This is a genomic window from Variovorax sp. GW821-FHT06D12 (assembly GCF_059419205.1).
On the sequence record NZ_JBWKRI010000008.1, the window covers coordinates 1 to 55,478 of the forward strand.

Annotated in this window: 51 protein-coding genes (1 of these 51 running past the window's edge); 30 read left to right on the forward strand and 21 right to left on the reverse strand. The window is 68.6% G+C overall.

What is annotated here, in order from left to right; all coding sequences use genetic code 11:
- Positions 1-110: 110 nt before the first annotated feature.
- On the reverse strand, positions 111-1,301 hold the full coding sequence (locus AC07SQ_RS23155; protein ID WP_492678251.1) for an MFS transporter: 1,191 nt from the start codon (positions 1,299-1,301) through the stop codon (positions 111-113).
- Positions 1,302-1,409: 108 nt separating this feature from the next.
- Here AC07SQ_RS23155 and AC07SQ_RS23160 point away from each other — a divergent pair, with 108 nt between their 5' ends.
- On the forward strand, positions 1,410-2,189 hold the full coding sequence (locus AC07SQ_RS23160; RefSeq protein ID WP_495273023.1) for an AraC family transcriptional regulator: 780 nt from the start codon (positions 1,410-1,412) through the stop codon (positions 2,187-2,189).
- Between the two features lie 36 nt (positions 2,190-2,225).
- Here the strand turns inward: AC07SQ_RS23160 and AC07SQ_RS23165 are convergent, their stop codons facing one another.
- From AC07SQ_RS23165 to denD, 4 genes are all read right to left on the reverse strand, one after another.
- On the reverse strand, positions 2,226-3,518 hold the full coding sequence (locus tag AC07SQ_RS23165) for a TRAP transporter large permease (RefSeq protein WP_062474420.1): 1,293 nt from the start codon (positions 3,516-3,518) through the stop codon (positions 2,226-2,228).
- A gap of 10 nt (positions 3,519-3,528) precedes the next feature.
- Complete coding sequence (locus AC07SQ_RS23170) at positions 3,529-4,041, reverse strand: TRAP transporter small permease (protein WP_062474469.1); 513 nt, start codon at positions 4,039-4,041, stop codon at positions 3,529-3,531.
- 80 nt (positions 4,042-4,121) lie between these two features.
- Entirely contained in the window at positions 4,122-5,096 is a 975-nt protein-coding gene (locus AC07SQ_RS23175) for a TRAP transporter substrate-binding protein (protein WP_139706933.1), read from the reverse strand.
- A gap of 55 nt (positions 5,097-5,151) precedes the next feature.
- Positions 5,152-6,168: a D-erythronate dehydrogenase gene (gene denD, locus AC07SQ_RS23180; RefSeq protein WP_307694020.1), complete on the reverse strand. Its 1,017-nt coding sequence runs from the start codon at positions 6,166-6,168 to the stop codon at positions 5,152-5,154.
- 65 nt (positions 6,169-6,233) lie between these two features.
- Between denD and AC07SQ_RS23185 the strand changes: the two genes are divergently transcribed.
- The gene (locus AC07SQ_RS23185; protein ID WP_495273024.1) at positions 6,234-7,295 is read left to right on the forward strand and encodes a hypothetical protein; all 1,062 of its coding nucleotides are present in this window, start codon (positions 6,234-6,236) and stop codon (positions 7,293-7,295) included.
- A gap of 60 nt (positions 7,296-7,355) precedes the next feature.
- Here AC07SQ_RS23185 and AC07SQ_RS23190 read toward each other — a convergent pair whose 3' ends face one another.
- Entirely contained in the window at positions 7,356-9,059 is a 1,704-nt protein-coding gene (locus AC07SQ_RS23190) for an electron transfer flavoprotein-ubiquinone oxidoreductase (protein ID WP_062474428.1), read from the reverse strand.
- Between the two features lie 140 nt (positions 9,060-9,199).
- Between AC07SQ_RS23190 and AC07SQ_RS23195 the strand changes: the two genes are divergently transcribed.
- The 3 genes from AC07SQ_RS23195 to AC07SQ_RS23205 all read left to right on the forward strand — a co-directional run bounded on the left by AC07SQ_RS23195 (position 9,200) and on the right by AC07SQ_RS23205 (position 11,315).
- Complete coding sequence (locus AC07SQ_RS23195) at positions 9,200-9,982, forward strand: SDR family oxidoreductase (RefSeq protein WP_369647498.1); 783 nt, start codon at positions 9,200-9,202, stop codon at positions 9,980-9,982.
- A 77-nt stretch (positions 9,983-10,059) separates the two neighbouring features.
- On the forward strand, positions 10,060-10,896 hold the full coding sequence (locus tag AC07SQ_RS23200; RefSeq protein WP_495273025.1) for a DMT family transporter: 837 nt from the start codon (positions 10,060-10,062) through the stop codon (positions 10,894-10,896).
- A complete protein-coding gene (locus AC07SQ_RS23205; protein WP_070059373.1) occupies positions 10,893-11,315 on the forward strand; it encodes an acyl-CoA thioesterase in 423 nt (140 codons plus the stop codon). The genes AC07SQ_RS23200 and AC07SQ_RS23205 overlap by 4 nt, the downstream gene beginning before the upstream one ends.
- Positions 11,316-11,335: 20 nt before the next feature.
- Here the strand turns inward: AC07SQ_RS23205 and AC07SQ_RS23210 are convergent, their stop codons facing one another.
- On the reverse strand, positions 11,336-12,694 hold the full coding sequence (locus AC07SQ_RS23210) for a sensor histidine kinase (RefSeq protein WP_495273026.1): 1,359 nt from the start codon (positions 12,692-12,694) through the stop codon (positions 11,336-11,338).
- A complete protein-coding gene (locus AC07SQ_RS23215; protein WP_062474437.1) occupies positions 12,691-13,365 on the reverse strand; it encodes a response regulator in 675 nt (224 codons plus the stop codon). The genes AC07SQ_RS23210 and AC07SQ_RS23215 overlap by 4 nt, the downstream gene beginning before the upstream one ends.
- 138 nt (positions 13,366-13,503) lie before the next feature.
- Here AC07SQ_RS23215 and AC07SQ_RS23220 point away from each other — a divergent pair, with 138 nt between their 5' ends.
- Genes AC07SQ_RS23220 through AC07SQ_RS23230 form a run of 3 tightly spaced genes read left to right on the forward strand, consistent with a single transcriptional unit; the run spans position 13,504 to position 16,597 of the window.
- The gene (locus AC07SQ_RS23220; RefSeq protein ID WP_495273027.1) at positions 13,504-14,214 is read left to right on the forward strand and encodes a phosphatase PAP2 family protein; all 711 of its coding nucleotides are present in this window, start codon (positions 13,504-13,506) and stop codon (positions 14,212-14,214) included.
- Positions 14,201-14,776, forward strand: a complete 576-nt coding sequence (locus tag AC07SQ_RS23225) for a phosphatase PAP2 family protein (RefSeq protein ID WP_495273028.1) — start codon at positions 14,201-14,203, stop codon at positions 14,774-14,776. The genes AC07SQ_RS23220 and AC07SQ_RS23225 overlap by 14 nt, the downstream gene beginning before the upstream one ends.
- 57 nt (positions 14,777-14,833) lie before the next feature.
- Entirely contained in the window at positions 14,834-16,597 is a 1,764-nt protein-coding gene (locus AC07SQ_RS23230) for a phosphoethanolamine transferase (RefSeq protein WP_495273029.1), read from the forward strand.
- A 22-nt stretch (positions 16,598-16,619) separates the two neighbouring features.
- On the opposite strand, the gene AC07SQ_RS23235 is transcribed toward AC07SQ_RS23230, so the two are convergent.
- Genes AC07SQ_RS23235 through eat form a run of 4 tightly spaced genes read right to left on the reverse strand, consistent with a single transcriptional unit; the run spans position 16,620 to position 20,820 of the window.
- Entirely contained in the window at positions 16,620-17,201 is a 582-nt protein-coding gene (locus AC07SQ_RS23235) for a peroxidase-related enzyme (protein ID WP_062474448.1), read from the reverse strand.
- Positions 17,198-18,013 (reverse strand): ethanolamine ammonia-lyase subunit EutC, encoded by an 816-nt coding sequence (eutC, locus tag AC07SQ_RS23240; RefSeq protein WP_495273030.1) that lies wholly within the window; start codon positions 18,011-18,013, stop codon positions 17,198-17,200. The genes AC07SQ_RS23235 and eutC overlap by 4 nt, the downstream gene beginning before the upstream one ends.
- Positions 18,010-19,404 (reverse strand): ethanolamine ammonia-lyase subunit EutB, encoded by a 1,395-nt coding sequence (locus tag AC07SQ_RS23245; RefSeq protein WP_495273031.1) that lies wholly within the window; start codon positions 19,402-19,404, stop codon positions 18,010-18,012. Before AC07SQ_RS23245 ends, eutC begins: the two co-directional genes overlap by 4 nt.
- Positions 19,405-19,413: 9 nt before the next feature.
- Positions 19,414-20,820, reverse strand: coding sequence for an ethanolamine permease (gene eat, locus AC07SQ_RS23250; RefSeq protein ID WP_390344769.1), 1,407 nt, complete (start codon positions 20,818-20,820; stop codon positions 19,414-19,416).
- Between the two features lie 135 nt (positions 20,821-20,955).
- Between eat and AC07SQ_RS23255 the strand changes: the two genes are divergently transcribed.
- From AC07SQ_RS23255 to AC07SQ_RS23265, 3 genes are all read left to right on the forward strand, one after another.
- On the forward strand, positions 20,956-21,369 hold the full coding sequence (locus AC07SQ_RS23255) for an FKBP-type peptidyl-prolyl cis-trans isomerase (protein ID WP_159272246.1): 414 nt from the start codon (positions 20,956-20,958) through the stop codon (positions 21,367-21,369).
- A 285-nt stretch (positions 21,370-21,654) separates the two neighbouring features.
- Positions 21,655-22,149, forward strand: a complete 495-nt coding sequence (locus tag AC07SQ_RS23260; RefSeq protein WP_095744888.1) for a pentapeptide repeat-containing protein — start codon at positions 21,655-21,657, stop codon at positions 22,147-22,149.
- A gap of 9 nt (positions 22,150-22,158) precedes the next feature.
- Positions 22,159-22,626, forward strand: a complete 468-nt coding sequence (locus tag AC07SQ_RS23265; RefSeq protein WP_157627356.1) for a hypothetical protein — start codon at positions 22,159-22,161, stop codon at positions 22,624-22,626.
- 168 nt (positions 22,627-22,794) lie between these two features.
- On the opposite strand, the gene AC07SQ_RS23270 is transcribed toward AC07SQ_RS23265, so the two are convergent.
- Complete coding sequence (locus AC07SQ_RS23270) at positions 22,795-24,393, reverse strand: OpgD/OpgG family glucan biosynthesis protein (RefSeq protein WP_070059360.1); 1,599 nt, start codon at positions 24,391-24,393, stop codon at positions 22,795-22,797.
- Between the two features lie 238 nt (positions 24,394-24,631).
- Here AC07SQ_RS23270 and AC07SQ_RS23275 point away from each other — a divergent pair, with 238 nt between their 5' ends.
- On the forward strand, positions 24,632-25,384 hold the full coding sequence (locus AC07SQ_RS23275; RefSeq protein ID WP_495273032.1) for an alpha/beta fold hydrolase: 753 nt from the start codon (positions 24,632-24,634) through the stop codon (positions 25,382-25,384).
- On the opposite strand, the gene AC07SQ_RS23280 is transcribed toward AC07SQ_RS23275, so the two are convergent.
- The 3 genes from AC07SQ_RS23280 to AC07SQ_RS23290 all read right to left on the reverse strand — a co-directional run bounded on the left by AC07SQ_RS23280 (position 25,377) and on the right by AC07SQ_RS23290 (position 30,373).
- Complete coding sequence (locus AC07SQ_RS23280; RefSeq protein WP_495273033.1) at positions 25,377-26,420, reverse strand: RNA methyltransferase; 1,044 nt, start codon at positions 26,418-26,420, stop codon at positions 25,377-25,379. The genes AC07SQ_RS23275 and AC07SQ_RS23280 overlap by 8 nt on opposite strands.
- A 148-nt stretch (positions 26,421-26,568) precedes the next feature.
- On the reverse strand, positions 26,569-29,766 hold the full coding sequence (locus AC07SQ_RS23285) for a hypothetical protein (RefSeq protein WP_495273034.1): 3,198 nt from the start codon (positions 29,764-29,766) through the stop codon (positions 26,569-26,571).
- Positions 29,767-29,986: 220 nt separating this feature from the next.
- Complete coding sequence (locus tag AC07SQ_RS23290) at positions 29,987-30,373, reverse strand: DUF4259 domain-containing protein (protein ID WP_495273035.1); 387 nt, start codon at positions 30,371-30,373, stop codon at positions 29,987-29,989.
- Positions 30,374-30,703: 330 nt separating this feature from the next.
- Between AC07SQ_RS23290 and AC07SQ_RS23295 the strand changes: the two genes are divergently transcribed.
- Positions 30,704-31,705, forward strand: a complete 1,002-nt coding sequence (locus tag AC07SQ_RS23295) for a hypothetical protein (RefSeq protein ID WP_495273036.1) — start codon at positions 30,704-30,706, stop codon at positions 31,703-31,705.
- A gap of 44 nt (positions 31,706-31,749) precedes the next feature.
- Entirely contained in the window at positions 31,750-32,550 is an 801-nt protein-coding gene (locus AC07SQ_RS23300; RefSeq protein WP_495273037.1) for a DUF1266 domain-containing protein, read from the forward strand.
- Between the two features lie 7 nt (positions 32,551-32,557).
- Here AC07SQ_RS23300 and AC07SQ_RS23305 read toward each other — a convergent pair whose 3' ends face one another.
- Positions 32,558-33,388 carry a class I SAM-dependent methyltransferase gene (locus AC07SQ_RS23305; protein WP_495273038.1) on the reverse strand — a complete coding sequence of 277 codons (831 nt, stop codon included), beginning with the start codon at positions 33,386-33,388 and terminating at the stop codon, positions 32,558-32,560.
- A gap of 56 nt (positions 33,389-33,444) precedes the next feature.
- Positions 33,445-35,337, reverse strand: coding sequence for a sigma-54-dependent Fis family transcriptional regulator (locus AC07SQ_RS23310; RefSeq protein ID WP_495273039.1), 1,893 nt, complete (start codon positions 35,335-35,337; stop codon positions 33,445-33,447).
- A 234-nt stretch (positions 35,338-35,571) separates the two neighbouring features.
- On the opposite strand from AC07SQ_RS23310, the gene adh reads away from it, so the two are divergent.
- Together adh and AC07SQ_RS23320 are read left to right on the forward strand one after the other, a co-directional pair.
- Positions 35,572-37,092, forward strand: a complete 1,521-nt coding sequence (adh, locus tag AC07SQ_RS23315) for an aldehyde dehydrogenase (RefSeq protein WP_495273040.1) — start codon at positions 35,572-35,574, stop codon at positions 37,090-37,092.
- A complete protein-coding gene (locus tag AC07SQ_RS23320) occupies positions 37,092-37,469 on the forward strand; it encodes a DUF779 domain-containing protein (protein ID WP_495273041.1) in 378 nt (125 codons plus the stop codon). The genes adh and AC07SQ_RS23320 overlap by 1 nt, the downstream gene beginning before the upstream one ends.
- A 15-nt stretch (positions 37,470-37,484) precedes the next feature.
- Here the strand turns inward: AC07SQ_RS23320 and AC07SQ_RS23325 are convergent, their stop codons facing one another.
- A complete protein-coding gene (locus AC07SQ_RS23325) occupies positions 37,485-38,402 on the reverse strand; it encodes a LysR family transcriptional regulator (protein WP_495273042.1) in 918 nt (305 codons plus the stop codon).
- Between the two features lie 141 nt (positions 38,403-38,543).
- Here AC07SQ_RS23325 and AC07SQ_RS23330 point away from each other — a divergent pair, with 141 nt between their 5' ends.
- The 13 genes from AC07SQ_RS23330 (at position 38,544) to AC07SQ_RS23390 (ending at position 54,018) form a co-directional block, all read left to right on the forward strand.
- Entirely contained in the window at positions 38,544-38,960 is a 417-nt protein-coding gene (locus tag AC07SQ_RS23330; protein WP_062476391.1) for a YjfI family protein, read from the forward strand.
- 12 nt (positions 38,961-38,972) lie between these two features.
- On the forward strand, positions 38,973-39,713 hold the full coding sequence (locus AC07SQ_RS23335; RefSeq protein ID WP_495273043.1) for a PspA/IM30 family protein: 741 nt from the start codon (positions 38,973-38,975) through the stop codon (positions 39,711-39,713).
- Between the two features lie 2 nt (positions 39,714-39,715).
- Complete coding sequence (locus tag AC07SQ_RS23340) at positions 39,716-40,075, forward strand: hypothetical protein (RefSeq protein ID WP_062476395.1); 360 nt, start codon at positions 39,716-39,718, stop codon at positions 40,073-40,075.
- 42 nt (positions 40,076-40,117) lie between these two features.
- Positions 40,118-40,762 (forward strand): OB-fold-containig protein, encoded by a 645-nt coding sequence (locus tag AC07SQ_RS23345; protein WP_095744901.1) that lies wholly within the window; start codon positions 40,118-40,120, stop codon positions 40,760-40,762.
- Positions 40,763-40,883: 121 nt separating this feature from the next.
- A complete protein-coding gene (locus AC07SQ_RS23350; protein WP_062476401.1) occupies positions 40,884-43,052 on the forward strand; it encodes a flotillin family protein in 2,169 nt (722 codons plus the stop codon).
- Between the two features lie 14 nt (positions 43,053-43,066).
- Entirely contained in the window at positions 43,067-43,612 is a 546-nt protein-coding gene (locus tag AC07SQ_RS23355; protein WP_095947463.1) for a TFIIB-type zinc ribbon-containing protein, read from the forward strand.
- Positions 43,613-43,624: 12 nt separating this feature from the next.
- A complete protein-coding gene (locus AC07SQ_RS23360; RefSeq protein ID WP_495273044.1) occupies positions 43,625-48,892 on the forward strand; it encodes a DNA repair ATPase in 5,268 nt (1,755 codons plus the stop codon).
- Positions 48,892-49,590, forward strand: coding sequence for a phospholipase D-like domain-containing protein (locus tag AC07SQ_RS23365; protein ID WP_495273045.1), 699 nt, complete (start codon positions 48,892-48,894; stop codon positions 49,588-49,590). Before AC07SQ_RS23360 ends, AC07SQ_RS23365 begins: the two co-directional genes overlap by 1 nt.
- Positions 49,590-50,363 carry a magnesium transporter CorA family protein gene (locus tag AC07SQ_RS23370; protein ID WP_095947466.1) on the forward strand — a complete coding sequence of 258 codons (774 nt, stop codon included), beginning with the start codon at positions 49,590-49,592 and terminating at the stop codon, positions 50,361-50,363. Before AC07SQ_RS23365 ends, AC07SQ_RS23370 begins: the two co-directional genes overlap by 1 nt.
- 111 nt (positions 50,364-50,474) lie before the next feature.
- The gene (locus tag AC07SQ_RS23375) at positions 50,475-51,647 is read left to right on the forward strand and encodes a CaiB/BaiF CoA transferase family protein (protein WP_369632378.1); all 1,173 of its coding nucleotides are present in this window, start codon (positions 50,475-50,477) and stop codon (positions 51,645-51,647) included.
- Positions 51,644-52,627, forward strand: a complete 984-nt coding sequence (locus AC07SQ_RS23380) for a hydroxymethylglutaryl-CoA lyase (RefSeq protein WP_495273046.1) — start codon at positions 51,644-51,646, stop codon at positions 52,625-52,627. The genes AC07SQ_RS23375 and AC07SQ_RS23380 overlap by 4 nt, the downstream gene beginning before the upstream one ends.
- Entirely contained in the window at positions 52,624-53,004 is a 381-nt protein-coding gene (locus tag AC07SQ_RS23385) for a VOC family protein (protein ID WP_495273047.1), read from the forward strand. The genes AC07SQ_RS23380 and AC07SQ_RS23385 overlap by 4 nt, the downstream gene beginning before the upstream one ends.
- Before the next feature lie 48 nt (positions 53,005-53,052).
- The gene (locus AC07SQ_RS23390) at positions 53,053-54,018 is read left to right on the forward strand and encodes a Bug family tripartite tricarboxylate transporter substrate binding protein (protein ID WP_495273048.1); all 966 of its coding nucleotides are present in this window, start codon (positions 53,053-53,055) and stop codon (positions 54,016-54,018) included.
- A 16-nt stretch (positions 54,019-54,034) separates the two neighbouring features.
- Here AC07SQ_RS23390 and AC07SQ_RS23395 read toward each other — a convergent pair whose 3' ends face one another.
- Positions 54,035-54,181 (reverse strand): hypothetical protein, encoded by a 147-nt coding sequence (locus AC07SQ_RS23395; protein WP_167395007.1) that lies wholly within the window; start codon positions 54,179-54,181, stop codon positions 54,035-54,037.
- A 231-nt stretch (positions 54,182-54,412) separates the two neighbouring features.
- Here AC07SQ_RS23395 and AC07SQ_RS23400 point away from each other — a divergent pair, with 231 nt between their 5' ends.
- Positions 54,413-54,847, forward strand: a complete 435-nt coding sequence (locus tag AC07SQ_RS23400) for a GNAT family N-acetyltransferase (protein ID WP_495273049.1) — start codon at positions 54,413-54,415, stop codon at positions 54,845-54,847.
- 138 nt (positions 54,848-54,985) lie between these two features.
- Here the strand turns inward: AC07SQ_RS23400 and AC07SQ_RS23405 are convergent, their stop codons facing one another.
- Positions 54,986-55,478, reverse strand: partial view of a LuxR C-terminal-related transcriptional regulator gene (locus AC07SQ_RS23405; protein ID WP_062476432.1) — the 3' portion only. The gene runs 74 nt beyond the window's last position; the window shows 493 of its 567 coding nt (coding positions 75-567); its start codon lies off the right edge, out of view; it ends in the stop codon at positions 54,986-54,988.

Consider the following 55,478-nt stretch of genomic DNA (forward strand, 5'->3'; position numbering starts at 1 on the left):
CACAGGCCACCGGGTACTTCCCTCCGCGAATGTCCCCCGCCTTCGGCTCCTCCTTGATTTCGCTGCGGGAAGCACCCGGTGCCCTGCGCACGAGAGGTGCGGGGTTGAACTCAGGCCGCCGCAGCCTCGCCCGCCATCACCTGCACCGTCCGATTGCGAAGCCGCAAGGCCAGCACGGTTGCGACGCACAGCACGCACAACACCACCGTGAGCGTCACGCCGAGTCCGCGCGCATCCGACAGCAGGCCGAACAGCGGCGACACCAGCCCGCCGACCGAGAGCGCGAGACCGAGCGTGATGCCGCTGGCGGTGGCCGGGTTGCGCGGCAGGTAGTCCTGCGCGAGCGTCACCTGCGCGGCGAAGGGCAGGAACATGCTCATGCCGAGCCACGCGGTGCAGGCCAGCGCCGCGCCGGGCGTGGAGGCGAGCACGAGGCCCGCCATGGCCGGCAGCGCGAGCAGGTAGCCGCAGCGGATCGTGCCCATGCGCCCGATGCGGTCGCCGAGCCAGCCGCCGGCCAGCGTGCCCACGGCCCCTGCGGCGGTGAAGGCGGTGAGCGCCGCGGCGCCCTGGAAGGTGCTGCCGTGCAGGTCGCGCGTGATGCGCAGCGAGAGCATCGACAGCACCGTGACGTACGGGATCGACCAGCCCACGATGGTCGCCACCAGCAGGCTGAAGGCGCGCCAGTCGTTGTGCGGCTTGAGCACCTGGGCGCGGGCCTGCGCGGCCCGCGCCGCGGTGGCCGCGTGGTGGGCGGCCGCGCTGCGCCGTGCATTCGCCGCGACCCACACCACGCCCATCGCCACTGCGGGAATGCCCAGCAGGTAGCTGCGCGACAGGCTGCCGCCGCCGACCACCGTGGCCGCCAGCACGGGCGCGAACGAGGCGCCGATGGTGCCGCCCACCGAGAACACGCTCATCGCCTTCTGCGAGGCGCCGCCGGCCGCGCGCGCGGCCACGGTGGCGGGCGGGTGGTAGGCCGCGATGCCCAGCCCGCACAGCGCGACCGCGATCCAGGTCAGCAGGTAGCTCTGGCTCAGGCCCGCCAGCACCACGCCCAGCGCCGCCACCAGGAAGCCCACGGGCACCAGCCAGGCGCGCGGGTGGCGGTCGGCGTACAGGCCGAACAGCGGCTGCACCACGCTCGACAGTCCGGTGGCCGCCAGCATCAGGCCGCTCACGGCTGTGTAGCTGTAGCCGCGCTCCAGCACCATGAAGGGCAGCAGCGCGGGCACGAGGCCCTGGTAGAGGTCGTTGACGGCATGGGTGCCGGTGAGCAGCCCGAGTCGGCGCGTGTTCATGCGATGGCTTCTTTCTTCGATGTCCGGTTTGAGAAAAAGGGAGGAAAAGCCATCGTAGGAAGACACGGAAAGATGTTCTCGCTACGAATGTGCAAACATCGTCGTGAAATGGACAAACTGAATCTGCGCCCCGACGAGGGCGAATCGACCCCGCGCGCCGTGGCCGTGCTGGCCACCGATCCGGCGGGCGACGCCTTCATTCCGCCGCATGCGCACCGGCGCGGGCAACTCATCCACGCGATTTCGGGCGTGATGATGGTCGGCGCCGCGGCCGGCAGCTGGGTGGTGCCGCCGGGGCGCGGCGTCTGGGTGCCACCGGGCATGACGCACCAGATCCGCATGGCGGGCGAGGTGAAGATGCGCACGGTCTTCGTCGAGCCTGGCACGCGCGCCGACCTGGGCGCCGAGTGCCGCGTGATCCATGTGGGCGCGTTGCTGCGTGAGCTGATCGTGGCGGCCGTGTCGCTGCCGCTGGACTACGCGCCGGGCGGGCGCGATGAGCGCGTGATGGAGCTGATCCTCGACGAGATCGAGGCCGCGCCCGCGCTGTCGCTGCATGTGCCGATGCCGCGCCACGCGCGCCTGGCCGCGCTGTGCGAGGCGCTGATCCGCGACCCCGCGCAGCCCGCCACGCTCGACAGCTGGGCCGCGCGGCTGCACATGAATGCGCGCACGCTGGCGCGGTTGTTCGAACGCGAGACCGGCATGACCTTCGGCGCGTGGTGCCGCCAGGCACGGCTGCTGCTGAGCCTGCCGCGGCTGGCCGCGGGCGCGTCGATCCTGGAGGTGGCGCTGGCGCACGGCTACGAGAGCCCGAGCGCCTTCACCGCGATGTTCCGCCGCACGCTCGGCGTGCCGCCGAGCCAGTACCTGCACCCGCCGGCCTGAGGCGAGTGGGGGTGCGGGCGGTAGCGGCCTGCGCCGCTACTTGAACCCGAGCGCGCGCGGCAGCCAGGTGCTGAGCATCGGCACGAAGGTCAGCAGCATCAGCACCGCGCCGTGCGCCCACAGGAAGGGCACCAGTTCCTTCACCAGCGCCGACATCGGCACCTTCGACACGTTGCAGGTCACGAACAGCAGCCCGCCCACCGGCGGCGTGATCATGCCCAGCGTGAGGTTGAAGATCACGATCATCGCGAAGTGCACCGGGTCGACGCCCAGCTTGATCGCCACCGGCGCCAAGATCGGTGCCAGCACCATCACGCCCGGCAGCGGCTCGATGAAGATGCCGAACAGGAGCAGGAACACGTTGACGATGATCAGGAACATCCACGGCGAGAGGTTCATGCTGATGAGCCATTCGGCCATCTGCTGCGGAATGCCCTCGATGGTCAGCACCCACGCGAACGAGGCCGACAACCCGATGATGATCAGCACCGACGCCGACAGCAGGGCCGAGCGCGACAGGATGTCGGGCAGCATCTTCCACTCGAGCGTGCGGTAGATGAACTTGCCGCACACCAGCGCGTAGAACACCGCCACCACCGAGGCTTCGGTGGGCGTGAACCAGCCGGCGCGCATGCCGCCCAGGATGACCACCGGCAGCAGGATGGCGGGAATCGCCTTCCACGTCGTGATGAGGATCTCGCGCAGCGGCGGCGTCTGGCCGTCGCCCTTGTAGTTGCGCTTCTTCGAGACGTAGAAGTTCACCACGCACATCGCCACCGCGATCAGGATGCCCGGCACGATGCCGGCCACGAACAGCTGGCCGACCGACACGGTCTCATCCTGCAGCGCGTAGATGATCATGATGATCGAGGGCGGAATGATCGGCCCCACGATGGCCGTGGAGGCCGTCAGCGCCGCCGCGTACGAGCGGTCGTAGCCGGCCTTGTCCATCATCTTGATGAGCATCGAGCCGGGGCCGGCCGCGTCGGCCAGCGCCGAGCCCGAGATGCCCGAGAAGAAGGTCAGCGACACCACGTTGGTGTAGCCCAGCCCGCCGCGGCGGTGGCCGACGAACTGGCCCGCGAAGCGCAGCAGCACCTCGGTGAGCGAGCCGCCGCTCATGAGCTCGGCGGCCAGGATGAAGAAGGGCACGGCCATCAGCGGAAAGCTGTCGATGCCGGTGAAGGTTTCCTTCAGCAGCACCATCAGCGGATAGCTTTCCGCGAGGATCAGGGTGGCGGCCGTGGCCAGGCCCAGCGCGAAGGCCACGGGCACGCCGATGGCCAGGAACACGCAGGCGGAGACGATCAGGACAATGCTGGCATCCATGGTCTTCTCCTTACAGCGAGGCCGACGCGTTGGCGTCGAAATGCGCGTCCGACGCGAACTCGCGGTTCAGCACGTAGCCGCGCACCACCAGCAGCCAGTGCACGATCAGCAGCACGCCGCCGATCAGCATCGCGCTGTAGATGTAGGCGAACGGAATCTGCGTCACGGCGGTGAGCTGGAACATCGTGCGCTCCATGTAGAGCCAGCCGTACCAGACCATGAAGCCGAAGAAGGCGAACAGCAGCCCGGCCACCACGATGCGCACCGCCACGGCCGCGGGCCGGGGCAGGGCGTCCTGCAGGTTCTCGACGGCGATGTGGCCGCCGTAGCGCAGCACCGGTCCGGCGCCCAGGAAGGTGAGCCAGATCATCATGTGGCGCGACACTTCTTCGGCCCATTCGATCGACTGGTTCGTGGTGTAGCGCAGCACGACGTTGGTGAAGATGATGACGGACATGGCCGCCAGCAGGAGGATCAGCGCCCACCGGTTGGCGGCGAGAAAGTAGCGCTCGAAGGCTTGCACGTTGTGGTTCTCTGTGGTGTCGGAAATGCGAAGCGCCCGGCACACTGAGGCGGGCCGGGCGCGGTCGGGGCGGAGCGGTCTTACTTGACGTCCGTGATCTTCTTGATGTTGTCGGCGCCGAATTCCTTGGCGTAGCCCACGTAGGCCGGCTTCAGGGCTTCGCGGAAGGCCGCGCCGTCGACGGTGCGCGTGACCTTCATGCCGTCTTTCTCAAGCTGGGCGATGCCGTTGTTCTCGTCGTCGTTGACCTTCTTGCGCTGTGCGATCGACGCCTTCTTCGCTGCTTCGGTGAACACCTTCTTGTCGGCGTCCGACAGCTTGTTCCACACCTTGGGCGACAGCAGCAGCAGCGCCGGCGAGTAGACGTGGCCGGTGAGCGACAGGTGCTTTTGCACCTGCGAGAACTTCGAGGACAGGATCACCGGAATCGGGTTTTCCTGGCCGTCGACCGTGCCTTGCTGCAGCGCGCCGAAGAGTTCGGGGAAGGCCATCGGCGTGGGCAGGATGCCGAAGGTGCGGTAGCCGTCCATGTGCACCTTGTTTTCCATGGTGCGCATCTTCAGGCCGGCCGCGTCGGTGGGCTTGACGATGTCGCGCTTGCTGTTCGTCATGTGGCGGAAGCCGTTTTCGGTCCAGGCCAGCGCGATGATGCCCTTGCTCGGGAACTTGGTCAGGATGTCCTGGCCGATGGGGCCGTCCATGACCTTGCGGGCGTGGTCGTAGTCGCGGAACAGGAAGGGGATGTCGACGATCTTGACCTCGGGCACGAAGTTGCCCACGGGGCCGGTCGAGGTGTTCAGCAGGTCTTGCGTGCCGAGCTGGATCGCTTCGATCTGCTCGCGCTCGCCGCCCAGCGCCGAGTTGGCGAAGTGCTGGCACTTGAAGCGGTTCTGGGTGTTCTTCTCGACCTCTTCGCAGAACACGGTGGAGCCCACGCCGTAATGCGATTCCTTGGACGTCGCATAGCCGATCTTGAGAACGGTGGGTTGCTGCGCGAGGGCGGCGCTGCCCAGGGCGAGCGAAAGGCAGGCGGCGGCGATGTGGCCGAATTTCATGGTGTCTCCGGGGAGTTGGGGGTCGAAAGCGCGTCAGGCGCAGGTCAGGAAATGACTATGCACCAATAACCAGTTTGACCGCGTCGGGACTTTCACGGACGTAGGCGCGGATCACCGCGTCGAAGCTCTCGTCGGCCGTGAGCCCGAGGGCCCGTGCGCGCGGCGTGTCGAAGCGCCCGGGCCAGGTTTTCACGATGCGGCGGATGGCGGCGTCGGGCGTGCGGTCGAGCAGGTCGGTGGCGGCGCGGCCGGCCACGCGTTCGAGCGCGGCGGCCATTTCGCCGACGGTCGTGGCCAGCGAGGGCAGGTTGAGCGCGGTGCGCGGGCCCCAGTCGGCGTCGCTCGCTTCGGCGGCGCGCACGATGCCTTCGATGGTCCGGGCCGGCGAGGCGATGGCCACGGGCGTCTCGTCAGGCACCGGGCAGGCCGCGCGCAGGCCGGCGAGCGGCTCGCGGATCATGCCGCTGAAGAAGCCCGAGGCCGCGCCGTTCGGTTGGCCGGGGCGCACGCTCACCGTCATGAGGCGCACGCTGCGCCCCTGCACGAAGCCCTTGCGCGTGTAATCGGCCACCAATTGCTCGCCGATGAATTTCTGGATGCCGTAGCTGGTCTGCGGCGTGGGCAGCGTGTGGTCGTCGATGAGCGCGGGCAGCGGCTGTTCGGGCGAATCGCCGAACACGGCGAGCGAGCTGGAGAACACCAGCACCGGGCGCGTGCCGAGCGCGCGCAGCTTCTCGAGCAGGCCGTGCGTGGCGGCGAAGTTGCTGCGCATGCCCAGGTCGAAGTCGGCCTCGCATTCGCCGCTGACGGCGGCCGCGAGGTGGAACACCGCGTCGGCCTCGCGCCAGAAGGTGGCGCCGTCGTCGGCCAGCTGGGCGTTGAGGTCGCCGGTGGCGGCCGCGATGCGCGCGTTGGCCGCGAGGTCGGGCGGCGGCGGGGCGCGGTCGACCAGCGTGATGCGCGCGATGTCGCGGGCGGGCGCGCCGGCGAGCGAGAGCTGGCCCAGGGCCAGGAGGGTGCGTGCCAGGCGCGCGCCGAGAAAGCCGGCGCCGCCGGTGATGACGATGTGCATGGGGTCCTGTCTCCTTGTGTCCTTGTGTCGCGAGGATAGCGTCGGTGGTATCGCACAATTTGCGCATGCCCATGCTGCCTCCCGATCTCCTCGCCACCCTGCGTTTGCCTGTGCTGCAGGACGCCGACCTCGACACCCAGGCTTCCTTCTTCAAGCGGCCGGAGGTCCGTGCGCTCTACTTCGAGGTGGTGGAAGGCTCGGCGAAGGACGAGGTGCTGCGGGCTGCCATCGCGCGGCTCGGCGAGCTGCATCCGCACCGGGCCGCGTTGCTGGCGGTGTTCTGCGGCGCGCTGGTCGAGAACGGCGCCGATCCGCAGCTCATGTTCGACGCCGTGCGGCAGCTGGCGGGGCGCCTGCTGGCGTCGTTGGCGCCTTACTGCGCGGCGCAGCCGTACGAACCCGATGAGGACGACGAAGAACCGCAGGACGAGGCAGAACTTGCCGCCTGGCAGGCCGCCGAAGCGGCGCTCGCTGCGCTGTCGCCGCAGGCGCGTTTCGAGGTCGATGCGCTGCAGCGCGCGGTCGACCTGCTGGTGCTGCCGCTCATGACCATGGTGGTGCGCGATGTGCGCAATCACCAGTCGCTGGTGACGGACGCAGGCCTGCTCGCGCACGTCGAGGCGATGTACGCCAACGACTCGCTGCCCTTCGAGGCCTTGCACTTCCTGCGTGCCGCGGCCCAGCTGTCGTACGAGGACGAACTGGTGGTCCTGCTGCCGGCGTCGCGCGCGGGCATGGTCGTTCGCGCCCAGGGCATCAACAACAACTTCCACGCCTTCTCGCTGCTGCAGGACCTGATGGAAACGCACGCCCAGACGCTAGGCATCCGGCAGCCGCCGCGCACACGCCGCGACGAGGACAGCGACGCCGCCGCCTTCCTCTGGCTGCAGGCAACGGCCTTCGCCAACGGCGAGCTGGTGGACCGCATGGCGTGGTCCTGGGGCGAAGGCACGCTGCGCGAGAACGCGCGCCGGCAGGGGCGGCTGGTGCTCGTCGCGCTGGAGACGGACGACAAGCCCGCGCGCGGCTGGAACGGATTCACTCACGTGCTGCACGCCGAGCAGAATCCGCAGGTGTCGCTGGTGCACTTCCTCACGCCCGACGAGGTCGCTGCGTACCTCGCCTGAAGCGCCATGAAAAAAGCCCTCCGAAGAGGGCTTTTCGAGGCGTCTTGAGGACGGGGCGTCTTACATGCCCACGTAGTTCGGGCCGCCGCCGCCTTCGGGCGTGACCCAGACGATGTTCTGCGTCGGGTCCTTGATGTCGCAGGTCTTGCAGTGCACGCAGTTCTGCGCGTTGATCTGCAGTCGCTCCTTGCCGGCGCTGGCTTCGTCGGGCACGAACTCGTACACGCCGGCCGGGCAGTAGCGGCTTTCGGGGCCGGCGAACTTGGCGAGGTTGACGTTGACCGGCACCGACGCGTCCTTCAGCGTCAGGTGGGCGGGTTGCTGCTCTTCATGGTTCGTGTTGCTGATGAACACGCTGGAGAGGCGGTCGAAGGTGAGCTTGCCGTCCGGCTTCGGATAGACGATGGGCTTGCACTCGGCGGCCGGCTTCAGGTACTGGTGGTCGGGCTTGTTGCGGCGCAGGGTCCATGGGATGTGGCCCTTGAGCAGCCATTGCTCGACGCCGTTCATGACCGTGGCGATGCCCAGGCCCTTCTTGAACCAGGCCTTGAAGTTGCGCGCCTTGTTCAGCTCGGTGTAGAGCCAGCTCTTCTCGAACGCGGCGGGGTAGGCCGTGAGTTCGTCGTGCTGGCGGCCGGCCATGACCGCGTCGAACGCGGCTTCGGCGCACAGCATGCCGGTCTTGATGGCGGCGTGGCTGCCCTTGATGCGGCTCACGTTCAGGTAGCCGGCCTCGCAGCCGACCAGCGCGCCGCCCGGGAACACCGTCTTGGGCAGCGACATCAGGCCGCCGGCCGTGATGGCGCGTGCGCCGTAGCCGATGCGCTTGGCGGGCTTGATGCCCTTGGCCTCGTCGCCCTCGAGGTACCAGCGGATGTTGGGGTGCAGCTTCCAGCGCTGCATTTCCTCGAACGGGCTCAGGTACGGGTTGCTGTAGTCCAGGCCCGTGATGAAGCCCATCGTGACCTTGTTGTCCTCCATGTGATAGAGGAACGCGCCGCCGTAGGTGTTGTTGTCCATCGGCCAGCCGGCCGTGTGCAGCACGAAGCCGGGCTGGTGGCGCTTGGGATCGATTTCCCAGACTTCCTTGACGCCCAGGCCGTAGGTCTGCGGGTCGCGGCCTTCGTCGAGCTTGAACTTGGCGATCAGCTGGCGGCCCAGGTGGCCGCGCGCGCCTTCGGCGAACACCGTGTACTTGCCCAGCAGTTCCATGCCGAGCTGGAAGTTCTCGGTGGGTTCGCCGTCCTTGCCCACGCCCATGTTGCCGGTGGCCACGCCGCGCACCGAGCCGTTCTCGTTGTAGAGCACTTCGGCGGCCGGGAAGCCCGGGAAGATTTCCACGCCGAGGTTCTCGGCCTGCTGCGCCAGCCATTTGGTGAAGGCACCCAGGCTGATGATGTAGTTGCCGTGGTTCTGGAAGCAGGCCGGCAGGAAGGCGTTGGGCGTGCGCAGGCCCGACTTTTCGCTCAGGAACACCATGGCGTCGTCGGTCACGGGCTGGTTCAGCGGGGCGCCGAGTTCCTCCCAGTCGGGCAGCAATTCGTTGAGCGCGCGCGGGTCCATGATGGCGCCCGACAGGATGTGCGCGCCGGGCTCGGAACCCTTCTCGAGCACCACGACGGAGATTTCCTTCTCCTGCTGGGCGGCGAGCTGCTTGAGGCGGATCGCGGTCGAGAGGCCGGCGGGGCCGCCGCCGACCACGACCACGTCGTATTCCATGGCTTCGCGAGGGCCGAACTGGGCGAGGATTTCGTCGTGCGTCATGTGGGTTGGGTCGATAATGATTTTTAGAGGCGCGGGGGCGTCCCGGTTCGCCGGGCATTTTATGCGGCGTCCGGCGGAGGCCTTGTCGCCGGCAGGCGAGGCGCCTTGCGTCACCTGCGCGACTCCACAGGATTCAGCTCATGGCTTACAGCATCGATCTCTCCGGCCGCGTGGCTTTCGTCACCGGCGCCTCCAGCGGACTGGGCGCCCAGTTCGCCAAGACACTGGCCCGTGCCGGCGCCGCCGTGGTGCTGGCCAGCCGCCGCGTCGAGAAGCTCAAGGAGCTGCGCGCGCGCATCGAAGGCGAGGGCCATGACGCCCACGTGGTCGAGCTCGACGTGACCGACATCGGCAGCATCAAGGCCGCCGTGGCGCGCGCCGAGACCGAGGTGGGGCCCATCGACATCCTGGTCAACAACTCGGGCGTGAGCGCCACGCAGCGCCTGCAGGACGTCACGCCCGAGGACTACGACTACATCTTCGACACCAACGTGAAGGGCTCCTTCTTCGTCGCGCAGGAGGTCGGCAAGCGCATGCTGGCGCGCGCCCAGGGCAAGGCGCCGGGCACCTACATCGGCGGACGCATCATCAACATCGCGTCGTCAGCGGCGCTGAAGGTCATGCCGCAGATCGGCACCTACTGCATGAGCAAGGCCACCGTGGTGCAGATGACCAAGGCCATGGCGCTCGAATGGGGCCGCTTCGGCATCAACGTGAACGCGCTGTGCCCGGGCTACATCACGACCGAGCTCAACGAGGAGCACTGGAGCACCGAGGGCGGCGCCAAGCTGGTCAACATGCTGCCGCGCAAGCGCGTGGGCAAGCCCGAAGACCTCGACGGCCTGATCGTGCTGCTGGCCAGTGGCGAGAGCCATTTCGTGAACGGCGCCGTCATCGCTGCCGACGACGGGTTCGCGATCTGAGCCCCCGAGCCTGGATCGGCATTGCCGCCGGCCTGGGCGCGGGCGCGCTCTGGGGCCTGGTGTTCGTGGCGCCGCGCATGGTCGGCCACTTCGGCATGGTCGACATCACGGCGGCGCGCTTCGCGGTGTTCGGCGCGGTGTCGGCGCTGGCGGTGTTCGCGCGGCCCGCGGCCGTGCGCTGGCCCACGGGCCGGCAGGCGCTGGCGGCGCTCGGCCTGAGCGTGCTGGGCTTCAGCGGCTACTACCTGCTGCTGGCCTTCGGCATCGCGGCGGCGGGCACCGAGGTGCCCAGCCTCATCATCGGCACCATTCCCGTCTGGATGATGCTGCTGGGCCGGCCCGCGGGCCTGCACATGCGGGCCTTGCTGCCCGGCCTGCTGCTCACGGGCGCGGGCATCGCGCTGATGATCTGGGGCGCGTGGTCGGCGCAGCACGGCGCGGGTGGTGGTGGCGGCGGTGCGCGCTTCGGGTGGGGCATCGCGCTGGCGCTGTGTTCGATGGTGAGCTGGACGGTCTACGGCCTGCTCAACGCTGCCTGGTTGCAACGGCACCGCGAGGTGCATGCGGCCGACTGGGCCAACTGGCTGGGCATCGCCACCGGCCTCGGGGCCTTGCTGCTGTGGGCGGTGGCGGGCAGCGATGTCGCCACGCTGCGGTCGCAGCCCGACGGCATGCTCTTCATCTGGATCGCGCTGGCGAGCGGCTTCGGCTCGTCGTGGTTCGCGACCATTCTCTGGAACGTCGCAAGCCAGCGCCTCTCGGCCAGCCTGTGCGGCCAGCTCATCGTGAGCGAGACGCTGTTCGCCTTGCTCTATTCCTTCCTCTGGGACGGCCGCTGGCCGCAGGCCACCGAATGGGTGGCGGCGGCGCTGTTCGTCCTGGGCATCCTCGCATCCATCAAGGCCCACCGATGAGAATCGAAATCCCCGAAAAGAAGAAGCTCGTGTACGAGATGTCGATCCCCATCCGCTGGGGCGACATGGACGCCATGGGCCACCTGAACAACGGCACCTACTTCCGCTACCTCGAGACGGCGCGCATCGACTGGATCCGCTCGCTCGGCGTCGAGCCCACGCCGGGCGGCGAGGGCATGGTGATCGTCAATGCCTTCTGCAACTTCTACCGGCAGATCGAGTACCCGGGCAACGTGCGGATCAAGATGTACGTGAGCGACCCGGGGCGCACCACCTTCGAAAGCTGGGCCACCATGGTCCGCGAGGACGCGCCCGACGTGCTCTGCGCGGCCGGCGGCGCCACCACCATCTGGGTCGACTTTCCGAAGCAGAAGGCGCTGGCGCTGCCCGACTGGCTGCGCGAGATCGTCAGCGACTGAAAGCGCGCTGACGAAAAATCTCAGGCCGGGCGCAGCACGATGCGCGCCTCGAAGCCGCGTGCCATGCCGGGCGGTGGCGAGGCCAGTTCCAGCGTCGCGTTGTGCTTCTCGACGATGGTGCCCACGATCGACATGCCCAGGCCGTAGCCGGCCCGGTCCGAGCCGTGGCGCACATGGCGCTGGTGCAGCGACTGCAGCTGTTCGGGGCTGACACCCGGGCCGGCATCGCGCACCACCAGCACGCAGGGCGCCGCGACCTCGATCGTCACGCGGCCGTCGCCGCTGTAGCGCAGCGCGTTCTCCACGAGGTTGCGCAGCGCGATCGCCAGCGCATCGACGTCGCCGAAGGCCACCGGCGCCGCGCTGTCGGGCACCTTGAGCTTCAGGCGCTCGTTGATCTGCGGGTCTTGCCAGAACTCCTGTGCCACCGTGCCCGCCAGTTGCACCAGGTCGACCCGCGCCCGCGCGAGCGAGGCGCCCGATTCGGCGCGCGACAGCTGCAGCAGTTTTTCGGCGCGGTGGCTCAGCATCTGCAGCGCCTGCAGCGCGCCTTCGACGTCGGTGCGCTTCAGGTCGTGGTCGAGCGCGGTCTGTAGCCGCAGCCGCGCGGCGGCCAGCGGCGTGCGCAGTTCGTGCGCGGCATTGGCGGCCAGCGCGCGCTCCACGTCGAGCGACTGCGACAGCCGCTGCAGCAGCCGGTTGACATGGTCGCCCACTGCGCGCAGCTCCTGCGGCAGGCCGGGCAGGGTGATGGGGCGCAGGTCCGCGCCGTTGCGCTTCTCGATCTCGGCGGCCAGTTGCTGCAGCACGCGCAGCTCGGTGCGTGCCACCCGGCGCAGCACCAGCGCCAGCAACGGCAGCACCGCGCCGAGCGGAATGATGAGGCCGAACAGCGTGCGGTTCAGCGCGCGGCGGCGTTCGTCCAGCGGGTCGGCCACCTGGAAGTACAGGCCCAGCGTGGGGTGGCGCACGGTGTAGATGCGCCAGGTCTGGTTGTTGGCGAAGCCCGCGGCCAGCGGCACATCGAAGGCGTCGTCGGGCGCTTCGGCCGAGCGCAGCAGCACGTGCTCGTGCACGTCGACCACCTGGTACATCACGGCGTCTTCGGAGAACAGCTGCTTGGGCGCGATCAGCGGCGTGTCCTGCTTGCCGCTTTCATGGCGCAGGCGCAGCTTCTCGAGCTCCTGCACCGCCATGTCGAACATGCGGTGCGACACCTCCACCAGCTCGTTGTCGAAGTTGTGGTTGATCTCGCGGTCCACGTACCAGACCACGGCGAGCACGCACAGCAGCCACACGCCGCCGACCCACAGGATCAGCGTGCGCGTGAGGCGCCCGGCCAGCGAATCGCGGCGATTGCGCAGCAAGGCGCTGGTCATTCCTCGTCGTCCGCCGAGAACGACAGCCGGTAACCCAGGCCGCGCAGCGTCTGGATGTGGCTGCGCCCGAGCTTGCGCCGCAGCCGGCTGATGAACACCTCGAGCGTGTTGCTGTCGGCCTCGTCGCCGAAGCCGTACAGCGCGTCGGCCAGGTTGTCGCGCGTGTGGATGCGCTCGGGCCGCGTGGCCATCACGCGCAGCAGGGCCCATTCCTTCTGCGTGAGCACGACGGGCACGCCGTCCTTGCGCACGCGGTCGTGGGCCAGGTCGATCTCCAGCGTGCCCAGCTGCAGCACCGGCGAGGTGTTGGCGCTGCGCCGGCGTTCCACGGCGCGCAGCCGCGCGAGCAGCTCGGCCGGGTCGTAGGGCTTGATGAGGTAGTCGTCGGCGCCGGCGTCGAGGCCGCGGATGCGGTCGGTGACCTGGTCGCGCGCCGTGAGCACGATGACGATGGGCGGCTCGCGCAGCGCGCGCACCTGCGGCAGCAAAGAGAGGCCGTCGCCGTCGCCCAGGTGCAGGTCGAGCAGCACCGCCGCGTACTGCACCGAGAGCAAGGCGCCGCGCGCCTCGGCCAGGCTGGGGGCCACGTCGACGACGAACGCCTTGGCGACGAGGTAGCTGCAGACCGCGTCTGCCAACGAACTGTCATCTTCGACCAGCAAGATTCGCACGCGGTGGCCCTTACAAAAACTCGAAGTCTAGCGCCGCCCCTCTGGCGATCGCGTCAGGAATCGTTCAGGTCGCTTCAGACTGGGTTCATCCCGCGTGCGTAGGCTCGCGCCAGTCTGTTCCGAGGCCTGTTTTTCTTCATGACCCGTCGTACCCCGCATCTCCGTCTCGGAGCCCTGACCTTGCTTGCCCTGGCCCTGCTGATGATCTGGGACGCCCTTGGCGGCGACCTGCCGCTGGCCCGCCTGGCCGGCACGCCGATGGGCTTTCCCTGGCGCGAGAACCCCTTCCTGGTCCACGTGATGCACGAGGGCGCGAGAAACCTCAGCTGGCTGCTGGTGATCGGCCTGTTCGCCGCCATCCGCTGGCCCGTGGGCGTGCTGCGGCGCCTGGGCACGGGCGCCCGCGTGCAGCTGGCGCTGACGGTGCTGGCCTCGGTGCTGGCCGTGAGCCTGATCAAACACCTGAGCGACACCAGCTGCCCCTGGGACCTGAAGGAGTTCGGCGGCGTGGCGCGCTATGTGTCGCACTGGGCCTGGGGCCAGGACGACGGCGGGCCGGGCGGCTGTTTCCCGGCCGGCCATGCCTCGGCCGCCTTTGCCTACCTCGGCGGGTATTTCGTGCTGCGGCATGTGGCGCCGCGTGGCGCCATCGTGTGGCTGTGCGTGGCGCTGGTCGCCGGCTTCGCGCTCGGCGTGGCGCAGCAGATGCGCGGCGCGCACTACATGAGCCACACGCTGTGGACCGCCTGGGTCTGCTGGACGGTCGGCTTCCTCATCGAGCTGGTGGCGACGCGCCGCCGCACGTCCCCTCCCATCGAGCGCACCGCGCCCCTGCATGCAAGCCCTTGATTTCGCCCTGTTCAGCTGGATCAACGCCTCGGCCTCCGCGACGGCGTGGAGCCTGCGCTTCGCGATGTTCGCGTCCGACGTGCTGCCGACGCTGCTGGCGCTGTCCATCGCGGCTGCCGCTGCCTTCGATCGCCGCTGGCGCCACGCCTTCTTCACCGCACTCGTCAGCGTGCTCGTCGTTTGGCTGGTGGTGAACGTGTTCCGTTCGGTGCTGCCGTTCCCGCGGCCCGCGTTCTACGGCCTGGGCATCCAGTGGGTGCCGCAGGGGGCGCGCCCGGGCTTCCCCAGCCTGCATGCGGCCGGCACCTTCGCCGCCGCCTTCTCGCTGTGGTGCCTGCCGTGGCGCACGCCCATGCGGCTGGCGCTGGTGGCGGCGGTGGTGGTGGCCTGGAGCCGGCTGTACCTGGGCCTGCATTTCCCGACCGACGTGACGGCCGCCGCGATCCTGGCGGCGCTGGTCTCGATCGTGGTGGAGCGCGGCATCAGCCGCCCCGCCGGCCGCGCGGTGTCGCGCAGCCCGCGCCTGCGTCTGCTGCGCCGCGCGCGCATCGGCCGAGCCTGAATGCGCTCTGAATGAACTGTTCAGGCTCTCTTCAGGCACGCTGCCTACATTGGCGGCATGTCTGTTTCGCGTCTCGACTCCGCGCTCTTGGCGCGTGCTCCCAGCCGATCTGAATCCCGTCCCGCGCCGCTGTCGGATGCGGGCGCCGCCGGCACTTTCTGGCAACGCATCGACCGCTGGATCTCGCAGCCCCGCTCGACGCGGCAGGTGATCGTCTGGCTCAGCCTGTACCTCGGCCTCACCGCCAACTGGCCGCTGCTGAACGACCTGGCCCGCCTGGGCGGTGCGCCCAGCACCTACATGCCGACCATCGCCGCGCTGGGGATGCTCACCTTCTGCGGCACCGTCGCGATGCTGTCGCTCACGGCCTGGTCGCGCTGGATGAAGCCGTTGTGGCTGCTCGTGGTCGTGATCGCCGCGGTGGCGCAGCACTACATGCTCCAGTACCGCGTGGTGATGGACCCGAGCATGATCGCGAACGCGTTCCAGACCGACCCCAACGAAGCGCGCGACCTGCTGAGCGGGCGCATGGCCTTCAACGTGCTCGTGGTCGTGCTGCCCGCGGCCTGGGCGATCTGGCGCGTGCGCATCGTGCCGATGGGGCTGCTGTCGCACGTCTGGCGCAACGCACTGCTGCTGGTGCTGGCCGCCGTCGTGGCGGTGGTCACGGCCGTGGCCATGAACCGGCAGCTCGCGCCGCTGATGCGCAACAACGTGCACCTGCGCTACATGATGAACCCGATCGCCAGCCTGTACTCGGCCGGCGCCGTGGTGCTCAAGCCGATGTTCAAGCGCAGCAGCAAGCTGATCCCGATCACCGCAGGCACGGCGCTCGGCGCGAGCTATGCGGCGCAGAAGCGACCGCCGCTGTTCGTCGTGGTGGTGGGCGAGACCGCGCGTTCCGATCACTTCGGCCTGAACGGCTACGCCCGCGACACCACGCCCGAGCTCGCCAAGCGCAATGTGCTGAGCTACCGCGAGGTGCGATCGTGCGGCACCAACACGCTGGCCTCGGTGCCCTGCATGTTCTCGCCCCTGGGCAAGAGCGGCTACGAGTCGCGCAAGGACGAGTACGAGAACCTCATGGACGTGCTGCAGGCCTCGGGCCTGGCCGTGTTCTGGCTCGACAACCAGGCGGGTTGCAAGGGCGTGTGCGCGCGCATCCCGAACGCCTCGGCCTTCGACGGGCTCGACGCGGCCACCAAGAAGGCCCTGTGCGACGGCGAGGAGTGCCTCGACAACGTGATGCTCAAGGGCCTCGATGAACGCATCGCCGCGCTGCCCGCCGAGCGCCGCGCCAAGGGTGTCGTGCTCGTCATGCACCAGATGGGCAGCCACGGCCCGGCCTACTACAAGCGCTCGGCGCCCGAACTGAAGCGCTTCACGCCCGAGTGCAAGACCAACGCGCTGGCCGAGTGCGCGCATGCCGAGCTTATGAACGTCTACGACAACTCGATCGCGCAGACCGACCACTTCCTCGGCCAGACCATCGACTGGCTCCAGACCCAATCGAAGCAGTACGACACGGCGCTGCTGTACATGAGCGACCACGGCGAGTCGCTGGGCGAGTACGGCCTGTTCCTGCACGGCGTGCCCTACAGCTTCGCGCCCGATGCGCAGAAGCACGTGCCCATGGTCACCTGGTTCGGCGACGGCATGAGCGAGCGCCGCAAGCTCTCGCGCTCGTGCATGGAGGCAGGCCTGGATGCGCCGCTCACGCACGACAACCTCTATCACACGGTGCTGGGCCTCATGGACGTGACCACGCCCACCTACAAGCCCGCGCTCGACGCGCTGGCCTCCTGCCGCGGCAAGGGTTGAGTCCCCCCGCAGCTTCGGCTTCTTACTTCTTCTCGCGCGGCAGCCGGCCCATCAGGAAGAACTCCGGGTTCGGCTGCATGCCGCTGAAGCTGGCCAGGCGGTTGCTCAGGCCGAAGAAGGCGGTGATGGCCGCGATGTCCCAGATGTCCTCGTCGTCGAAGCCGTGCGCGTGCAGCGGCCCGAAGTCGCGGTCATCGATCTCGTGCGAGCGTTCGCAGACCTTCATCGCGAAGTCGAGCATCGCGCGCTGACGCTGCGTGATGTCGGCCTTGCGGTAGTTCACCGCTACCTGGTCGGCCACCAGCGGCTTCTTCTCGTAGATGCGCAGCAGCGCGCCGTGCGCCACCACGCAGTACAGGCATTGATTGACCGCGCTGGTGGCGGTGACGATCATCTCGCGGTCGCCCTTGGTGAGCGAGCCTTCTTCCTTCAGCATCAGCGCGTCGTGGTACGCGAAGAAGGCCCGCCACTCGGCGGGGCGGCGCGCAAGGCCGAGGAACACGTTGGGCACGAAGCCGGCCTTTTCCTGCACGGCAAGAATCGCGGTGCGGATGTCGTCGGGCAGGTCTTTCAGTTCGGCGAGGGGGTAGCGAGGGGCGTTCATCTGCTTGTCTCCTGGGGATCGGTCCCGGGATCATAGGCAACGGCGTCCGGGCTTGCAGCCAGCACCGCCAGGTCGCTCTCGTCCTTGAGCCCCACACCGCTCAACCCCCGGCGCAGCGATTCGCGCACCAGCCACGCAAGCTTGAAGGCGGCCTGCGTGTACGACAGCCCCTCGGGCCGCACGTTCGAGATGCAGTTGCGTTCGGCGTCGTGCCGGCCGCGGCGTGGCGAATGGGTCAGGTAGATGCCGAGGCTGTCGGGCGAGCTCAGGCCCGGGCGCTCGCCGATGAGCATGACCGACAGCACCGCGCCGACCGCTTCGCCCAGTTCGTCGGCCAGCGCCACGCGCGCTTGGCTGGCGATGAACACGGGCGACAGGCGCGTGCCGGGCGGCAACTGCGGGCGCAGTGCTGCAAGCAGGGGCACGGCGTGGCGGGCGACGGCGAGCGAGGAGAGGCCGTCGCCGATCACGAGGCAGACGTCGCAGCCGCCCGCGGGTCGGCCGTCGCGCAGGTGCGCGGCGTCTTCCGCATCGAGCTGGCGGCCCAGGTCGGGGCGGCGCAGGTAGGTGGTGCGGTCGGGCGCGCGGCTGCGCGCGCGGTTCACGTCCCACTGGTCGGCGCGCAGTGCGGCATCGAGCGCGTCGACATCGAGTGCCGCATGGATCGCGTCGCGTGCCATCGCGTGGGCCCAGCCGAAGCGCAGCGTTTCGTCGGTGGGCATGCCGGCACCGGCACGGCCGAGTGCGAGCCGCGCGGGCGTGGCGGCGCGCCATTGCGCCCAGGGGTTGGGGGTGACCGGCGAATCGCTCATGGCGCCAGCGCGGAGAGCCCGCCCATGTCGCTGAGCAGCCGGTTGGCGGTGGGCGGTGCGAGCCGGCCGGTGGTGTCGGTGATCTGCATGCGCTGCAGCCAGGCCTCGAACTCGGGCGCGCGCTTCAGGCCCAGCGTCTCGCGCAGGAAGAGGGCGTCGTGGAACGAGGTGCTCTGGTAGTTGAGCATCACGTCGTCGGCGCCCGGGATGCCCATGATGAAGTTGATGCCCGCCGTGCCCAGCAGCACGAGCAGCGTGTCCATGTCATCCTGGTCGGCTTCGGCGTGGTTGGTGTAGCAGATGTCGCAGCCGATCGGCAGCCCCATCAGCTTGCCGCTGAAGTGGTCTTCGAGCCCGGCGCGGATGATCTGCTTGCCGTCGTACAGGTACTCGGGGCCGATGAAGCCGACCACGGTGTTGATGAGCAGCGGCTGGTAGCGACGCGCCAGCGCATAGGCGCGCACCTCGCAGGTCTGCTGGTCGACGCCGAAATGGGCGTTGGCCGAAAGCGCGCTGCCCTGGCCGGTCTCGAAGTACATGAGGTTGTTGCCGACGGTGCCACGCGCGAGCGACTGCGCCGCGGCGTGGGCCTCGTCGAGCAGCGCGGGCGTCACGCCGAACGAGAGGTTCGCTTTCTCGGTGCCCGCGATCGACTGGAACACGAGATCCACCGGCGCGCCGGCCTCGGCGAGCTTCAGCGTGTTGGTCACGTGCGTGAGCACGCAGCTTTGCGTGGGGATCTCGAAACGCTGGATCACCTCGTTGAGCATGTGCAGCAGGCGCCCGAGCACCGGCAGGCTGTCCGAGACGGGGTTGATGCCGATCACCGCGTCGCCCGCGCCGTAGAGCAGGCCGTCGAGCGTGGAGGCGGCCACGCCGCGCAGGTCGTCGGTGGGGTGGTTGGGTTGCAGGCGCACGGCCAAGTGGCCGGGCAGGCCGATGGTGTCGCGAAAGCGCGTGACCACGTGGCACTTCTTCGCGACCGCGACCAGGTCCTGGTTGCGCATGAGCTTGGACACGGCCGCGACCATCTCGGGTGTGAGGCCCGGTGCCAGCGCGGCGAGTCCGGCGGTGGTGGCCTGCTCGGACAACAGCCAGTTGCGGAAGTCGCCGACCGTGAGGTGCGCGACCGGCGCGAAGGCCTGTGCATCGTGCGTGTCGATGATCAGCCGCGTGATGTTGTCCTGCTCGTAGGGAATCAGCGCCTCGGTGAGGAACTGCTTCAGCGGCGTGTCGGCCAGCACGTGGCGCGCCGCCATGCGCTGCTGCGCGGTGGCCGCGCCGAGGCCCGCGAGGTAGTCGCCCGAGCGCGCGGGGCTGGCGCAGGCGAGCACCTGTCGCAGATCGTCGAAGGCGAAGCCCTGGCCGGCAATGGTGGTGCGGTAGCGCATGTCTGTTTGTCAGGGCGTGGAAGACAACATCGCGTCCGGCGCGGCGGCGTCGCGCTGCGCCGAGGTGAGCAGGAAGTAGCCGTAGGCGGCCGCCATCAGCACGAGGAACAGCACCGTGAGCATCGGGTTGAACCAGACCATCGCGCCCAGGCACACCAGGCCGAGCCCGAGCGCGACGGCCGGGAACAGGGGGTAGAAGGGCGCGCGGTAGGTGCGCAGCAGGTCGGGCTCGGTGCGCCGCAGCTTGAACAGGGCGGCCATCGAGACCAGGTACATCACGATCGCGCCGAGCACGGCCATGGTCACGATGTTGGCCGTGAGCGTCTGTCCGCCGAACTGCACCCACTCGTCGCTGAAGATGGCGGCGATGCCGATCACGCCACCGGCCAGCAGCGCGCGGTGCGGCGTGTCGAAGCGCGGACTCAGGCCGGCGAAGTAGCTCGGCAGATAGCCGGCGCGGGCAAGCGCGAAGATCTGGCGCGAGTAGCCCATCAGAATGCCGTGGAACGAGGCGACCAGGCCGAACAGGCCGATCCACACCAGCATGTGCAGCCAGCCGCTGTTGGCGCCTACCACCGCCTTCATCGCCTGCGGCAGCGGGTCGTTGATGTTCGCGAGCTGGCGCCAGTCGCCCACGCCGCCCGCGAAGATCATCACGCCGAACGCCAGCAGCACCAGCGTGACGATGCCGGTGGTGTAGGCCAGCGGAATCGTGCGGTGCGGATCGCGCGCCTCTTCGGCCGCCATGGCCGCGCCCTCGATCGCCAGGAAGAACCAGATCGCGAACGGGATCGACGCGAAGATGCCCGACACCGCCGCGCCGTTCAGCACATTGCCGCCGGCCCATCCGTTGGCCACGAAGTTCGCCATCGACCAGCCCGGCGCGACCACGCCCATGAACACCAACAGCTCGAAGATCGCGAGCACCGTGACGAACAGCTCGAATGCCGCCGCGATGCCGATGCCGATCCAGTTCAGCCCGATGAAGACCACGTAGGCCCCCACCGCGAACCACTTCGGGTTGATGCCCGGGAACTGCACGTTGAGGTACGCGCCGATCGCCAGCGCGATGGCCGGCGGCGCGAAGACGAATTCGATCAGCGTCGCAAAGCCCGCCACGAAACCGCCGCGCGGCCCGAAGGCGCGCCGCGCATAGGCGAAGGGGCCGCCCGCGTGCGGGATGGCGGTCGAGAGCTCGGTGAAGCTGAAGATGAAGGTCGTGTACATCGTCGCCACCAGCACCGTGGCGACCAGGAAGCCGAGCGTGCCGGCCGTGTTCCAGCCGTAGCTCCAACCAAAGTACTCACCCGAGATGACGAGGCCGACCGCGATGCCCCACAACTGGACGGGACCGAGGACTTTCTTGAGATGACCGGTGCCGGCGACGGGGGCCGGCGGAGCGTCGTTGGAGCGCATGGGGGCTTCCTCTCTGGGCGGATGGTGACAGTGCACCCCTCCCAAAGCAAGGGCCGTTCCATCGGATACATCGGCGTACAGGGGCTTCACGGGGGCTGTCCATAATCGGCAGCTTTTCAACCACCGAGGTGTTTCGTGAAGTCATTTTTCTGTGCCGCGCTCGTGTCCGTCTTTGCTATCCCCGCAGCCTTTGCGCAATCCGCCGCCGTGACCACGCCCAGCGGCCTGATCTACCAGTCGCTCAAGGAAGGCACCGGCGCATCGCCCGCCGCCACCGACGTGGTCAAGGTGCACTACCGCGGCACCTTCCCTGACAGCGGCAAGGAGTTCGACAGCTCGTACAAGCGCGGCGAACCCACCGAGTTCCCGCTCAACGGCGTGATCCCGTGCTGGACGGAAGGCGTGCAGAAGATGAAGCCGGGCGGCAAGGCCAAGCTGACCTGCCCGGCGTCGATTGCTTATGGTGCGCGCGGTGCGGGCAACGGCCTGATTCCGCCGAATGCGACGCTGAATTTCGAAGTCGAGCTGGTGTCGGTCACGAAGAAGTAGTGGTCGCGGCCGGTTGGAGCCGGCTTGGGCAATGGGCGGTGCGTGCAGTCCATCACGCTGCTCGCCACGCAATAGTTGCCCGATTCTTTCCCCCTGTTTTTGCGCACATGGGCCTCCCACAATCCGCCGCCTGACTCCTGATCCACAGGAGCGGCTTCTGGGAGGAACACATGTCCGCATTCCGTGCTGCGCCAACGCGCACGCTTCATAGCAATGGCACCGCCACTCTGATGTTTCTGGGCCGCGTGGTGCCCTCATGTGCAGTCGGATTTTTCGAGGTGCACCATGAGCGCTAAACAAATCATCGAGGACCACGACAAATGGCGAAAGGGCGCAGGCGGTGCGCCGGCGGGTCTTTCCGGTCAGAGCGACGGCAATGCCTACGCTGGCCTCGACCTGAATCTGGTCACTTTCTCGTCGAGCGCTTTCAGCGGCAGCAGCTTCACATCGACCACTTTTCAAGACGCTGTCTGGAGCATGTGCCAGTTCAGCGGCTGTTCCTTCAGTCAGTGCGACATGCAGCGGATCGCGATCAGTGGATGCACCTTCGTCGATTGCACTTTCAGCGCGTCGCAGCTCAAGGCCAGCACGCTCCGCGATTGCACCTTCACCCGTTGCAACTGGACCGCACTCAATTTCGATGCGAGCCAGTGGTCGCGCTTGAAGTTGCTCGAATGCCGAGGCACGCAGGTGAGTGCGACCAACCTGCAGGGCGAGCAGGTCGACTTCACGGGCAGTCAGTTCGAAGACATGCAACTGACCAACGCGCGAATCAACTGAGGCTGCAATATGTTGTGGCTTCCTTTTTCGATCATCGGCGCGTTCATTGGCGGATGTGTTGGTCTCACCATATGCGGAGATTGTGCGCACAGTGCGGGTGACGCGATTGGTGCCGTTCTCGGTATTTTCTATATGGCTGTCGGCGCGCTCGCCGGCCTGATTGTTGGATGCATCGGTGGTCTCATTTTTTCGGCACGGGCCAAGAAGGCCCATCTGTCTTCCGTCGAGAGCCAATCAGCTATCGATAGTGCCGACAAGTGGTTTGACGGAGGCTCACCGTGTCCGTATTCGGGTCTTTGGGTCGCGCGGGTGGACGACAGCCATGCGCTGGCCGACGCATTCAACATTTGGAATCGAACCGCCTGGGTGCTCAAGGGAGACCGATTTCCTCATCCGTCGACCATGTTGGCTGGCGTAGTCGTTGCAGACATCCGGTGGAAGTGTCTGGACGGGGCATCGGATCGCCCGAGGATGTAAGCGTGTCTGATCTCGCCATTGGGCATCCGTAGCACTGCGAATCAACGAACTCTGGCTTCGCTTCCGAGGCTGAGGCAGGTCACTGCCCACAGCATCGACCCTTGTCAGATCTCGAAATTTGGCTGCTGCGGATGCCCCGCGGCCTGCCTTGCCGTCCGGGGCTCCCACTCACCCCGGCTGATACTGATACAGCCAGGTCTCCGTCAACGTCTGATCCCCGTTCTTCAGATACAGCCGCATGTCGACAGGCTCCGTGCCCTCGGGCGTGAAGTCGAACTGTGCGCGCCAGTGGCCCGGCACGCCGTTGGGCACGGCTTCAGCGAAGACGTAGGAGAACTTGCCGCGCGGCGCGGTGAGCACCAGTTCGGGCTTGACGCCGAAGGGCACGGTGGTGAGTGGCTGCCCGATGAACTCCACCATGAACTTGCGCACGCCCTGCGGCCGTGGCTGGCCGGGCTGGCCGCCGCGGCCGATGCGGGTGGCGACGCAGCGTGCGAGCGGTGACGGAAAGGGCTCCTGGTCGGTCCAGTGCAGCCGGTATTGCAGGCTGTAGCTCGCGCCGGCTTTTGCATCGGCCTTGGGCACCCAGAAGGCGACGGTGTTGTCGTGGATCTCGTCGTCGGTCGGAATCTCGATGAGTTGCACCGAGCCTTCGCCCCAATCGCCCAGCGGTTCGATCCACAGGCTCGGGCGCTTCTCGTAGTTGACGCCGTCCTGGTAGTGATCGAAGTTGCGGTCGCGCTGCAGCAGGCCGAAGCCGCGCGGCCTTGTGTCGGCGAACGCGGAGGCGCGGGTCTGTGTGGGGTTGTTGAGTGGGCGCCAGATGCGCTCGCCCGCGCCGTTCCAGATCGCGAGGCCGTCGGAGTCGTGCACCTCGGGGCGCCAGTCGATGGCGGTGGGCTTGATGGTTTCCGAGTACCAGTACATCGACGTGAGCGGCACCAGGCCCAGGCGCGACACGTCGCGGCGCAGGAACACGCGCGCATCGATGTCCATGATCACGGCCTTGCCGCGCTGCATGACGAACTTGAACACGCCCGTGACGCTCGGCCCCTCGAGCAGGGCGTAGACGGTCATCGAGGTGGTGTTGCCCGCGGCCGGCGTCTCGAAATAGAAGCGCGTGAAGTTCGGAAACTCCTCGGGCTTGTCGGGCACCGCCACGTCGAGCGCGATGCCGCGCGCCGACAGGCCGTACTGGTAGAGCTCGCCGATGGCGCGGAAGTACGAGGCGCCGAGAAAGGCGACCCAGTCGTTCTTCTGCCAGTCGAGCTTGCCCTGGTCGCCCAGGCGGCTTTCCTGCAGGCGAAAGCCCGCGAAGCCGGCGCCTTCGGGCAGTGCGCGCGCGGGGCTGTCAGGGGGCATCGAGAAGTACGTCGGGCTGTAGAGCACCTCGCGCGCAAAGCTGTCGCCGCCGGCGGTCTCCAGCACGTGCATGCGCACCGGCGTCTGGAAGAAGCGGCCGAGGTGAAAGAAGGTGACGGGAAAGGCGCCGGGCCCGTCGCGGAAGAGGGCGTTGGCGGGGTCGAAGCGGATCTTGCCGTGCGCGTCGTAGTCGATGCGCTCCAGCACCTGCGGCGCCAGCGGCGCGGCGGCGGTGTAGGGGCGGGCTGCGAGGCGCTTGGCCTGCGCGACGAGCGCATCGAAGGAGAAGGGCGCCGGCTGGCTCAGTTGCAGGCCGTTGGCGGCCAGCGCCTCTTCGGGCAGTCCCAGGGCGGCGAGTGCGGCGGCGGCACTGCCGGCGGCGAGGAAGGATCGGCGATCAAGCATGTGTTCTTGAGGGGCGGCGAAAGCCTTTGGAGGAGAAGGGAAAAGAGAAGCGTCGGGGAGACGGGGAAAAACAACGCCAAGCATGCCCCGGACCACAGGGTACGGCGCGTCAGCCATTCCGCGCAAACGGGGCCGGACAAGGCCCCGCGCTGTCTTGCGGCAGCGGGTGCCGATCGGGCCCTTTTCGGGGCGTCGCCGGGTATTCTCGCGCCATCGAAAGTGCCAGGAGACAAAGGACATGTACACGGAACAAGGCGGCGAAGGCGCGGACCTGCTGGTGCTGCTGCATGGCATGGGCGCGACAGGCGCGGTGTGGGCGCCGCTGTGCGCGCAGGCCGGTGCGCGCTGGCGCGGTCGCTGGCTTGCGCTCGACCTGCCCGGGCACGGCGCATCGGACCGGCAGGCCTCCTACGCCATCGGCCAGCACGCCGCCACCGTGGCGCGTGCGGTGCTGCCGCATCTGCAGCCTGAAGGCCGGCTCGTGGTGCTCGGCCATTCGCTGGGCGGGGTGATCGGCCTGGCGCTCGCGACGGGATGGTTCGGCGTCGCGCCGCACGCGGTGTTCGCGGCGGGCATCAAGGTCGCATGGAGCGATGAAGAAGTCCGCCGCATGGAGACGCTGGCGACGCAGCCTACCAAGCGTTTCGCGACGAAAGAAGAGGCAGTTGACCGCTACCTGAAGGTCTCCGGCCTGGCCGCGATCGCCGACGCGACGGCGCCCGTCGTGGCGCGCGGCGTGACGCAAGAGGACGAGGGATGGCGCCTGGCCATGGACCCGCGCGCCAATGCCGTGGGTAAGCCGCCGCTGTCCGAACTCGTCGGACTGGCGCGCTGCCCGATTCACCTCGGCCAGGGCCGCCACGATGCGCTGGTCACCCTCGAGCAGACCCGTTCCCTCGACCCCGACGCCCGCGACCTGGGCCCGCATGGCCACAACGTGATGGTCGAGGCGCCCGGCGCGGTGTGGGACTGGATGGCCTCGCTCAGCTGAGCCGCTCGTCGGCGCGGCGGATCGGCACCGTCACCCGCACCTCGGCCGCGCGCGCCCGCAGCTGGCCGCAGCCGCCGTCGACGTCCTGGCCGGCCGAGTAGCGCAGCTTCGTGAGGATGCCGCGTTCGTGCAGCGTGCGGGCCATCTGCTCGCAGCGCTCGCGCGACGGGCGTCCGAAGGCCACGCCGTCCACCGTGTTGAACGGGATCATGTTCAGCACGCCGTACTTGCCCGACAGCAACCGCACGATGCCCTCGACTTCCTCGGGCCCGTCGTTCACGCCTTCGAGCAGCGTCCACTGGTACTGGATCGGGTAGCCGGTGGCGCGGGCATAGCGCTCGCCTGCCTCGATGAGGGCTTCGGGTGTCAGGTTCGGCGCGCGCGGCAGGAGCTTCTTGCGCAGCTCGGCATTGGTCGTGTGCAGCGAGAGCGCCAGCGCGGGCCGCACGCGCGCCTGCAGCAGCCGCTCGAACACGCGCGGATCGCCGACGGTGGAGAACACCAGGTTCTTGTGGCCGATGTTGCCCACGGTGCCGAGCAATTCGATGGCCTCGATCACGTTGTCCAGGTTGTGTGCCGGTTCGCCCATGCCCATGAACCCCACCTTGCGCACCGGCCGGCGCAGGCGCGCGAGCGCCACCTGGGCAATGATTTCGGCGCTTTCGACCTGGCGCAGCAGGCCGTCGCGGCCCGTCATGCAGAACTGGCACCCGACGGCGCAGCCGACCTGCGACGACACGCACAGGCCGTCGCGCGGCAGCAGCACGCTTTCCACCGTCTGGCCATCGGCCAGCGCGACGAGCAGCCGCTCGGAGCCGTCGGCACCGGGATGAACCGCGTGGATGCGTGCCAGGCCCGCCAGTTCGGCCTCGATGGCCGGCAGGGCGTCCATCAGCGACGACGGGAAGAAGGTGGCCGGCAGGCGCCTGCCGCTGTTGCGCGGCAGCGCATGCGACCACAGCCGCAGGATGCGCTGCTCGTGGCTGGGGCCGGCCCCGGCCTCGCGGAGTCGTCGTTTCAGTTCGTGGATTCGCATGCGCGGCGTGGGGCAAAGGGGCTCGGGGGAGCGCCGATTGTGCACGGCGGGCATGCGAAGGCGCGGCGCGCCGGGGCGGGCGCCGCGCCTGCGGTGCGTGAGAAAGCGTGTGAAGGGGAGGGCCGTTGCCGGCCGCTCCCGCCTTCGATCAGCCCAGCAGGCCGTGCAGGATGTTCGTCACGGGCGCCAGCGCGGAGCCTGTGCCGCTGTGGTCGAGCAGGCTGGTGATCGGGGCCACGACCTCGCACACCAGCGGCGTGACCGCGTGCTCGACGGTGTTCACCACCTCCGCGACCACCGGGGCGACCGCCGAGCTGGCACCGGCCAGGATGTCGGCCGCGGGCACCGCGGCGCCGGATGCGGCTTGCGTGGCCCCGGCCGCGACCGGTGCCGCGGCATCGCTTGCATGGCCGAGCACCGACGACACCGGCTCCAGGATGTCCGCGACGGGGCTCTTGCCTCCGAGCAGGCCGCCGAGCAGGCTGCCCACGAGGCCGTCTTCGCCGACGATGCCGCCGAGCAAGCCGCCTTCGCCGCCACCGAGGACGCCGCCCAGCAGGCCGTCGTCACCGAGCACGCCGCCAAGCAGACCACCGTCGCCGCCGAGAACGCCACCCAGCAGGCCGTCGTCACCGAGCACGCCGCCAAGCAGACCACCGTCGCCGCCGAGAACGCCACCCAGGAGGCCGTCGTCACCGAGCACGCCGCCGAGCAAACCGCCGTCCCCGCCAAGGACGCCGCCCAGCAGGCCGTCGTCACCCAGCACACCGCCGAGCAGACCACCGTCACCACCGAGGACACCGCCCAGCAGGCCATCGTCACCCAGCACGCCGCCAAGCAGACCACCGTCACCACCGAGGACGCCACCCAGGAGGCCGTCGTCGCCGAGCACGCCGCCGAGCAAACCGCCGTCTCCGCCGAGGACGCCACCCAGCAGGCCATCGTCGCCCAGCAATCCACCGAGCAGACCGCCGTCACCACCAAGGACACCGCCCAGCAAGCCGTCGTCACCCAGCACGCCGCCAAGCAATCCGCCGTCGCCGCCGCCGAGCAGGCTGCCCAGCAGGCCTTCGTCACCCAGCAAGCCGCCGAGCAGGCCTCCCTCGCCGCCGAGGACACCACCCAGCAGGCCGTCGTCACCGAGCACACCGCCGAGCAGGCCACCGTCGCCACCGAGGACGCCGCCCAAGAGGCCGTCGTCGCCGAGTAAGCCACCCAGCAGGCCGCCGTCACCGCCGAGCAGCCCGCCCAACAAGCCATCGTCACCCAGCACACCGCCGAGCAGGCCGCCGCCGTCGCCGCCAAGGACGCCATTCAACAGGCCGCCGACCGGGCCTTCGGCACCGAGGATGCCGTCGTCGGCCAGCACACCGCCCAGCAGGCCGTCGTCACCGAGGACGCCACCCAGGAGCCCGTCATCGCCCAAGAGGCCGCTGAGCAAGCCGTCTTCGCCGCCGAGCAGGCCGGCCAGCGGGGTGGCGTTCAGCAGGGAGCCGACCGCACCATCGGGGCCGAGCAGGCTGTCCACGAGCCCGTCGCCACCGAGCAGTCCGCCGGTGAGGCCTTCGCTGCCGAGCAGGCCGGACAGGGCGCCGTCGCCGCCGAGCACGCCGCCCAGGATGCCTTCGTCGCCGAGGAGGCCGTTGACCAGGCCGTCGTCGCCCAGCACGCCGCCAAGCAGGCCGCCCTCGCCGCCGAGGAGGCCACCCAGCAGGCCATCGTCGCCCAGCACGCCGCCGAGCAAGCCGCCTTCGCCACCGAGGACACCGCCCAGCAAGCCGTCGTCGCCCAGCACGCCGCCGAGCAGACCTCCATCGCCACCGAGCAAGCCGCCTAGCAGGCCGTTGTCACCCAGCACACCACCGAGCAAGCCGCCTTCACCGCCGAGGACACCACCCAGCAGTCCGTCATCGCCCAGCACACCGCCGAGCAGGCCCCCGTCGCCACCGAGCAGACCGCCCAGCAAGCCGCCATCGCCCAGCACGCCGCCGAGCAGCCCGTCATCGCCCAGCAACTGCCCGATCAACCCGTCTTCGCCGAGCACGCTGCCCAGCAGGCTGCCGTCACCCAGCAGCCCCTCGAGCACCTGGCCGACGACACCGTCCGTGCCGAGCAGGTCGTCCACGAGGCCGTCCAGGCCCAGCGGGGTGGTGATGCCGCCGAGCAGGCCTTCGCTGCCCAGCACGTTCTCCAGCGCATTGCCCAGCGCGTCGGTCAGGTAGTCGACCTGGCCGATCAGCGAGCCGACGAGAGCGTCGGTCAGGCCATCGCCGAGCAGGCCGTCGACCACGGGGGTCAGCACGCCGCCCACGTGAACGGCAATGTTTTCGACCGCGTTGTCCACCGGTTCGAACTCGTTGGGATCGTTGGGCTTGAACTCCTCGCCGGTCACCGGCGAGAGCAGGTCGTCGACGAGGTCGGTGAGGCCGTCGGCCACCGGCATCAGCGAGGCCAGCGTGCCCGACGAGCCGGAGGCGCTGCGCACGTTGGTCGCACCGCCGCCCAGGCCGAGCGCGTTGTCGAGGGCGCCCAGCAGGTGCCCGGCGAGGCCGTCGCCCGGATCGAGCAGGTGGTCTGCGTCGGCATCGGCATCCGCGTCCGAATCGGCGTCTGCATCAGCGTCGGCGTCTGCATCCGAATCCGCGTCGGCGTCCGAATCGGCATCGGCATCGGCGTCTGCATCCGAGTCGGCGTCGGCGTCGGCGTCTGCATCGGCATCCGAATCGGCATCCGCGTCGCTGTCGCCGATGCCCGAGACGAACAGCGGGAACCCGCCGCCGTCGCCGCCGCCACCGCCGCTCAGCGCGGCGCCCAGGCCGATGGCGCCCAGCGCGCCGAGTGCGAATTCGCCCAGGCCGATGCCGCTGCCGGCCGCGGTCTTCTTGCTCACGGCGAGCGCCGCGGCTTCCGCGTCGCTGTCGGGCGAGGTGACATCGAGGTTGCCGGCGGCCACGTCGACGTTCACCTGTTCGAGGCCGCTGGACAGCTTGGTCGAGGTGATGGTGGCGTCGGTGCCGCCCGCGAACACACCGGCCAGCGGCGCCTTGTTGGTGGCCGAGCCGGGGAAGAGCACGTTGGCCTGCCCGCCGTCGGGCACGATCACGCGGTCGCCGGCGATGAGGGTCTGGTTGCCGTCCACCGGCATGCGAAATCCGTCGCGCATGACGACCGTGCCGGGCGTGGCGTTGGACAGGGTGCCCAGGCTGGTCGGCCCGGCGGGCGCGGCCATGGGGGCGCTCGAGGCGACAGGGCCCAGGGGGGTGACGCTGGCCTGTGCAAGCACCACGGGGGCGCCGCTTTCGGCGGCGGCGGGGATCGAAGCGATCGGCGATACGGTGGTGGTCATGCGGCCTCCTCGTCAAATAAATGACTACAGAGGGCAACATGCGTGCCGCCTTCGACTTCAGCCGTCAGCGACGGGCCGAAAACGCCGTATCTCGTTGATTCGAAACGATTTTTGCGTGAATGACCTTGTCAGGCTCGCGGTGCAAAACGGGCAGCTGTCGCCACTCGTTACGTAACACGGCGCGCGCTTTGGCCGGAACGCCGGGCGCGTTCAGCGCGGTTCAGCCGCGCAGCCGGACCTGCAGGCTCTTCAGGTTGGCGAGCCACGCGAGGTAGTCCTCGTCGTCCTCGCCCAGCTCGGCCCAGGTGTCGTGCCCGTCCGCATCGGGGTCGTCGAGGATGGCCTGCAGCGCGTCGGCGGCGGCATGGCGCAGGTCGGCGGGCGGCGCGGCCTTGCCGGCGCACCAGGCGACGGCGTCCGGGTGTGCATCGGCGCTGCCGTGTCCGGCGAGCAGTGCCAGCACTTCGGCCGCGGCGACGGTGCCTTCGGTCGAACCTGAATCCAGCGTCTCGCGGATGAAGGCGAGCGCGTCATCGGCTTCCTGCAATTCAGCCAGCCAATCGAGTGCCTCGTCGTTGCCGAAGCCTGCTGTCGACCATGTACCCATTCGTTTGACTCCCGTGTGTGGCGTGTCGCGGTGCGGCCACGGTTTGAAGATGCGGTGATGCTAGCGGCGCGAATCTCGTGATCGCGCGGCCTCGCAGAATTCGTCAGAATGCCAGGCGACGCTTCCCAGTAGCATGGCCGCGCTCCTGACATGGGGGCGCGTGATCATCCAGTCCGTGAGCCGCCGGGGAACACTTCCCTTGGGCCGGCGTTGCGGCGGTGTCCTTCCAGGACACGCCGCGGTCACGGCCGATCTGCCGTGCATGGCCCACGGAAGCAGATGCCGGGCCGCTTACCCATTCACAACCACGGTTTCAGGGAGAGATTCAGCATGTCATTCGTTTTTTCGTCGTTCACCGATCACCTGGGCGCGTTGCCGCCCGAACGCGCGCGCCACGGCGATGCCTTGCGCGCACGCGTGCAGCAACAGGTGCAGGCACCGTTGCATGCCGACCTGTCGGCCTTTGCCTTCCTGCCCGACCAGGCAGACCACCCCGACCACGAAGACGCACCGCAGGTGTTCGCGCAGGCGGTCGAGCAGATGTACCTGCCCAAGCCGTGGCTGGGCGACGAGATTCCGCTCTTCTTCCTGGGCTACCACGCGATGAACCGGCTCAGCGGCAAGCGCACCTCGCAAGGCCTGCTGCTGACCGACCAGGCCGTGTACGTGCAGGACGACTTCACCGTGCTGTCGGCCGCACCGCCACCGGCGCAGGGCCATGCCTTGCCGGCGCGCGCCGACGATGCACCTTCGTTCGTCTCGACGCTGCTCGCGCGCTTCAAGGCGTGGAAAGACTGGTCCGGCGTGGCCGACGCGCCCGAGCCGGTGCTGCTCAAGCGCTGCGGCGAACTGCTGGCACCGACGGTCGCGGCGGTGCTCGCGTACCACGCGGAAAACGGCAGCCAGCGGCAGGCGCAGCAGCGCGTCTGGACGCTGGCCGAGCTGGTGGCCGACTACGGCGCCGTCGACACCTTGCTCGACCCCGCGAACCCGAAGCTCGCCAAGAAGCTGGGCAAGGTGACCGACAAGTTCCAGATTCCCGCGGGCGAGACCTTGCAGTTCGCGCTGGCCGACTTCCCGTTGTTCGGCGGCCCCTACGGCGTGGCGCTCACCGCGCAGGCGCTGTACGGCAAGGACCTGATGGAGTCGCCGCTGCGCATCGCGCTGGAGCGGGTGGAGGTGCGCGCGTTGCAGATCGGAGAGAAGGGCGACCAGCTGCTGACCGGCTCGACCCCGCCGATGGCGCTGCCCGCGCACATGAAGGAATCGCTGCGCGCACCCTTCCTTGCGTTCCTGCAGCAGGAGATCGCGCGCCTGCAATCGAAGGCCTGATCGATCCACCCGCGCGCCATTCAACAAATTTCGGAGGAGTTTTCATGGGGTTCAAGGACACGCTCGCGCACGCGATGCTCGACAACGACAAGCTCAAGTTCGACACCGCCGCGCCCGCGCTTTCCGCGCAGGAGCAATGGCTGGTCACGCTGAGCACGCCGCTGTCGGCCTTCAACGGCGACTGCGTGAACGCGGTGCTCACCGGCAAGGACAACGACACCCTGCGCGAAGGCATCGCGCAGGTGTGGAACGTGAGCGATCGCGCGAGCTTCGAGCAGACCGCGCGCTGGCTGACCGAGGAAGGGCAGCGCGCGAAGTACCTGCCGGCCTGGAAGGCCATCGGCGCGATCGATGCGGCGGTGCAGTCCACGCCCGGCGTGCTGCGCCTGGTCATGGACGCGTGGTTTCCCGCGTTCTTCCAGATCAAGGCGCGCGAGCACCTGGACATGCGGGCGCTGTCCGCGCAGACCGGGCACTCGAGCGCCGAGCTGAGCCAGCTGATGACGGGCAGCCAGAGCTGGGTCCAGGCCCTGCGCAAGCACTTCGGCGTGGCGCCGGACCAGCTGACGAACCTGGTGGCCTGGGACGCGGTGCGCCTGGCCAGCCTGTCGCGCTGGGCGGTGCAGCTGGGCTACATCGAACGCGCGGAGTTCGCGGACTTTGCGTGCGGCCTGGCATCGCAGGTGCGTGCGGCCTATGCCAACTGGTCGCAGGTGAGCGCCGCCTACATCGCGGCGGGCCTGATCTGGCAGTACTCCGACGCGCGCGAAGAGCATCTGCTGCGCACCAACCGCCTGCTGCTGAGCGACACGCGCAGCCCGTGGCGCAACGTGCCTTTCGCCTGAAGAGGTCCTAGTCCTTCGCCCTCAGCGCGTACACCGCATAGATCGGCACGCCCAGGAAGAACAGCACCATCGGCGCGAACAGCGTGTAGGGCCAGCCGATGCCTTCCATCACTCGGTAGGTGCCGTCCAGGTGCAGGCGCGGATGGGGCTGCGTGAGGTCTTCGTACCGGCGCAGGCCCCACTGGAACTCCGCACCGGTCGCTCGCACCGAAGGATGCTGGCGCGCGCGGCCCACGGCCAGCCAGCACATTGCGTCGAAGGCCAGCACCGAACCCGCAGGCGCGCGCTCGCCGAAGGTGGTGAACACCGCGTTCACCTGCTCGGGCGTGAGGTACATCAGCACGCCCTCGGTGAACAGGAAGACCGGCTGCGCCTGGCGCTTGCGCGGCAGGCCGAGCTGCTCCCACCAGCCGGGCGCGGTGAGGTCGAGTTCGCGCAGGTCGTGGCGCGGATGCGTTTCGGGCAGCAGTTCGCGGCGCAGGGCCAGCACCTCGGGCAGGTCGGCGTCGGTCATGCGCGACTTGCCGTCGTCCAGCCATTGGAAGTAGTGGCTCAGGCCGCAGCCCATGTTCACGATGCGCGCGCCCGGGTGCAGCTTGAGGAAGTCCTGCGCCAGGCTGCGAAAGCGCCGCGTGCGCGCGAGGATGCCGTAGATGGTCGTGCGGTCGTCGGGCAGGGCGTGGTCGTCGTCGCGGATCTGCTCGAGGATGCCGGCGGCGTAGGCGTCGCGCACGGCCATCTGCGGAAACAGCGCATCGCCCGAAGCCCGCGCGGCCAGCGGAATCCGCAAGGTGGACGGCACGGCCGAGAGCTTGCGCGCGGATTTGCCGGTGGTCATGAATGCGGGGGCAGGGCCATGCACAAAGTCTGGCCGGTCCCGCGCGTGCGGGCAAGTCAGTCTTTGGTGTTGCCCGCGGGCGGGCGCTGGCGCGCGAGGTGGCGGTACACGGTGCTGCGGTGAACGCCGAGCCGGCGGGCCGCGCGCGCCACGTCGTGGTCGCAGGCGCGCAGGGCTTCATCGATGGCGTGGCGCGTGATGGTCTGCAGCGGTGCGTTGGGTTGCGACAGTGTGGCTTCGCTGAAGTCGGCAACGGGGGCGGCGTCGTGCAGGTGCGCGGGCAGCGCATCGGCCGTCACGGCATCGCCCGGGTCGGCCAGCGCCACGAGCGCGCGCAGCACGCTGCGCAGTTCGCGCACGTTGCCGGGCCAGCGGTAGGCGGCCAGGCGTTCGAGCGCATCGTTCTCCAGGCACAGGTGCTTGGCGGCGCCGCCCGATTCGAGGAACAGCCGCGCGATCAGCGCGCGCCGGTCGGCGCGCTCGTGCAGCGCGGGCAGGGCGACGGTGAAGCCGGCCACGCGGTACATCAGGTCGGCGCGAAAGCGCCCGGCCTCGACCAGCGCGGGCAGGCCGGCGTGCGTGGCGCACACCAGGTCGAAATCGACCGCCACGCCTTGGCCGCCGCCCAGCGGCGTGACCACGCGGCCTTCGAGCACGCGCAGCAGGCGCGTCTGCAGCGCGAGCGGGATCTCGGCGATCTCGTCGAGAAAGAGCACGCCGCCGTGCGCTTCGCGGATGCGCCCCGGCATGCCCTTGCGGCGCGCGCCGGTGAAGGCGCCTTCTTCGTAGCCGAACAGCTCGGCCTCGATCAGCGTCTCGGGCAGCGAGGCGCAATCGACCGCCACGAACGGGCCCGCGCTGCGGCGGCTGGCAGCGTGCAGGCGGCGCGAGAACACCTCCTTGCCGCTGCCGGTCTCGCCGTTCACCAGCACCGGCACGCCTTCGTTGAGTACGCGCACGGCGCGCGCCAGCAATGGGCGCACCACGTCGTCGTTGTCGACGGGCGCTGTGTTGGCGGCCATCACCTGCCGCGCGCCGGTGCGGCCCGTGCCGCTGTTCGCCGTGCCCGTGCGCTCCATGACGGTCGCGATCTGCCGTCCGCCCGGCAGCGTGAGCAGGCTGCGCCGGTGCTCCATGCGCGGCCACTGCGCGCCCAGGAATTCTTCGGCGTCGAGGTCGAGCAGGCCCTCCCACGTGCGCCCGAACAGGTCGAGCGCCACGCGGTTGGCCGCCACGATGCGCCCGCCCTCGATCACCATCAGCCCTTCGCGCGCGGTGCCGATCAGCGCGGGCCGCGCATGGAAGCGCAGCACGTGGCCCGAGGCCTCGGCCAGCAGCATGCGGTGCTCGACCTGCTGCGCCGCCATGCGCACCAGGCCCAGGGCGTGGTGGTTCACGCGCGCGGTCTCGCCCGAGATGTCGAGCGCGCCGGCCAGCTCGCCGCGTCCGCTGAAGATGGGCGCCGCCGCGCAGCCCAGCCGGCCGTTCTGCGCCAGGTAGTGCTCGCCGCCCAGCACCATCAATGCCTCGCGCTCGGCCAGCGCGGTGCCGATGGCGTTGGTGCCGCGGTGGCTCTCCGACCATTCCACGCCGGGCTGCAGCGCCACGCGCTGGGCCTTGGGCAGGAAGTCGGGGCTGCCGATTTCTTCAAGGATGAGGCCGCTGGCGTCCGACAGCGCGACGATGCAGCCGTTGCCCACCGCATGCTCGGCGAGCCCGTCGAGCTCGGGCTGCGCGCAGCTGAGCAGGCGCATCGCCTGCTCGCGCCGCTCGTTGAGCAGCGAAGGCGCCATCGGCGTCGGGTCGATGCAATGCGGATCGACCGGCCGGCTGCGCTGCCACGAGCGCGAGATGTGCGGCGCGATCCACGGCGCCGGGTCGCGGCCCTGCGCGAAAAACAGCTCGCGGGCCTGCGCGACGCTGACCGAGGGGGCGGAAGCTTCACTCATCTTGCGGAACTCCGTGGGCGGGATTGCCGGCGATTCGCCTTGTGCGACATCGTAGTCGCCGCCGTCGCGCTCATCTGTCGCAGATTGCGAATGGAAACCCTCTGCGCGGGCCGCGCCCCTGTGGCGCGGGGCTTGGGGATTGTCCCGATCCGCGCGGGTATGCCGCTTGCGGTGCCTGTGCGGGCCGCCGCATGTCGCGGCGCCCGTTCACACCTTACCCAACGGAGACAACCCATGGACATGCTCGAACCGGGCAAATTCGGTACCGCGGTGCCTTTCAAGAAGCGCTACGGCAACTACATCGGCGGCGAATGGGTCGCGCCGGTGGAGAACCAGTATTTCGGCAACATCACGCCCGTCACCGGCAAGGTCTTCTGCGAAGTGCCGCGCTCCAGCGCCGCCGACATTGAGCGCGCGCTCGACGCCGCCCACAAGGCCAAGGGCGCCTGGGGCCGCACCTCGACCACCGAGCGTGCCAACATCCTGAACCGCATCGCCGACCGCATGCAGGAAAACCTGGCCATGCTGGCCGCCGCCGAGACCTGGGACAACGGCAAGCCGATCCGCGAGACCATGGCCGCCGACCTGCCGCTGGCCATCGACCACTTCCGCTACTTCGCCTCGTGCGTGCGCTCGCAGGAAGGTGGCATCAGCGAGATCGACCACGAAACCTTCGCGTACCACTTTCACGAGCCCATCGGCGTGGTCGGCCAGATCATTCCGTGGAACTTCCCGATCCTCATGGCCGTGTGGAAGCTCGCACCCGCGCTGGCGGCCGGCAACTGCGTGGTGCTCAAGCCCGCCGAGCAGACGCCGGTGTCGATCCTGGTGCTGATGGAGGTCATCGGCGACCTGCTGCCGCCGGGCGTGCTGAACATCGTCAACGGCTTCGGCGTGGAGGCGGGCAAGCCGCTGGCGTCGAGCAACCGCATCGGCAAGATCGCCTTCACCGGCGAGACCACCACGGGCCGGCTGATCTCGCAGTACGCGAGCCAGAACCTCATTCCGGTCACGCTGGAGCTGGGCGGCAAGTCGCCCAACATCTTCTTTGCCGACGTGATGGAGCGCGACGACGCCTTCTTCGACAAGGCGCTCGAAGGCTTCACGATGTTCGCGCTGAACCAGGGCGAGGTCTGCACCTGCCCGAGCCGCGCGCTGATCCAGGAGTCGATCTACGACCGCTTCATGGAGCGCGCACTGAAGCGCGTGGCCGCCATCAAGCAGGGCAGCCCGCTCGACGCGGCCACCATGATCGGCGCGCAGGCCTCGAGCGAGCAGCTGGAAAAGATCCTGTCGTACCTGGACATCGGCCGGCAGGAGGGCGCGCAGGTGCTCATCGGCGGCGAACGCCAGCAGCTCGACGGCGATCTGGCCGACGGCTACTACGTCAAGCCGACCGTGTTCCGCGGCTACAACAAGATGCGCATCTTCCAGGAAGAGATCTTCGGACCCGTGGTGTCGGTCACCACCTTCAAGGACGAGGAAGAAGCGCTGTCGATCGCCAACGACACGCTCTACGGTCTGGGCGCCGGCGTGTGGAGCCGCGACATGAACCGTGCCTTCCGCATGGGCCGCGGCATCCAGGCCGGCCGCGTGTGGACCAACTGCTATCACCAGTACCCGGCGCATGCGGCCTTCGGCGGCTACAAGCAATCGGGCATCGGGCGCGAGAACCACAAGATGATGCTCGACCACTACCAGCAGACCAAGAACCTGCTCGTGAGCTACAGCGAGAACAAGCTGGGCTTCTTCTGATGACCGGCGAGGTCCTGCGCGTCACCGCGACCGACGCGGCGCTCGCGCTCATCGACGACCTCGCCGCACGGCACGGCCCGCTGATGTTCCATCAGTCGGGCGGCTGCTGCGACGGCAGCGCACCCATGTGCTACGCGCAGGGCGAGTTCATCGTGGGCGACTACGACCGGCTGCTGGGCCGCATCGGCGGCATGCCGTTCTACATCAGCGGGCCGCAGTTCGAGTACTGGCAGCACACGCAGCTGATCATCGACGTGGTGACGGGGCGCGGCGGCATGTTCTCTCTGGAAGGGCCGCTGGGCGTGCGCTTCCTGACGCGCTCGCGGCTGTTCACGGAGGCGGAGTGGGCGGTGCTCGAGGCGGAGGCGGCGGGGTAGGGGCCCGGCCGGTCGTCAGTTCGACGAAGCCAGCAGCTGCCGCACCAGCAGTTGCGTCGCTGGCGTCAGCGCCGCGCCCGTCTTCGTCGCCATCAGCAGGCGCCGCGTGGCCCAGGCGTCCTTCAGGTGCACCACCTTCAGGTCGAGCGCGGCCACCTGCGCCTTGCAAGCGGCCAGCGGCACCACGCCGATGCCGAGGTTGGCCGCGATCATGTGGCACATCGCATCGAAGCTGCGCACCTGCACGCGCAGGCGCATCGGAATGCCGGCCTGTTCGGCCGCGCGCGAGGTCAGCTCGAGCAGCGAGCTGCTGCGGTTCAGCCCCACGAACTCGTGCGCGAGACAGGTCTTGAAATCGACCTGCTTCGCACGCAGGTGCGCCAGCGGATGCGGCCGGGCGCACAGCACCACGAGCTCGTCGGTCTGGAAGGGCGCGACGTCCAGGCCGTAGGCGGGTGTGTTCTCGGCGAACACCCCCACGTCGGCGAGGCCGTCGACTAGCGCGCGCACGATGTCGCCGCTGAGCTGTTCCTCGACCTCGACGCGGATATCGGGATGCTGTCCCAGGAAAGCCGCCAGCGTGGTCGGCAGGAACTCCGTCAGCGCCGACATGTTGGCCCACAGCCGCACATGGCCGCGCACGCCGCTGGCGTAGTCGCCCAGCTCGTTGCTGAACTGCTCGAAGCCCTGGAACAGGCGCATCGCATGCTGCATCGCCACATGCCCGGCCGGTGTGAGCGCGATGCCCTGGGCGCTGCGTTCGAGCAGCTTGGAGCCCGTGGCGGCTTCGAAGTCGGACAGGCGCCGGCTCGCCGCCGAGAGCGCGAGGTGACACGCTTCCGCGCCCTTGGTGATGCTGCCCGACTGCGCCACGGCGCAGAACAGGCGCAGCGTCACGAAATCGACACGCGCGGGGTTGATGGTGCTGGCCATCGGCGGATTCTAGAGAGCGCGCCAGTGCCGAAAGTCATGCGCACGGGTTAAAAGAATTTTTGACATGTTATGTCGCTGCACCTATAGTGAATCCATCGAAGCATCGCGCGCTTCCCACGGTAGACAACCCAAAGGAGAGGTATGCAATCACTGCTGGATCAACTCGAAGGCCTCGATGTGCTGGCCGGTGCCGCGATGGGTGGGCTGTCTGTTCAGCTGCAGCCAATTCCGGGCAGCACGCCGGTGGTCCAGGTGAGCATCGAGGGGCGTGACGAGCTGCCGATCTTCGTCACCAGCTCCGACATGCAGATCATCTGCATCTGCTACCTCTGGACCGAAGAAGACGTGAAGCCCGCGCGGCGCACCGAGCTGCTCGAATCGCTGCTCGACCTCAACCCGTCGGTGCCGCTGTCGTCTTTCGGACGCGTCGGTGGCCGCTACGTGCTCACGGGGGCGCTGGGGCGCAACGCGAGCGTCGAAGACATCGCACGCGAAGTGGCCGTGCTCAGCGACAACGCGCTCGATGCACTCGACGCCTTGTCCGAATTCCTGAATTAAGCGGAGATCATCATGACAGTCATCAAGAAGCTGGTCACCTTGCTGCGCGGCAGCGCCCGCGAAATCGGCGAGAGCGTGATCGACAGCAATGCCACGCGCATCTACGAGCAGGAAATCATCGACGCCAAGCACAGCATCGAGAAGGCCAAGGGCGACCTCACGGGCGTGATGGCCAAGGAGATGCAGTCGGCCCGCGAAATCGAACGCCTGAAGGGCGAGGTCGCGCGCTACGAAGGCCTGGCGCTCGAAGCGCTCAACAAGACCCAGGAAGGCCTGGCGCTCGACGTGGCGGCCAAGGTCGGCACGCTCGAGCAGGAGCTCGAGGAGCAGGCCAAGGCCCACGCCTCGTATGCGCTGCAGGTGTCGCGGCTCAAGGACCTGATCAAGTCGGCCGAGGCGCGCATCCGCGAGCACGAGCGCGAGATCGGCATTGCCAAGACCACCGAGAGCGTCTACCGCGCCACGCAGTCGATCTCCGAGAACATCGGCAGCGGCGGCTCGCGCCTGGCCAGCGCGCGCGAGTCGCTGGAGCGCATCCGCTCGCGCCACGAAGACCTGTCCGACCGCATGACGGCGGGCCAGCAGCTCGAGGACGAGTTCGGCCACAGCGCGCTCGAGAAGAAGCTGGCCGCGGCAGGCATCGGCAACGACGCCGACCGCACTGGCAAGGTGATGGAGCGCATCCGCGCCCGGCAGGCCAAGCCGTCCGAACCGTCCGAACCGTCCGAACCGTCCGAACCGGCTCCGGAGTGACGATGGTGCGGGTCAAGCCGGTACGCTGGCAAGGCTCGGACGAGGCGATCCGCGCGGTCCAGGTGGCCTTCGACGTGGAAGAGGCCGTGCTCGAGGCCGTGCGCACCGCGGCCTTCGAGCAGCACGTGTCCACGCCCGACCAGATCCGGCAGGTGCTGGGGTTGGCGACCACCTCGAAGCCGAAGCGGCCGCGTCTCACGGTGTCGTTGAACACGGCCGATTACGAGTTTCTGGCGGCGCGGTATGGTCTGTCACCTGACGACCGCCTGGCCATCAAGGAGAGGGCCACGCGCGAACTGATTGCCTTTGCAGGCAAGGCGAACAAGAAGAACACCGGCACGAAGAAGCCGGGCGGCAGGTAAGAAGAAAAGAGAACAACAACCAACCCGCACGCGGGAGGATCAATGGGCGATTTCATGGGAGCGGTGACGGGGTACCCCACCGCGATCTACACGGTGCTGCTCGGCGTCGTGGTGATCTATTGGGTGCTCGCGGTGGTCGGCATGGTCGACTTCGAGAGCAGCGGGATCGACGTCGACCTGCAGACGCATGCCGACGGCGACACCAGCGACATGGGCCAGATCGCGAGCTACGTGGTCGCCTTCGGCCTGAACGGCGTGCCGTTCTCGGTGGCCGTGAGCCTGCTGGTGCTCGTGGCCTGGACGCTCTCGTGCCTGGGCGGCGAGTGGCTGCTGCCGCTGGTGCCGACGATGGTGCTCAAGCTGGTGGCCGGCACGGTGCTGCTGGTGGCCAGCGCGGCCCTCGCCATCCCGGTGACGGCGGTGGCCATCCGTCCGCTCAAGGGCCTTTTCGTGAGCCACACGGCCGTGAGCAATGCGGCGCTGGTAGGCCAGGTCTGCCGCGTCGTCACCGGCGTGGTGAACGAGAAAGACGGCCGCGCCGAAGTGGCGCGCCGTGGCGCCAGCCTCAACATCCGCGTCTGGGCGCCCACGCCCAACGCCCTCAAGCGCGGCTCGCACGCGCTCATCCTCGAATACGACGAGGTGGCCGCGCGCTACCTCATCGCGGCGCACGAAGACATCGTCTGAGAAGGCGTGAACGAACCCGCCATGTCCGTTCATCGGCCACGCCGGATTCATTCACACCTTCTGACCGCGCGCATCCCTCACCCAAGTTCGTTCGCTCGCTCTTAAAGCATCTGGAGAAAAAATGGAGCCCATCATCTTCGCCGTGGTCATACTGGCCGTCGTCATCCTCGGCCTGTTCGCGATGTTCGCCAAGTTCTATCGCAAGATCGAACAGGGCCACGCCCTCATCGTGAACACGCTGCGCGCCGAGCCCGAGGTGACCTTCACCGGCCGCATGGTCTACCCGATCATCCACAAGGCCGAGCTGATGGACATCTCGGTCAAGACCATCGAGATCGACCGCTCGGGCAACGAAGGCCTGATCTGCCGCGACAACATCCGCGCGGACATCAAGGTGAAGTTCTTCGTGCGCGTCAACAAGACCGCCGACGACGTGCTGAAGGTGGCGCAGGGCATCGGCTGCGCACGGGCCTCGAACCACGAGACGCTCGAAGAGCTGTTCTCGGCCAAGTTCTCCGAAGCGCTCAAGACGGTGGGCAAGTCGATGGACTTCGTCGACCTGTACCAGGCGCGTGACGGCTTCCGCGACGAGATCATCAGCCAGATCGGCAACGACCTCTCGGGCTACGTGCTCGAAGACGCCGCCATCGACTACCTCGAGCAGACGCCGCTGTCCGAGCTGGACGCCAACAACATCCTCGATGCGCAGGGCATCAAGAAGATCACCGAGCTGACGGCGGTCGAGCACGTGCGCACCAACGAGCTGCGTCGCAACGAGGAAATGCAGATCAAGAAGAAGAACGTCGAGACGCAAGAGGCATTGCTCGAGCTCGAGCGCCAGCAGGCCGACGCCACCGCGCGCCAGCAGCGCGAAATTGCCAGCGTGCGCGCCCGCGAAGAAGCCGAGACCTCCAAGATCCAGTCCGAAGAGCGCACCAAGTCCGAAACCGCCCGCCTCATGGCCGAACAGTCGGTCTCGGTGCAGCAGGAGAACGTGCAGCGCGAGAAGGAAGTGGCCGAGAACAACCGCAAGCGCGCGGTGGCCATCGAGGAAGAAAAGGTCACGCGCGCTCGCGACCTCGAAATCGTCGATCGCGAGAAGGAAGTGACCCTGCAGCGCATCGAGAAGGACAAGGCCGTCGAAGTGCAGAAGAAGGCCATTGCCGACGTGATCCGCGAGCGCATCGTGGTCGAGCGCACCGTGGCCGAGCAGGAAGAGGCCATCAAGGAACTGCGCGTGGTGGCCGAGGCCGAGCGCACCAAGAAGTCGGTCGTGATCATGGCCGAAGGCCAGGCCGAAGAGAAGATGGTGCTCGACGTGAAGGCCGCCGAAACGCAAGAGAAGCGCGCCCGCCACAAGGCCGCCGAAGAACTCACGTTGGCCGACGCCAAGCTCAAGGTCGCCGAGCGCGACGCCGAATCGAAGAAGCGCGAAGCCGAAGGCGTGGAAGCCATTTCCGCCGCACCGGGCCTGGCCGCTGCCAAGGTCGAAATTGCCACGGCCCAGGCCAAGCTCGCAAGCTTCGAAGCCGAGGCGTCGGGCAAGGAAAAGCTGGGTCTGGCCGACGTGCATGTGCGCCAGGCCGATGCCGACGCGATCCTCAAAGCCGGCCAGGCCGATGCACAGGTCATCGAGGCCCGCTCGCAGGCCGAAGCGGCCGGCATGCGTGCCAAGTTCGAAGCCGAAGCCTCGGGCAAGGAAAAGCTGGGCCTCGCCGAAGTCAACGTGCGCACGGCCGACGCCGAGGCCACGCTCAAGTCGGGCCAGGCCGATGCGCAGGTGATCGAAGCGCGCTTCAACGCCGAGGCCAAGGGCCTGCACGAGAAGTTCGAGGCCATGAAGTCCATGAGCCCCGAAACCCGCGACCACGAAGAGTTCCGCATGCGCCTGGAAAAGTCGCACATCGAGACCATGAAGGGCATAGACGCGCAGACGTCCATCGCCAAGGAACAGGCCGACGTGCTGGGCACCGCGCTCGCCAACGCCAAGATCGACATCGTGGGCGGCTCGGGTGACTACTTCGACAGCTTCGTGCGCTCGCTCTCCGTGGGCAAGGGCATCGACGGCGTCATCTCCAAGAGCCAGGCGGTGCAGGTCGCCTTCAAGGAACAGCTCTCGGGCGAGCGCGACGTGGTGAAGGACCTGCGCGACATCGTCGGCGCACTGGGCAACTCGTCGGGCGAAATCCAGAACCTCAGCGTCGCCTCGCTGATGAGCAAGATCGCCAACGACGGCACCGAAAGCCAGAAGTCGGCGCTGCAGAACCTGATCTCCTCCTTCCGCAACTGAGTCGGGGGCGCGCGATGAACCCGAACCTGAAGTGCAGTTGCGCCGCCCATGCCGCGATGCAGCCCGTCGCGCTCGCCGAAGCCCTGCTCGGCGTGCAGTGCGGCGACTGCCACGGCATGGTGATGGACATGGACGATTGGCGCAGCTGGAAGGCCGCCGACCCGAAGCGCGTGCCGCATGAGGTCGACGACGAGGTGATCGAGGTGTTCGACATCGCCGCCGTGCGCCACTGCCCCGAGTGCGAGCGGCTGATGCAGCGCCTGCGCGTGAGCGCCGGGCCTGACTTCCGCATCGACCGCTGCGTGGCCTGCCAGAACCTCTGGTTCGACCAGGGCGAATGGCGCGCCCTCGTGAGCCGCGGCCTGGCCGGCCGGCTCGACGAGCTGCTGTCCGACGGCTGGCAGCGCCGGCTGCAGACCGAGGAGGTGCGCGAGGCGCGCCTGGCCGCGCTGCGCCGCCGCTACGGCGACGACTGCATCGACGAGCTGGACCGCATCCGCGCCTGGCTCGACACCCAGCCTCACCGCGACGAATTGCTCGCACTGCTGCGCGCGGACTGACCGCGCCGATCCATGCAACCCACCGACGACACCGCAGCGCCGCCCGGCGCCCAGGCCCCCATCGACCCCACCGAAGCGCTGGTCTCCGGCAGCGGCAGCTACGACCTGCTGAAGAAGCGGCTCGAAACCCAGGGTGAGGGCCTGCTCAAGAAGACGCAGGCGCTCAACGAGCAGCGGCTGGCCGAGTTCGGCCGCTCCGACCAGGCGCTGATCTTGCGCACCCGCGCGCGCACCGAGAACAACGCCGTGGCGCGCGACATCGTGCGCATCGGCGACCTGCTGCTGTTCGGCTACAACGTCTTCATCGGCCTGCGCAAGGAAACGGCCGTGGGCGACGTGTTCGGCCTGTACCGGCTCGCATCGCCGGGCGAGGCCGCCACCGAGAACGACGAGCTGCAGCCCGTGCCGCTGGCCGGCACCTTCCTGGAAGACGCACGTTTCGCCTCCGACTTCCGCGAGCTCTACGCCTACTACAAGCAGGCCACGCTGCTGCAGCTGCGCGTGACGCAGGACAAGCTGCTCGCCTCGTTCCAGATCGGCCAGCAGCTGCACGACGTGCGCGTGTTCCGCTGGGCCATCGAGCGCAACGGCGGCATTCACTACATCGACAACCGCGGCGAGCGCGACATCGCCTTGCCCGCGAGCCACGATTTCGAATGGACCGTGGCCACGCGCGAAGACCACGTGGGCGGCAAGCATCCGCACGTGAACGTGCTCGACACCGTGTTCGTCGAGACGCTGGGCGGCGACCTCACGGTCAAGATCGAGAACAACACCGAGACCGGGCTGGGCATCTACAGCGAGCCGGTGGAGGACAAGAGCCAGTCGCTCACCGACGCGGAGATCGCCTGGGCCAAGCTGGGCATGCTGATCCTGCTGCGCGTGAAGCCCTACCGCGAGCAGGTCACGCGCTACCTGGTGTTCAACATCCGCACGCAGCAGGTCGAGCGCATCGACGCCATCGGCGGCTCCTGCGTGCAGCTGCCCGAAGACCACGGCATCATTTTTCCGGGCGGCTACTACCTGCAGTCGGGCGAGTACAAGCGCTTCGACTTGCCGGCCGAGGTGGTCGAAAACCTGCGCTTCAAGCGCATGCTGCGCTCGCCCAACGGCGAAGACGTGGCCTATGTCTTTTACGACCCGAAGCCCGGGCGCTATGCGCTGTTCAACTACAACCTGATCGACAAGAAGCTCGCCACGCCGATCATCGCCAACGGCTACGCGCGCTTTGCCGACGGCCGCATGCTGGTGTTCAACGGCGACGACGTTGAGCCCACGCGCGTGCACCCGATGCAGCTGTGGCAGACGCCTTTCGCCAGCGAAGAGCACGTGAGCGCGCAGCCGCCCGCCACCGGCTTCTTCGGCAAGATCGGCAATGCCGAGCTGGTGCGCGGGGTGAGCGACCTCATGGGCATCGCCCGCGCGGTGCGCGAGCAGGCGCCCACGCGCGCCGCCTATGAAGACCTGATCCGCCAGTGCACCCGCGTGAGCGACGCCTACTTCTGGCTCGACGCGCCCGAGGCCACCGGCCTCATGGGCGAGCTGCGCAGCATCGCCGAGGTGGCGCGCAGCACGCTGGCCGAGTTCGAAAAGGTCGACACCATCCGCCGCGAAACCGCGCGCGCGCTGGCCCGCGCGGAAGACGAGCAGCACGCGCTGCTGGTCGACATTGCCAGCACCCTCTGGCGCGCGCCCGACGATTTCGTGAAGGCGCTGGGCCGGCTGCGCGAACGGCGCGGCGCGCTGCAGATGCTCAAGGAGCTGCGCTACGCCGACCTGCCGCGCATCGCCGCGATGGACGCCGCGCTCGAAGTCGAGCAGCAGCGCATCGGCGAGCGCGCCATGCAGTTCCTGGCGGCCGACACGGCCTTCCACGGCCAGCGGCAGGCGCTGGACAAGCTCGCGCTCGAACTGCCCAATCTGGCCACGTCGCCCGCGCTCGGGCAGATGCTCGCCACGCTCGACGAGCAAGCTGCCGGCCTTGATCTGCTGACCGAGCAGCTGGGCAGCCTGCCGGGCGGCGACGCGGTGATCCGCACGTCGATCCTGGACCGCATCTCGCTGATCTACGCCGACATCAACCGCATGCGCGCCGATGCGCGCGCGCGGCGCAAGTCGCTGGGCGCGACCGAGGCGCGTGCCGAGTTCGGCGCGCAGTTCAAGCTCTTCAGCCAGGCGGTGGAAAACGCACTGGAGTTCGCCGACACGCCCGAGAAGTGCGACGACGCGCTCACGCGCCTGCTGGCGCAGCTCGAAGAGATCGAAGGCCGTTTCGCCGAGCAGGAAGACTTCCTGGCCGACATCGCCGAGAAGCGCGAGACCGTGTACGAGGCGCTGTCCGCGCGCCGCCAGAGCCTGGTCGACGCCCGCCAGCGCCGCGCGCAGGGCGTGGTCGACGCGGCAGGGCGCATCCTCGACGGCATCCCGCGCCGCATCGCGCAGTTCGGCGACCTGACGCAGGTGCACAGCTACTTCGCGGCCGACCCGATGATCGGCAAGCTGCACACGCTGATCGCCGACCTGCGCACGCTGGGCGCCGCGGTGCCGGCCGACGAACTCGACACGCGCCTGAAGACCGCGCGCGACCAGGCGCTGCGTTCCATCCGCGACAAGCGCGAGCTGGTGAGCGAGGGCGGCGACACGCTGCGGCTCGGTCGCCACGCCTTCACCGTGCACCGCCAGCCGGTCGACCTGACGCTCGTGGCCCGCGACGAAGGCATGGCCTACCAGGTCACGGGCACCGACTACCAGAGCCCGGTCGATGAGCCCCGGCTGCTGCCGCTGCAGCGCTACTGGAACCAGTCGCTGGTGTCCGAGACCCCCGAGCTGTCGCGCGCCGAATACCTCGCCGGCCGACTGCTGGAAGCGCTGCTCGACGGCAAAGCCGAGCGCACGTGGGCCGAGGTGCTCACGTTGCTGGCCGAAGACCCGCTGCATCCGCAGCTGCTCGACATGGTTCGCCGCTTCGCTGCGGCGCGTTACCAGGAGGGCTACCAGAAAGGCATCCATGACGACGACGCGATGCGCCTGCTGGGCGCGCTCGTCGGCATGCAGGACCAGGCGGGCCTGCTCGCCTGGGGCCCGACCGAACGCGCGCTGGCCTTGCTCTACTGGCAGCACGGCCACCTGATCGCGCACCGCGAATCGATGTTGCGCCGCGCGCGTGCCGCGATGCAGATGCTGGCGCTGTTCGGCCGGCGCGATGCGCTGGAGCAGCTCGAAGCCGACATCGCGCGTGCACTGAACCACTTCGCCCGCGACGTGGTGCCCGATCTGCTGCCGCTGGCCGACCCCGAGAACGACGAGGAACGCGACGCGCACGACGGCCGCGTGACCACCCTGTGTGACCAGGCCGCCGCATACCTCGTGCGCGAACTCGCCGGCCCGCATGGCGGCGAGACCTGGGCCGTGTCCGGCGCGGGCGAGGACCTCGCGGCGGCGTTGCTGCGCGAGCTGGAGCGCGGCGGCCGGCGCGACGCATGGCAGCACGACCTCGACGCCGCACCGCCCGCCGAGCGCTGGCGCCTGGCGCGCGACTGGGTGCGCGCCTACGCGACGCACCAGGCGCCGCAATCGGTCGACTGGACCGACGACGCGGCCAGCGTGCTGGCCATGCCGTTGCAGCGCACCCGCGTCAATGCGGCGCTCGACCGCACCGTCGAGGGTCTGCGTGGCGAGCACCCGCGCGTCGCCGAAGGGCGCCTCACGCTGAACCTCAACGACTTCTGGCGCCGCTTCCTGTTCCACACGATGCACGCGGTGCCGGGTTACGAGGCGCTGCACAGCCTGCGCCACGAGCTGCTCGAGCGCGAGAAGGCGCGGCTCAAGCTGAGCCAGTTCCAGGCCAAGCCGCTGTCGACCTTCGTGCGCAACCAGCTGATCGACGAGCTGTACCTGCCCATCATCGGCGACAACCTCGCCAAGCAGATCGGCTCGGCGGGCGAGGGCAGCCGGACCGACCGCATGGGCCTGCTGCTGCTGATCTCGCCGCCCGGCTACGGCAAGACGACGCTCATGGAGTACGTGGCCGACCGCCTCGGCCTGATCTTCGTGCGCATCAACTGCCCTGCGCTGGGCCACGGCGTGACGGCCATCGACCCGGCGAACGCGCCCAACAGCGCGGCGCGGCAGGAGCTGGAAAAGCTCAACCTGGGCCTGGCCATGGGCAGCAACGTGATGCTGTACCTGGACGACATCCAGCACACCAGCCCCGAGTTCCTGCAGAAGTTCATCGCGCTGGCCGACGGCACGCGCCGCATCGAGGGCGTGTGGAATGGCGAGCCGCGCAGCTACGACATGCGCGGCAAGCGCTTCGCGATCGTGATGGCGGGCAACCCGTACACCGAGTCGGGCGACGTGTTCAAGATCCCGGACATGCTGGCCAACCGCGCCGACATCTACAACCTGGGCGACGTGCTCTCGGGCCGCGAGGCGGCGTTCGCGCTCTCGTACATCGAGAACAGCCTGACCTCCAACCCCACGCTGATGCCGCTGGCCTCGCGCGACCCGAAGGACGTGCAACTGCTGGTGAAAATGGCGCAGGGCCACGACGTGCCGAGCAGCGCGCTCTCGCACGCCTACAGCTCGGTGGAGCTGGAAGAGATCAAGGCGCTGCTGCAGCGCCTGTTCCGGGCGCGCGACCTGCTGCTGAAGGTCAACCTCGCGTACATCGAGTCGGCCGCGCAGCAGGAGACCTACCGTGTCGCGCCGCCGTTCAAGCTGCAGGGCAGCTACCGCAACATGACCAAGCTCGCCGGCAAGATCACGCCGCTGATGCGCGACGAGGAGCTCGATGCGCTGCTGCGCGACCACTACCGCGGCGAGGCCCAGACGCTGACCACCGGCGCGGAAGAAAACCTGCTGCGCCTCGCGCAACTGCTCGGCAGCCCGACGCCGGAGGAGAGCGCCCGCTGGACCGCCATCTGCGACGAGTTCGTGCGTCAGCGCAAGCTCGGCGGCGCCGACGTCGACGGCAGCCAGCGCATCGCGAGCAGCATGCTCGACGTGGCGCGCGCGGTCGATGCACTCAAGCCCGAGCCCAAGCCTGCCGCAGAGGGACCGAACGAGAGCCAGCGCCTGGCCGACGCCATGCTGCAGATCGCCGTGACCTACCGCGAGCTGATCCTGCCGCTGGTGACGGCGACCGAGCGCCGGCTCGAACTCGACCGCTCGATCAAGCAGGACATGGAGCGCCTCGCCGCCGAGGTGCAGGCCACGCGGGCCGCGCCCAAGCGCGTGCCACCGCCACCATCTCCGCCCAAAGCCGACAAGGATCACTGATGTCCGCATTGCCCGAACTGCTGGCCCAGCTTGACGCCACCCTGGCCGACACGCGCCTGAGCGACGACGAGCGCCGCGTGCTGGTCCACACCCTGCGCGAAGCCTCGCCGCCCGAAGACGGCCTGCGCCAGCTGCGCAACCGAGCCTTCGACCTCGTGCGCTCGCGCACCGCCGACCCCGAACAGCTGTCGCTGCTCAAGTGGCTCGAAGGCGTGGTGCGCGCGATCGACACGGGCCGTTCGCCCGACAGCGTCACGGTGCGCTCGCAGGCCTACTTCAGCCCCGGCACGGCCTGCCTGCAGGCGATCAATCAGCAACTGCGAACGGCGAAGCGCGCGGTCGACCTGTGCGTGTTCACGCTCTCGGACGACCGCATCACCGCCGAGGTGCTGGCGGCGCACCGGCGCGGCGTGACGGTGCGCTTCATCACCGACAACGACAAGGAATACGACCGCGGCAGCGACGTCGGCCAGCTGCGCGCGGCCGGCATTCCGGTGGCGGTGGACCGCACCGAGGCCCACATGCACCACAAGTTCGCGATCTTCGACGGCGCGCGACTGCTCAACGGCAGCTACAACTGGACCCGCAGCGCCTGCGAGTACAACGAGGAGAACCTGGTGCTGAGCAACGACCCGCCGCTAGTGCGGCGCTTTGCGGACGAATTCGACATCTTGTGGAAAGAACTGCAGGCCCCCTGATGCCAAGACGAATCGACTACGACTGGGAACTGCCCGCTGCCATGCAGCAGCGGCTGGGCGGCAGCACCTACGGCGCGCAGCGCATCATCCACGAGCAGGAGCACCTGATGGTGATCCTGCACGAGCCGCCCTCGGGCACCGGCGCCGAGCGCAAGCCCATCGTGTTCCTGCGCAAGCCCGACGGCGCGTGGCTGCACAAGGGCAACAACCCCGGCGAGCGCGCGCTCGCCAAGCTGCTCGAAAGCTACCGCGCGGCATTCAGCACCTTCGAGATTCGCCACCAGGCCGCCGAGACCTCGGAAGACCTGTTCCAGATCCTCGGCCCGTTGATCCCGCTCACCCGCGCCGCGCGGAACATGCAGGACACCCTGCAGGCCGCGCGCGATGCGGTGAAGGGCGACCTGATGCTCATCGACCAGCGCGACCTCGCGGTGGAGATCGCACGCGGCTTCGAGCTGCTGCTGGCCGACACGCGCATGTCGCTCGACTACCGGCTCGCACGCGCCGCCGAGGCGCAGGCGCACTCGGCCCTCGAGATGAGCCGTGCGCAGCACAAGCTCAACACCATCGCCGCGCTGACCTTTCCGCTCATGGCCGTCGGCGCGGCCTTCGGCATGAACCTGCACAGCGGTGTGGAGAACCTGCCGTCGTGGGTGTACTGGCTCATCTTCGCGGCCGGCATCTGCCTGGGCGTGATGCTGCGCGGCTGGGTCAAGACACCGGCCGAGCCGCCGGTGGTTGCCAGGCCTGCGTCCACGCTGAAGAAAAAGTAGGGCGTACCGCAGGGTCTTCGCGTTTCGCGAAGGCCTGCTGCCATCCGAGCAATTCCGTTCGTCGCCATCTGTTCCTAGAGTCGGGGCAACCCACCTGGAGACAGAGAAAAGATGAACGCACTCGAAGGCCTGAAGGTGCTGGAGCTTGGCCAGCTCATCGCCGGCCCCTTCGCCGGCAAGACGCTCGCCGAGTTCGGCGCCGACGTGATCAAGGTCGAGCCCGCCGGCGTCGGCGATCCGCTGCGCAAGTGGCGGCTGCTGCGCGATGGCACCTCGGTGTGGTGGGAGGTGCAGTCGCGCAACAAGCGCTCGGTGTGCCTCGATCTGCGCAGCGCCGAAGGGCAGGAGGCCGTGCGCGCGCTGGCGCTCGAGGCCGACGTGCTCATTGAGAATTTCAAGCCCGGCACGCTCGAAGGCTGGGGCCTGGGCTGGGAGCAGCTGCATGCGCTGAACCCGCGCCTCATCATGCTACGCATCTCGGGCTACGGGCAGACCGGCCCCTACCGCGACAAGCCGGGCTTCGGCGTGCTCGGCGAATCGATGGGCGGGCTGCGCTACCTCAGCGGCGAGCCCGGCCGGGTGCCGGTGCGCGTGGGCGTCTCGCTGGGCGACACTCTGGCTGCGCTGCATGGCGTGATCGGCGTGCTCACGGCGCTGCACCACCGCACGGCCCACGGCGGCGAGGGCCAGTTCATCGACGTGGCGCTGTACGAGTCGGTCTTCAACGTGATGGAAAGCCTGCTGCCCGAGTACGACGCCTTCGGTGCCGTGCGCGAGCGGGCCGGCAGCGCCTTGCCGGGGATCGCGCCGACCAACGCCTACCGCTGCAGCGACGGCCACTACGTGCTGGTGGCGGGCAACGGCGACAGCATCTTCCGCCGCCTGATGCGCGCCATCGACCGCGCGGACCTGGAGAACGACCCCGGCCTCGTGCACAACGACGGCCGCGTGCTGCGTGTGGAAGAGATCGACGCCGCCATCGAAGCCTGGACCCTGCAGCGCAGCCGCGACGAGGTGCTGGCCGTGCTCGACGCGGCGGGCGTGCCGGTCGGGCGCATCTACACGGTGGCCGACATCGCGACCGATCCGCAGTACCTGGCCCGCGAGATGATCGTGCAAGCGCGCGGCTCCGACGGCGCGCTGCTCAAGGTGCCGGGCGTGGTGCCCAAGCTCAGCGCCACGCCGGGGCGCATCGCCCACGCGGCGCCGCGCCTGGGCGAGCACACGGCGGACCTGCAGGGTGCGGGCTGGCCGGTGCGTGGTGTGGAAAGCGAGGCCGTATGAAAACCGGCAACGGCACGCGGCTGTTCATCAACGAGGTCGCCACGCGCGACGGCTTCCAGATGGAAAGCCGCTTCATTCCCAGCGACGACAAGGTCGCACTGATCGACTGGCTGAGCACGCTCGGCTACGCCAAGATCGAGGTCACTTCGTTCACCTCGGCTCAGGCCATTCCCGCGCTGCGCGACGGCGAAGAGGTGATGCAGCGCATCGCCCGCCGGCCCGGCGTGGTCTACACCGCACTCGTGCCCAATGTGCGCGGCGCCGAGCGCGCGCTCGAAAGCCGCATCGACGAATTCAACATCGTCATGTCGGTCAGCGAGACGCACAACCTCAGCAACCTGCGGATGACCCGCGAGCAGTCGTTCGCGCAACTGGCCGACGTGATCGCGCTGGCCAAGCAGGCGAGGGTGCCGGTGAACGTGTCGCTCTCGTGCGTGTTCGGCTGTCCGATGGAAGGCGAGGTGTCGCTCGCAACGGTGCTCGGCTGGACCGACCGCTTCGCGGCGCTGGGCGTTCAGGGCCTCACGCTGTGCGACACCACGGGCATGGCCTATCCCACGCAGGTGCACGCCGTGTGCGAGGCCGTGCGCGCGCGGCACCCGGCGTTGGAGTGGACGGCGCATTTCCACAACACGCGCGGCATGGGCCTGGCGAACACCATCGCCGCGGTCGAGGCGGGCAACCGCCGGCTCGACATGTCGCTTGGCGGTATCGGCGGCTGCCCCTATGCGCCGGGCGCGACGGGCAACGTCGCGACCGAGGACGTGGTCCACATGCTGCAGTGCATGGGCTACGACACCGGCATGGACCTCGAAGGCCTGATCGGCGCTGCGGCTGAACTCGAATCGCTCGTGCAGCACGAATTGTCGAGTCAGGTCTCGCGCGCCGGCCACCGGCTGACGCGCCATGCGCCGCCGGCCGATTTCAACGCCATCGTCGAGCGCGCAAAGGCGCGCCCCATCAAGAAGGAGAACGCATGATCGACCACCTGGATCACCTGGTGCTCACCACCGCGAACGAAGAGGCCTGCATGCGTTTCTACGTCGAGGTGCTGGGCATGACGCTGGAGGTCTTCGGCGCCGGCCGCAAGGCCTTCCGCTTCGGCCACCAGAAGATCAACCTGCACGTGAAGGGCCACGAGTTCGAGCCCAAGGCCGAGCTGCCCACGCCCGGTTCGCTCGACCTGTGCTTCATCGCCAGCCTGCCGCTCGAAGACGTCATCGCGCGGTTGCAGGCGCAGGGCGTGCCGATCCTCGAAGGGCCCGTGATGCGCACGGGCGCCACCTCGCGCATCCGCTCGGTCTACGTGCGCGACCCCGACCTGAATCTCATCGAGATATCGGAGCTGGCGCACTGACGCGTACAGCCTGAAGACAGTCCACAAAAAACCACCGGAGACAAACCCATGAACCCCGCTCACCGCCTGCTCGCGGTCGGCCTCGCGCTGGCCGCTGCCGCCTCGCACGCCGACACCTGGCCTTCCAAACCCCTGACCTTCGTGGTGCCCACGGCACCCGCGGGCTCCACCGACATCATGGCGCGGCTGGTCGCCGACCCGCTGCAGCGCGCGCTGGGCCAGCCGGTGGTGGTCGACAACAAGCCCGGCGCCAGCGGCAACATCGGCACCGAGTTCGTGGCTCGCGCCGCGCCCGACGGCTACACGCTGCTGCTGCAGTACTCGGGCTACCACGTCGGCAATCCGTCGCTGTACCCGAACCTGCGCTGGAGCCCGACCAAGGACTTCGTGCCGGTGGCGATGGTGATGCGCGCGCCGCACGTGGTCGCGGTGAGCGGCAAGCTGCCCGTGACCTCGATGAAGGAACTCATCGAGTACGGCAGGAAGAAGGAGGGCGGCCTGTTCTATGCCTCGTCGGGCAACGGCTCGATCCAGCACATCGCAGGCGAACTGCTGTCGCGCCAGACCAAGCAGCCGGCCACGCACGTGCCCTACAAGGGCTCGGGGCCGGCCATCAACGACCTGGTGGCGGGCAATGTCGACATCTTCATCACCACGCCGCCCTCGGTCATCGGCCACTTCGCGGGCGGGCGCATCAAGGCGCTGGCGTACACGGGCAGCAAGCGGCACGCGTCGATGCCGAACGTGCCGACCTCGGCCGAGGCCGGGTTGCCGGGCTACGAGGTCGAGTCGTGGTTCGCGGTGTTCGCGCCGGCGAGGACGCCGCCCGAGGTGGTGAACAAGCTCAGCGCCGAGATCAGGAAGATCGTCGAGAGCGAGGCCTTCCGCAAGAAGGTGGACGAGCAGGGCGCCTTCGCGACCTACATGGACCCGGCCACGCTGGGCAGGTTCGTCGACCAGGAACTCGCGGCCTGGTCGAAGGTGATCAAGGGCGCCGACATCAAGCCGGAGTGAAGGCCCCCGGCCAGGCTCAGGGCTTGACGCCCAGCACCGACAGGATCACCGCCGCAAGGCCGAGCGCCACGGGCACCTGGTGCCCGGCCAGCGCGCGGGCCTGGGCCACGGACAGCCTGGTTTGCTGAAGGAGGTTCTTTTCCGAATGAAGGGGTGTGGACATGGTGTCTGCTCCTGTGTGGGGCGAACGATGTGTTCGCGTGGGTTCCACGATAGGCCTCTCAACCGGCGATGGCGCATGGCTTTTGTCGACACGGCGTTTCCGTTTTCGCAACGATCCGGGGGCTTTGGCAGGGAACTTCTGCCCAGAACTCAGAATGAGGTCATGCAACGGAAAGAACGAAACACATACGGAACGGGTTTGACGATGCGCAGGGCCACCCCGGCGGATGCCGTGCCCTGGCCGCTCCTGTTCGACGCGGACGGCCCGCGCCCCGAGATCGAAAAGTACCTGCTGCGCGGCGAGCAATGGCTGGCCGAACAGGCCGGCGAGGTCGTCGGCCAGATGGTGCTCATGGCCACGCGTGTCGACACCTGGGAGATCATGAACATCGCCGTGGCCGACGCCCACAAGGGCCAGGGCATCGGCACCGCGATGCTGAAGAAGGCGAAAGCGCTTGCCAGGCAGCGCGGCGCGCACCGGCTCGAAGTCGGCACGGGCAACAGCAGCCTGCGCGAGCTGGCCTTCTACCAACGCTTCGGCTTTCGGATCGTCGGCGTCGACGTCGACTACTTCGTGCGCCGCTGGGGCAAGGCGACGAAGCAGAACGGCATTCCGCTGCGAGACCTGGTCCGCATGGAGATGGTGCTATCGCGCGCCGCAGGCTGATCGGCCTGCACAACGACAGCGCCCATCGTGCGCAGGACACTGGGTGCTTCCCGCAGCGAAATCAAGGAGGAGGGCGAAGCCCGGGGGACATTCGCGGAGGGAAGTACCCGGTGGCCTGTGCACGCGCCCTGAAAAGAATCACCCCGCGATCAACTTCTGCACCAGCTCCGCAGTCGTCGCCGCCGCGTACTTGCGCATCAACCGCGCCCGATGCAATTCAACGGTGCGATGGCTGATGCCCAGCGCCTTCCCGATCTCCTTCGACGTCAGCCCGCGCATCACCTGCGCCGCCACCTCCCGCTCGCGCGGCGTGAGTTCGGCCTTCACCGCGCGGCGCGAGCCCAGGTCCTCGAAGGTCCAGATGCCGGCCTCGTGCGGCGCCGCGCGGTTCATCGCGTGGCCGGTGACGTGGCACCAGAAAGTCTCTCCGGCCAGCGCGCCGTGCAGCCCGCCCAGGCGCTTCATCATGCGGTTGTCGGCGTAGTGGCCGCTGGCGTTCAGAAAGGGTTCCATGCGCTTGCCGATGCGCTCGAACTCGGCCACGCTGGGGTACAGGATGCTGAACGAATGCCCGACCAATGCAGAGGGCTCAGCGCCGAAAATTTCGCACACGCGCTGGTTGCAGGCGACG

Excerpts from the sequence above, each read along its gene's own strand:
- AC07SQ_RS23330 (WP_062476391.1), top strand. The coding sequence starts at position 38,544 with ATGCAATCACTGCTGGATCAACTCGAAGGCCTCGATGTGCTGGCCGGT.
- adh (WP_495273040.1), top strand. The coding sequence starts at position 35,572 with ATGGACATGCTCGAACCGGGCAAATTCGGTACCGCGGTGCCTTTCAAG.
- AC07SQ_RS23290 (WP_495273035.1), bottom strand. The coding sequence starts at position 30,373 with ATGGGTACATGGTCGACAGCAGGCTTCGGCAACGACGAGGCACTCGAT.
- AC07SQ_RS23235 (WP_062474448.1), bottom strand. The coding sequence starts at position 17,201 with ATGAACGCCCCTCGCTACCCCCTCGCCGAACTGAAAGACCTGCCCGAC.
- AC07SQ_RS23175 (WP_139706933.1), bottom strand. The coding sequence starts at position 5,096 with ATGAAATTCGGCCACATCGCCGCCGCCTGCCTTTCGCTCGCCCTGGGC.
- AC07SQ_RS23340 (WP_062476395.1), top strand. The coding sequence starts at position 39,716 with ATGGTGCGGGTCAAGCCGGTACGCTGGCAAGGCTCGGACGAGGCGATC.
- denD (WP_307694020.1), bottom strand. The coding sequence starts at position 6,168 with ATGCACATCGTCATCACCGGCGGCGCCGGCTTTCTCGGCGCGCGCCTG.
- eutC (WP_495273030.1), bottom strand. The coding sequence starts at position 18,013 with ATGAGCGATTCGCCGGTCACCCCCAACCCCTGGGCGCAATGGCGCGCC.
- AC07SQ_RS23360 (WP_495273044.1), top strand. The coding sequence starts at position 43,625 with ATGCAACCCACCGACGACACCGCAGCGCCGCCCGGCGCCCAGGCCCCC.
- AC07SQ_RS23270 (WP_070059360.1), bottom strand. The coding sequence starts at position 24,393 with ATGCTTGATCGCCGATCCTTCCTCGCCGCCGGCAGTGCCGCCGCCGCA.
- AC07SQ_RS23190 (WP_062474428.1), bottom strand. The coding sequence starts at position 9,059 with ATGACGCACGACGAAATCCTCGCCCAGTTCGGCCCTCGCGAAGCCATG.
- AC07SQ_RS23305 (WP_495273038.1), bottom strand. The coding sequence starts at position 33,388 with ATGACCACCGGCAAATCCGCGCGCAAGCTCTCGGCCGTGCCGTCCACC.
- AC07SQ_RS23325 (WP_495273042.1), bottom strand. The coding sequence starts at position 38,402 with ATGGCCAGCACCATCAACCCCGCGCGTGTCGATTTCGTGACGCTGCGC.
- AC07SQ_RS23365 (WP_495273045.1), top strand. The coding sequence starts at position 48,892 with ATGTCCGCATTGCCCGAACTGCTGGCCCAGCTTGACGCCACCCTGGCC.
- AC07SQ_RS23280 (WP_495273033.1), bottom strand. The coding sequence starts at position 26,420 with ATGCGAATCCACGAACTGAAACGACGACTCCGCGAGGCCGGGGCCGGC.
- AC07SQ_RS23225 (WP_495273028.1), top strand. The coding sequence starts at position 14,201 with ATGCAAGCCCTTGATTTCGCCCTGTTCAGCTGGATCAACGCCTCGGCC.
- AC07SQ_RS23205 (WP_070059373.1), top strand. The coding sequence starts at position 10,893 with ATGAGAATCGAAATCCCCGAAAAGAAGAAGCTCGTGTACGAGATGTCG.
- AC07SQ_RS23310 (WP_495273039.1), bottom strand. The coding sequence starts at position 35,337 with ATGAGTGAAGCTTCCGCCCCCTCGGTCAGCGTCGCGCAGGCCCGCGAG.
- AC07SQ_RS23350 (WP_062476401.1), top strand. The coding sequence starts at position 40,884 with ATGGAGCCCATCATCTTCGCCGTGGTCATACTGGCCGTCGTCATCCTC.
- AC07SQ_RS23385 (WP_495273047.1), top strand. The coding sequence starts at position 52,624 with ATGATCGACCACCTGGATCACCTGGTGCTCACCACCGCGAACGAAGAG.
- AC07SQ_RS23320 (WP_495273041.1), top strand. The coding sequence starts at position 37,092 with ATGACCGGCGAGGTCCTGCGCGTCACCGCGACCGACGCGGCGCTCGCG.
- AC07SQ_RS23195 (WP_369647498.1), top strand. The coding sequence starts at position 9,200 with ATGGCTTACAGCATCGATCTCTCCGGCCGCGTGGCTTTCGTCACCGGC.
- eat (WP_390344769.1), bottom strand. The coding sequence starts at position 20,820 with ATGCGCTCCAACGACGCTCCGCCGGCCCCCGTCGCCGGCACCGGTCAT.
- AC07SQ_RS23395 (WP_167395007.1), bottom strand. The coding sequence starts at position 54,181 with ATGTCCACACCCCTTCATTCGGAAAAGAACCTCCTTCAGCAAACCAGG.
- AC07SQ_RS23355 (WP_095947463.1), top strand. The coding sequence starts at position 43,067 with ATGAACCCGAACCTGAAGTGCAGTTGCGCCGCCCATGCCGCGATGCAG.
- AC07SQ_RS23200 (WP_495273025.1), top strand. The coding sequence starts at position 10,060 with ATGGTCGGCCACTTCGGCATGGTCGACATCACGGCGGCGCGCTTCGCG.
- AC07SQ_RS23165 (WP_062474420.1), bottom strand. The coding sequence starts at position 3,518 with ATGGATGCCAGCATTGTCCTGATCGTCTCCGCCTGCGTGTTCCTGGCC.
- AC07SQ_RS23210 (WP_495273026.1), bottom strand. The coding sequence starts at position 12,694 with ATGACCAGCGCCTTGCTGCGCAATCGCCGCGATTCGCTGGCCGGGCGC.
- AC07SQ_RS23370 (WP_095947466.1), top strand. The coding sequence starts at position 49,590 with ATGCCAAGACGAATCGACTACGACTGGGAACTGCCCGCTGCCATGCAG.
- AC07SQ_RS23260 (WP_095744888.1), top strand. The coding sequence starts at position 21,655 with ATGAGCGCTAAACAAATCATCGAGGACCACGACAAATGGCGAAAGGGC.
- AC07SQ_RS23220 (WP_495273027.1), top strand. The coding sequence starts at position 13,504 with ATGACCCGTCGTACCCCGCATCTCCGTCTCGGAGCCCTGACCTTGCTT.
- AC07SQ_RS23230 (WP_495273029.1), top strand. The coding sequence starts at position 14,834 with ATGTCTGTTTCGCGTCTCGACTCCGCGCTCTTGGCGCGTGCTCCCAGC.
- AC07SQ_RS23335 (WP_495273043.1), top strand. The coding sequence starts at position 38,973 with ATGACAGTCATCAAGAAGCTGGTCACCTTGCTGCGCGGCAGCGCCCGC.
- AC07SQ_RS23185 (WP_495273024.1), top strand. The coding sequence starts at position 6,234 with ATGCCCATGCTGCCTCCCGATCTCCTCGCCACCCTGCGTTTGCCTGTG.
- AC07SQ_RS23155 (WP_492678251.1), bottom strand. The coding sequence starts at position 1,301 with ATGAACACGCGCCGACTCGGGCTGCTCACCGGCACCCATGCCGTCAAC.
- AC07SQ_RS23295 (WP_495273036.1), top strand. The coding sequence starts at position 30,704 with ATGTCATTCGTTTTTTCGTCGTTCACCGATCACCTGGGCGCGTTGCCG.
- AC07SQ_RS23345 (WP_095744901.1), top strand. The coding sequence starts at position 40,118 with ATGGGCGATTTCATGGGAGCGGTGACGGGGTACCCCACCGCGATCTAC.
- AC07SQ_RS23160 (WP_495273023.1), top strand. The coding sequence starts at position 1,410 with ATGGACAAACTGAATCTGCGCCCCGACGAGGGCGAATCGACCCCGCGC.
- AC07SQ_RS23380 (WP_495273046.1), top strand. The coding sequence starts at position 51,644 with ATGAAAACCGGCAACGGCACGCGGCTGTTCATCAACGAGGTCGCCACG.
- AC07SQ_RS23285 (WP_495273034.1), bottom strand. The coding sequence starts at position 29,766 with ATGACCACCACCGTATCGCCGATCGCTTCGATCCCCGCCGCCGCCGAA.
- AC07SQ_RS23275 (WP_495273032.1), top strand. The coding sequence starts at position 24,632 with ATGTACACGGAACAAGGCGGCGAAGGCGCGGACCTGCTGGTGCTGCTG.
- AC07SQ_RS23375 (WP_369632378.1), top strand. The coding sequence starts at position 50,475 with ATGAACGCACTCGAAGGCCTGAAGGTGCTGGAGCTTGGCCAGCTCATC.
- AC07SQ_RS23390 (WP_495273048.1), top strand. The coding sequence starts at position 53,053 with ATGAACCCCGCTCACCGCCTGCTCGCGGTCGGCCTCGCGCTGGCCGCT.
- AC07SQ_RS23265 (WP_157627356.1), top strand. The coding sequence starts at position 22,159 with ATGTTGTGGCTTCCTTTTTCGATCATCGGCGCGTTCATTGGCGGATGT.
- AC07SQ_RS23300 (WP_495273037.1), top strand. The coding sequence starts at position 31,750 with ATGGGGTTCAAGGACACGCTCGCGCACGCGATGCTCGACAACGACAAG.
- AC07SQ_RS23245 (WP_495273031.1), bottom strand. The coding sequence starts at position 19,404 with ATGCGCTACCGCACCACCATTGCCGGCCAGGGCTTCGCCTTCGACGAT.